At 34.1% G+C, this 57,671-nt stretch carries 44 protein-coding genes and 2 tRNA genes (2 of these 46 only partly in view); 24 read left to right on the forward strand and 22 right to left on the reverse strand.

The window, feature by feature from the left end:
• The 6 genes from nhaB to proS form a co-directional block, all read right to left on the reverse strand.
• A protein-coding gene (gene nhaB, locus ACXHHC_RS08625; RefSeq protein WP_458225964.1) for a sodium/proton antiporter NhaB crosses the window boundary here: on the reverse strand, positions 1-341 show its 5' portion. The gene continues 1,123 nt to the left of window position 1, outside the view; 341 of the gene's 1,464 nt are visible here — the first part of the coding sequence; it begins with the start codon at positions 339-341; the stop codon falls past the left edge of the window.
• A 147-nt stretch (positions 342-488) separates the two neighbouring features.
• Positions 489-1,544, reverse strand: a complete 1,056-nt coding sequence (locus ACXHHC_RS08630) for an anhydro-N-acetylmuramic acid kinase (protein WP_458225965.1) — start codon at positions 1,542-1,544, stop codon at positions 489-491.
• A 42-nt stretch (positions 1,545-1,586) separates the two neighbouring features.
• Positions 1,587-1,658: transfer RNA gene (locus ACXHHC_RS08635), tRNA-Glu, on the reverse strand.
• Between the two features lie 15 nt (positions 1,659-1,673).
• Positions 1,674-1,925, reverse strand: a complete 252-nt coding sequence (gene rpsT, locus ACXHHC_RS08640; protein WP_458225966.1) for a 30S ribosomal protein S20 — start codon at positions 1,923-1,925, stop codon at positions 1,674-1,676.
• A gap of 35 nt (positions 1,926-1,960) precedes the next feature.
• Positions 1,961-2,032 (reverse strand) — tRNA-Glu (locus ACXHHC_RS08645).
• A 110-nt stretch (positions 2,033-2,142) separates the two neighbouring features.
• Complete coding sequence (gene proS, locus ACXHHC_RS08650; RefSeq protein ID WP_458225967.1) at positions 2,143-3,621, reverse strand: proline--tRNA ligase; 1,479 nt, start codon at positions 3,619-3,621, stop codon at positions 2,143-2,145.
• Between the two features lie 111 nt (positions 3,622-3,732).
• Between proS and ACXHHC_RS08655 the strand changes: the two genes are divergently transcribed.
• From ACXHHC_RS08655 to porT, 5 genes are all read left to right on the forward strand, one after another.
• Positions 3,733-4,665, forward strand: a complete 933-nt coding sequence (locus ACXHHC_RS08655) for a hypothetical protein (protein WP_458225968.1) — start codon at positions 3,733-3,735, stop codon at positions 4,663-4,665.
• 15 nt (positions 4,666-4,680) lie between these two features.
• Positions 4,681-6,105, forward strand: a complete 1,425-nt coding sequence (locus ACXHHC_RS08660; protein WP_458225969.1) for an OmpP1/FadL family transporter — start codon at positions 4,681-4,683, stop codon at positions 6,103-6,105.
• Positions 6,106-6,201: 96 nt separating this feature from the next.
• The gene (locus ACXHHC_RS08665; RefSeq protein ID WP_458229242.1) at positions 6,202-7,095 is read left to right on the forward strand and encodes a NifU family protein; all 894 of its coding nucleotides are present in this window, start codon (positions 6,202-6,204) and stop codon (positions 7,093-7,095) included.
• Positions 7,096-7,098: 3 nt separating this feature from the next.
• Complete coding sequence (ubiE, locus tag ACXHHC_RS08670) at positions 7,099-7,830, forward strand: bifunctional demethylmenaquinone methyltransferase/2-methoxy-6-polyprenyl-1,4-benzoquinol methylase UbiE (RefSeq protein ID WP_458225970.1); 732 nt, start codon at positions 7,099-7,101, stop codon at positions 7,828-7,830.
• The gene (gene porT, locus ACXHHC_RS08675) at positions 7,830-8,483 is read left to right on the forward strand and encodes a type IX secretion/gliding motility protein PorT/SprT (protein ID WP_458225971.1); all 654 of its coding nucleotides are present in this window, start codon (positions 7,830-7,832) and stop codon (positions 8,481-8,483) included. The genes ubiE and porT overlap by 1 nt, the downstream gene beginning before the upstream one ends.
• Here porT and ACXHHC_RS08680 read toward each other — a convergent pair.
• Complete coding sequence (locus ACXHHC_RS08680) at positions 8,470-9,222, reverse strand: TrmH family RNA methyltransferase (protein WP_458225972.1); 753 nt, start codon at positions 9,220-9,222, stop codon at positions 8,470-8,472. The genes porT and ACXHHC_RS08680 overlap by 14 nt on opposite strands.
• Positions 9,223-9,320: 98 nt before the next feature.
• On the opposite strand from ACXHHC_RS08680, the gene tamL reads away from it, so the two are divergent.
• The 3 genes from tamL to accD all read left to right on the forward strand — a co-directional run bounded on the left by tamL (position 9,321) and on the right by accD (position 13,951).
• The gene (gene tamL / locus ACXHHC_RS08685) at positions 9,321-11,813 is read left to right on the forward strand and encodes a translocation and assembly module lipoprotein TamL (RefSeq protein ID WP_458225973.1); all 2,493 of its coding nucleotides are present in this window, start codon (positions 9,321-9,323) and stop codon (positions 11,811-11,813) included.
• A gap of 99 nt (positions 11,814-11,912) precedes the next feature.
• A complete protein-coding gene (gene fbaA / locus ACXHHC_RS08690; protein ID WP_458225974.1) occupies positions 11,913-12,980 on the forward strand; it encodes a class II fructose-bisphosphate aldolase in 1,068 nt (355 codons plus the stop codon).
• Between the two features lie 101 nt (positions 12,981-13,081).
• On the forward strand, positions 13,082-13,951 hold the full coding sequence (gene accD, locus ACXHHC_RS08695; protein WP_458225975.1) for an acetyl-CoA carboxylase, carboxyltransferase subunit beta: 870 nt from the start codon (positions 13,082-13,084) through the stop codon (positions 13,949-13,951).
• A gap of 128 nt (positions 13,952-14,079) precedes the next feature.
• Here the strand turns inward: accD and ACXHHC_RS08700 are convergent, their stop codons facing one another.
• Positions 14,080-15,369: a citrate synthase gene (locus tag ACXHHC_RS08700; protein WP_458225976.1), complete on the reverse strand. Its 1,290-nt coding sequence runs from the start codon at positions 15,367-15,369 to the stop codon at positions 14,080-14,082.
• A gap of 345 nt (positions 15,370-15,714) precedes the next feature.
• Here ACXHHC_RS08700 and ilvD point away from each other — a divergent pair, with 345 nt between their 5' ends.
• The 5 genes from ilvD to ilvA all read left to right on the forward strand — a co-directional run bounded on the left by ilvD (position 15,715) and on the right by ilvA (position 22,728).
• Positions 15,715-17,394: a dihydroxy-acid dehydratase gene (ilvD, locus tag ACXHHC_RS08705; protein ID WP_458225977.1), complete on the forward strand. Its 1,680-nt coding sequence runs from the start codon at positions 15,715-15,717 to the stop codon at positions 17,392-17,394.
• Positions 17,395-17,496: 102 nt separating this feature from the next.
• Positions 17,497-19,200 (forward strand): biosynthetic-type acetolactate synthase large subunit, encoded by a 1,704-nt coding sequence (gene ilvB, locus ACXHHC_RS08710; RefSeq protein WP_458225978.1) that lies wholly within the window; start codon positions 17,497-17,499, stop codon positions 19,198-19,200.
• A gap of 25 nt (positions 19,201-19,225) precedes the next feature.
• Positions 19,226-19,750: an acetolactate synthase small subunit gene (gene ilvN / locus ACXHHC_RS08715; RefSeq protein WP_458225979.1), complete on the forward strand. Its 525-nt coding sequence runs from the start codon at positions 19,226-19,228 to the stop codon at positions 19,748-19,750.
• A gap of 111 nt (positions 19,751-19,861) precedes the next feature.
• On the forward strand, positions 19,862-21,334 hold the full coding sequence (gene ilvC / locus ACXHHC_RS08720; protein ID WP_458225980.1) for a ketol-acid reductoisomerase: 1,473 nt from the start codon (positions 19,862-19,864) through the stop codon (positions 21,332-21,334).
• Between the two features lie 152 nt (positions 21,335-21,486).
• Positions 21,487-22,728 (forward strand): threonine ammonia-lyase IlvA, encoded by a 1,242-nt coding sequence (gene ilvA, locus ACXHHC_RS08725; RefSeq protein ID WP_458225981.1) that lies wholly within the window; start codon positions 21,487-21,489, stop codon positions 22,726-22,728.
• Positions 22,729-22,795: 67 nt separating this feature from the next.
• Here the strand turns inward: ilvA and ACXHHC_RS08730 are convergent, their stop codons facing one another.
• From ACXHHC_RS08730 to leuS, 6 genes are all read right to left on the reverse strand, one after another.
• Positions 22,796-24,106, reverse strand: a complete 1,311-nt coding sequence (locus ACXHHC_RS08730; protein WP_458225982.1) for a T9SS type A sorting domain-containing protein — start codon at positions 24,104-24,106, stop codon at positions 22,796-22,798.
• A gap of 283 nt (positions 24,107-24,389) precedes the next feature.
• A complete protein-coding gene (locus tag ACXHHC_RS08735) occupies positions 24,390-26,006 on the reverse strand; it encodes a sulfatase (protein WP_458225983.1) in 1,617 nt (538 codons plus the stop codon).
• Positions 26,007-26,231: 225 nt separating this feature from the next.
• A complete protein-coding gene (locus ACXHHC_RS08740) occupies positions 26,232-26,546 on the reverse strand; it encodes a DUF4286 family protein (protein ID WP_458225984.1) in 315 nt (104 codons plus the stop codon).
• 78 nt (positions 26,547-26,624) lie between these two features.
• The gene (locus tag ACXHHC_RS08745) at positions 26,625-27,392 is read right to left on the reverse strand and encodes an enoyl-CoA hydratase/isomerase family protein (protein WP_458225985.1); all 768 of its coding nucleotides are present in this window, start codon (positions 27,390-27,392) and stop codon (positions 26,625-26,627) included.
• A gap of 7 nt (positions 27,393-27,399) precedes the next feature.
• On the reverse strand, positions 27,400-28,836 hold the full coding sequence (locus ACXHHC_RS08750) for an ATP-binding protein (protein ID WP_458225986.1): 1,437 nt from the start codon (positions 28,834-28,836) through the stop codon (positions 27,400-27,402).
• A 175-nt stretch (positions 28,837-29,011) separates the two neighbouring features.
• Complete coding sequence (leuS, locus tag ACXHHC_RS08755) at positions 29,012-31,822, reverse strand: leucine--tRNA ligase (protein ID WP_458225987.1); 2,811 nt, start codon at positions 31,820-31,822, stop codon at positions 29,012-29,014.
• Between the two features lie 327 nt (positions 31,823-32,149).
• Here leuS and ACXHHC_RS08760 point away from each other — a divergent pair, with 327 nt between their 5' ends.
• The 3 genes from ACXHHC_RS08760 (at position 32,150) to ACXHHC_RS08770 (ending at position 34,503) form a co-directional block, all read left to right on the forward strand.
• A complete protein-coding gene (locus ACXHHC_RS08760; protein ID WP_458225988.1) occupies positions 32,150-33,094 on the forward strand; it encodes a hypothetical protein in 945 nt (314 codons plus the stop codon).
• A 66-nt stretch (positions 33,095-33,160) separates the two neighbouring features.
• Entirely contained in the window at positions 33,161-33,670 is a 510-nt protein-coding gene (locus ACXHHC_RS08765; RefSeq protein WP_458225989.1) for a transposase, read from the forward strand.
• Positions 33,671-33,672: 2 nt separating this feature from the next.
• On the forward strand, positions 33,673-34,503 hold the full coding sequence (locus ACXHHC_RS08770; protein WP_458229243.1) for an IS3 family transposase: 831 nt from the start codon (positions 33,673-33,675) through the stop codon (positions 34,501-34,503).
• Between the two features lie 72 nt (positions 34,504-34,575).
• Here ACXHHC_RS08770 and ACXHHC_RS08775 read toward each other — a convergent pair whose 3' ends face one another.
• Both ACXHHC_RS08775 and ACXHHC_RS08780 read right to left on the reverse strand, forming a co-directional pair.
• Positions 34,576-35,400, reverse strand: a complete 825-nt coding sequence (locus ACXHHC_RS08775) for a T9SS type A sorting domain-containing protein (protein ID WP_458225990.1) — start codon at positions 35,398-35,400, stop codon at positions 34,576-34,578.
• A 211-nt stretch (positions 35,401-35,611) separates the two neighbouring features.
• Positions 35,612-36,133 carry a DUF2911 domain-containing protein gene (locus ACXHHC_RS08780; protein ID WP_458225991.1) on the reverse strand — a complete coding sequence of 174 codons (522 nt, stop codon included), beginning with the start codon at positions 36,131-36,133 and terminating at the stop codon, positions 35,612-35,614.
• Between the two features lie 173 nt (positions 36,134-36,306).
• On the opposite strand from ACXHHC_RS08780, the gene lepA reads away from it, so the two are divergent.
• The 5 genes from lepA to ACXHHC_RS08805 all read left to right on the forward strand — a co-directional run bounded on the left by lepA (position 36,307) and on the right by ACXHHC_RS08805 (position 45,542).
• Entirely contained in the window at positions 36,307-38,103 is a 1,797-nt protein-coding gene (lepA, locus tag ACXHHC_RS08785; protein WP_458225992.1) for a translation elongation factor 4, read from the forward strand.
• 158 nt (positions 38,104-38,261) lie between these two features.
• Positions 38,262-39,680, forward strand: coding sequence for a glycogen synthase (locus ACXHHC_RS08790; protein ID WP_458225993.1), 1,419 nt, complete (start codon positions 38,262-38,264; stop codon positions 39,678-39,680).
• A 9-nt stretch (positions 39,681-39,689) separates the two neighbouring features.
• Positions 39,690-40,961 (forward strand): glucose-1-phosphate adenylyltransferase, encoded by a 1,272-nt coding sequence (locus ACXHHC_RS08795; RefSeq protein ID WP_458225994.1) that lies wholly within the window; start codon positions 39,690-39,692, stop codon positions 40,959-40,961.
• A 78-nt stretch (positions 40,962-41,039) separates the two neighbouring features.
• On the forward strand, positions 41,040-42,950 hold the full coding sequence (gene glgB, locus ACXHHC_RS08800) for a 1,4-alpha-glucan branching protein GlgB (RefSeq protein WP_458225995.1): 1,911 nt from the start codon (positions 41,040-41,042) through the stop codon (positions 42,948-42,950).
• A 195-nt stretch (positions 42,951-43,145) separates the two neighbouring features.
• Positions 43,146-45,542: a glycoside hydrolase family 31 protein gene (locus ACXHHC_RS08805; protein ID WP_458225996.1), complete on the forward strand. Its 2,397-nt coding sequence runs from the start codon at positions 43,146-43,148 to the stop codon at positions 45,540-45,542.
• Positions 45,543-45,642: 100 nt separating this feature from the next.
• Here the strand turns inward: ACXHHC_RS08805 and ACXHHC_RS08810 are convergent, their stop codons facing one another.
• The 3 genes from ACXHHC_RS08810 to ACXHHC_RS08820 form a co-directional block, all read right to left on the reverse strand.
• Positions 45,643-46,197 carry a thioredoxin family protein gene (locus ACXHHC_RS08810; RefSeq protein WP_458225997.1) on the reverse strand — a complete coding sequence of 185 codons (555 nt, stop codon included), beginning with the start codon at positions 46,195-46,197 and terminating at the stop codon, positions 45,643-45,645.
• 49 nt (positions 46,198-46,246) lie between these two features.
• The gene (locus tag ACXHHC_RS08815; RefSeq protein ID WP_458225998.1) at positions 46,247-47,602 is read right to left on the reverse strand and encodes a DUF5689 domain-containing protein; all 1,356 of its coding nucleotides are present in this window, start codon (positions 47,600-47,602) and stop codon (positions 46,247-46,249) included.
• 89 nt (positions 47,603-47,691) lie between these two features.
• Complete coding sequence (locus ACXHHC_RS08820) at positions 47,692-50,244, reverse strand: TonB-dependent receptor (protein ID WP_458225999.1); 2,553 nt, start codon at positions 50,242-50,244, stop codon at positions 47,692-47,694.
• A 46-nt stretch (positions 50,245-50,290) separates the two neighbouring features.
• Between ACXHHC_RS08820 and ACXHHC_RS08825 the strand changes: the two genes are divergently transcribed.
• A complete protein-coding gene (locus ACXHHC_RS08825) occupies positions 50,291-51,343 on the forward strand; it encodes an endonuclease/exonuclease/phosphatase family protein (protein WP_458226000.1) in 1,053 nt (350 codons plus the stop codon).
• A gap of 109 nt (positions 51,344-51,452) precedes the next feature.
• Entirely contained in the window at positions 51,453-52,124 is a 672-nt protein-coding gene (tsaB, locus tag ACXHHC_RS08830) for a tRNA (adenosine(37)-N6)-threonylcarbamoyltransferase complex dimerization subunit type 1 TsaB (RefSeq protein WP_458226001.1), read from the forward strand.
• A gap of 47 nt (positions 52,125-52,171) precedes the next feature.
• Here tsaB and ACXHHC_RS08835 read toward each other — a convergent pair whose 3' ends face one another.
• Positions 52,172-52,996: a mechanosensitive ion channel family protein gene (locus ACXHHC_RS08835; RefSeq protein WP_458226002.1), complete on the reverse strand. Its 825-nt coding sequence runs from the start codon at positions 52,994-52,996 to the stop codon at positions 52,172-52,174.
• A 158-nt stretch (positions 52,997-53,154) separates the two neighbouring features.
• Here ACXHHC_RS08835 and ACXHHC_RS08840 point away from each other — a divergent pair, with 158 nt between their 5' ends.
• Positions 53,155-55,425, forward strand: coding sequence for an inorganic phosphate transporter (locus ACXHHC_RS08840; RefSeq protein WP_458226003.1), 2,271 nt, complete (start codon positions 53,155-53,157; stop codon positions 55,423-55,425).
• A 280-nt stretch (positions 55,426-55,705) separates the two neighbouring features.
• Here the strand turns inward: ACXHHC_RS08840 and ACXHHC_RS08845 are convergent, their stop codons facing one another.
• On the reverse strand, positions 55,706-56,893 hold the full coding sequence (locus ACXHHC_RS08845; RefSeq protein ID WP_458226004.1) for a pyridoxal phosphate-dependent aminotransferase: 1,188 nt from the start codon (positions 56,891-56,893) through the stop codon (positions 55,706-55,708).
• A 23-nt stretch (positions 56,894-56,916) separates the two neighbouring features.
• On the reverse strand, positions 56,917-57,671 hold the 3' portion of the coding sequence (locus ACXHHC_RS08850) for a fatty acid desaturase family protein (RefSeq protein WP_458226005.1). 343 nt of this gene lie beyond the right edge of the window; only the last 755 of its 1,098 coding nucleotides appear in the window; its start codon lies off the right edge, out of view; it ends in the stop codon at positions 56,917-56,919.

Genomic DNA, 57,671 nt, shown 5'->3' on the forward strand with positions numbered 1-57,671 from the left:
TTTGTAAAAATCTTACTAAAAATATACATCAATAATGGCTTCATAAAATAGATAGCAGCCACCATAAACACCAATAATAAAATCACCTCTAAATTATGATCTACTTCTTCATAAGCGTGATGTGGAGAAGTTAACCCTAACGCTATAATCTCTATCGCTAAAAGCCCTCCAGATTGTAGAGGATAACACTTTAACGCCATTGCTAACGTAAAAATAAACTCACCAATAAACAACCAAGCCCCAACGTGTGGTGCAAAAATTGAGATAGGAATATTCACCAAAAGGAAAAAGATCATTGTATACTTAAACCACTTAGGACTATCCCCTAAAAAATACTTCATTTTGTTAATTTTTAGAATTTGAGGGCTAAAATAAGACATTAGCACACTATATCACACTACCCTATGTTAATTTTGACGAATCAAACAAATTAATTGAAATTTGTTAAGAAATTGACACATACAAAACGATATCCTCAAGAATATCGATTAAAAAACTATCTTTCCTGAAGAATGATTCTTTAAAGCCCCAGTAACACTCGACAAACAATTAACCGAGTTTTCCAACTTTAACTTTCCTAATAAAGCAAAAACCAACGCTTCTTTATAATCTATAATTTCATTACTAGGTATTATTAAGCTTAAGTTTTTAGACAACGTTCTAATGCGATCCAATAAAAAAGTATTATACACACCCCCTCCAGTCACCAACACAGTACCATTGGTTAACTTTGTACTTATTTGTATTGCAATATGTTCTACAAAAGTTCTTAATAAATCTTCTTCTTTTATTTTATAATTATTCATTAAAGGAAAAATAGAAGAATTCAAAAACTCAACCCCTAAAGACTTAGGCTTGTCTAAAACATAAAACACTAACGAATTTAACTCTTTTAATAATTTTTCATCCACCACGCCCTTCTTAGCTAAAGCCCCTTCAGCATCATACTCAAAACCCAATCGATTTGCATAATAATTCAAAATTGTATTCACAGGACAAATATCAAAAGCTCTTCTAACACCATTGTCATCAAAGGAAACATTAGAAAAACCTCCTAAATTCAAACAATAGTCATACTTAGAAAACAACAACTCGTCTCCAATTGGAACTAGCGGAGCACCTTGCCCACCCAACAAAACATCTTGAGTCCTGAAGTCATAAACAACCTTAACCCCTGTTCTCTTATAAATCTCTTTACCACAACCTATTTGTAAAGTATAGCCTATTTCAGGTTGATGATGGACAGTATGTCCATGAGAAGCTACAAAGTCTATTTTTTTAATATGATTCGAATTGATAAAACCAGAAATCAACTCTCCATAGTATCTTCCTAATTCTACATCTAGAACCTTTAAAAGAGAACTCTCTTTGTCAATCTCCGAAATACTCCTCAATCTCTCAAACCAAACCTTTGTATACCCTATAGTATCTGTAGCTAAAATTTCAAATTGATTTTCTTCAGAAAAACACACATACACCAAGTCAACTCCATCTAAAGAAGTTCCAGACATTAAACCGATTGCATGTATTTTCTCTTCCACCATAGTAAAGCCAAAAAAGCCTTACTGATGTACAGTAAGGCTTTGTAGTCCGTAGGGGAATCGAACCCCTGTTACCAGGATGAAAACCTGGCGTCCTAACCCCTAGACGAACGGACCATTATATCTTTCTTCTTACAAAGAAGCTACGTGCTTTGTTAACTTAGATTGTAAGTTAGCTGCTTTATTCTTATGAATAACATTGTTCTTTGCTAACTTTTGCAACATTGCAACAACCTTCGGCAACAATGCCTCACCAGATGCTTTATCAGTAGTAGCACGTAAGTCTCTTACTGCATTTCTGGTAGTTTTGTGTTGATATTTATTTCTTAACTGCTTTGCTTTATTGCTTCTAATTCTCTTTAAAGCTGACTTGTGATTTGCCATTTTAAATCTCTTTAATCTTTCTATAAAAAATTTCGTAGTCCGTAGGGGAATCGAACCCCTGTTACCAGGATGAAAACCTGGCGTCCTAACCCCTAGACGAACGGACCATTATTACTACTTGAAAAACTCTTAAGCTTTTCGCTTTAGCGGTTGCAAATATACACACGTTTTACAATACTACAAACTTTTTTCGCTAAAAATTTTCAAGTTTTTTTTTCTAGTATGCTTTTGCAAATAAAACACGCTTACTAGAGGGCTTTCCGGTATATACACACACACCTTCTTCCTCTTTAAACTCTAGAGGTATACAACGAATTGTCGCCTTCGTCAATTCTTTTATTCTGTCCTCAGTTTCTTCAGTTCCATCCCAATGGGCAGCTACAAACCCTCCTTTGTTTTCTATTACGTCTTTAAACTCATCAAAAGAGTCTACATACGTAATATGCTCATCTCTATACTCTGTAGCTTTCTTTAAAAGATTTTCTTGAATTTCTTCTAATAATCTTTCAATAACCTCTACAGCTTCTTCTTGCTGATAACTTTGCTTCTCTAAAGTATCTCTTCGTGCAATCTCAAGAGTTCCATTCTCTAAATCTCTTGCTCCCATAGCAATCCTTACAGGCACTCCTTTTAATTCGTATTCTGCAAACTTCCAACCTGGCTTATGCGTATCCCTATCATCAAACTTAACGGAAATTCCTTTAGCTCTTAACTTAGACGAAATCTCATTTACTTTTTCTCTAATAGCCTCTAACTGCTCCTCTTTTCTATATATAGGTACAATTGCAACCTGTATAGGTGCTAATTTTGGAGGCAAAACCAAACCATTATCATCAGAATGAGTCATAATTAACCCACCTATTAAACGAGTAGACACTCCCCAAGAAGTTGACCAAACATGTTCTTGCTTTCCTTCTCTAGAAGTATACTTAACATCAAATGCCTTGGCAAAATTCTGCCCTAAGAAATGAGAAGTTCCAGCTTGTAAAGCTTTACCATCTTGCATTAAAGCTTCAATAGTATAAGTATCATCTGCTCCTGCAAACCTTTCACTCTCCGATTTAACCCCCTTAACAACGGGCATTGCCATATAATTCTCTGCAAAATCAGCATATACTCTTTGCATTTGTTGCGTTTCTTCTACAGCCTCTTCTTTAGAAGCATGCGCAGTATGTCCTTCTTGCCATAAAAACTCCGCTGTTCTTAAAAACAAACGAGTCCTCATTTCCCAACGTACCACATTTGCCCATTGGTTTACTTTGATAGGCAAATCTCTATACGACTGAATCCATCCTTTATAGGTATTCCATATGATGGCTTCACTTGTAGGACGAACCACTAATTCTTCTTCTAACTTTGCATTAGGATCAACAATTAACTTCCCTGGATTCTCTTCATCATTTTTTAACCTATAATGAGTAACAACCGCGCATTCTTTAGCAAATCCTTCCGCATTCTTTTCTTCAGCCTCAAATAAACTTTTAGGAACAAACAAAGGGAAATAAGCATTCTCATGCCCTGTTTCTTTAAACATTCTATCTAACTCCTTTTGCATATTCTCCCAAATAGCATAACCATACGGCTTAATTACCATACAACCTCTAACCGCTGATGTCTCAGCCAAGTCGGCCATGACCACCAATTCGTTATACCACTTTGAATAATCTGTACTTCTGCTTGTTAATTTTGACCCCATATTTATTTTTTTGGCACAAAAATTGTAAAATTCTTATTATAGTTTGGATGCAACATCCAGTTGGCAAAACTACTATTTTTTGCTTTGTTCAACAATAAAATCACCTGTATTATGAATACCACTAAGATCTCCGTTAAAAGTTTTGTTAAGATTATAAGTATTATCCTTATAGCTTTAAGTTTTGGTTCGTGTGCTTTCTATCAGGATTACACGTATACAGATGGTATTTATGAGGATGAAGTACGAAAAGAGAAAAAACAACCTAGATATAATAAAAAATATTATCAAGACTACTTCTCTTCTATACAAATAGACACCACTCCTTTATATATACCTGGAAGATATACTTATGGAGGTATTCAAGAGGAAGACACTATAATCGTAAGAAATATAGCCCCTAGACACCACCAAGAAATAAACATCTACACCAATACATATAATGACAACTATAGAAGTGGATGGAACGATCCTTTCTGGTATAATGATTGGAGATGGAATAGGAATGCTCGTTGGAGTGTTGGCTTTGGATGGAACAACTGGGGATGGGGCTACAATAACTTTTACGACCCTTACTGGAACTGGAATAATGGCTGGAATAATTGGGGGTGGAACAACTGGGGGTGGAATAATGGATTTTACAACTCTTACCCTTATAACAACAGACCTGTAGTAAGAAACAACAGAGGAAACAGAAACTATTATTCTCTACCTAAAACTTACTCCAAAAGAAACAATAGCAATAGCTATAGAAGTAGTCAAAGAAACAGTTACAGATTAAGTAATTCCAATACAAGAAACTATCACAATAACAACAACACAACAAATACAACACAAAAATATCGTACTTATAGAAGAAGCTCTTCAAGCAACAACACTAGCAATTACGATTCGTCTAATAGCAGAAGCTCTAGAAGTTATCAACCTAGCAGCAGCAGCAGCAGTAGCTCTAGCTCTTCTAAAAGATATAACAATTCAAGCTCCTCTTCAAGCAACAGCAGATCCAGCTCAAAAAGATCTAATTCAAATAGCTACAGAAGGAGATAATTAAAACATACAATCATGAAAAAAATTATACACTTATTAATAGCAGGTTTATTAACGAGTACGGTTAGTATTGCTCAAGATCAACCTGCATACGGGTTAAACTACACCGATTTAGGAGTTTTATTTTCGGATGAAAATCCACTTGGAACTTCACGATTTTCGGCATTAAACGGAGCAATGGGAGCTGTAGGAGGAGATTTAAGTGCAATTAATGTAAACCCAGCAGGTGCAGCTGTTTTTAATAGCGGTGAATTCAATTTTACTTTAGGTGTTAATAACTACGACAATCAAAGTAATTACTACAATTCTAAAACAAATAATACTTCTAGCGTTTTTAATTTTGAACAAATTGGTGTTGTTTTCGTTTTTAAAGACCAGTACTCTAATAACGGCTGGAATAAAATTAGTTTTTCGGCAAACTATCAGCTTACCAACAAGTTTGATAAAAGCGACATCTACCGAGGTAACAGTGGATACGGAAGCTTTATAACACATCCTAACGACGATGCATCCAATCTTTACGACAATGCTCAAAGTCAGCAATTGTATAATTTTTACGAAGGAGAAACTTCTAAACTTAGCTTTACTCTGGCTGGTGAATTTAATAAAAAATTATACCTGGGAGGTAGTTTAAATTTTCACAGTATAGATTTTTTTCAATCTTCTAAACTAGATGAAATCAGTACAGATGATACTGGCAACACATTGGCCACATCTGTTTTAAATGACAACAGACAAAACTCAGAAGGTTTTTCACTTACCACAGGTATTATATACAAACCTAACTCAACTATTAGACTTGGATTTTCAGCAGAAACTCCAACATGGTTTTACAATGTAACAGAAGAATACTTTTATGTAGAAGAATTCCTAGACAACGAAAAAGGAGTTGGATTTACGAACTCATCTCCAATTGACAGTTTTTACGAGTATAGACTAAGAACTCCTGGAAAAATAACAGTAAGTTCTGCATTTGTTATCGGAAAAAGAGGTTTTATTAATATTGATTACAACAGAAAAGGATACAAAGCCCTTAATCTTTCTGGAGAAGATGAGTTTGTAGAGGACAATCAATACTACAAAGACGTACTTAAAAACACCAACAACGTAAATATTGGAGCTGAATTTAAATTAGGAAATATTAGTGTAAGAGGAGGTGCTGGATTCCAAGAATCACCATTTAAAGATAGTGTAGACCCTAGAACTATTGATGTTGTTAAAACAGGGGACAGAATCTCTGCCTCTTTAGGTATTGGAGCTCGTTTTGGAAACTCTAAAATAGACCTTGCTTATAGAATGAGTGAACAAACCAATGAATTTGACTTTAACGATGCGAACCAAGCTAGTTTTATAAGAGACAATCCTGGACAATACCTAGGTGCAACTAAAATAGAAAACAACAACTCCTCTTTTGGAATTACCTACACTTATCTTTTCTAACAAGTGTTAAGAGTTATTCTTAACAACGTATTATCATACTTTTCTATGAAAGGATTTAAAATTAAATAACCTACTTTTGTGAGGTATATAAGAGACATGAACATGCATAAAATAAGTATAGAAGGAACTAACAACCCGTCAATCATTAAGTTTGTTAGTAATGAACAAGTAACCACAGGAGGTAGCTATCAATTTAACAATATAGAAGAAGCTAAGGAGTCCCCTATATCTCAACAATTATTTAAACTTCCTTTTATAAGTAAAGTATTTATTAGCGCAAACTTTATTGCTATTGAAAAATACGACATTATTAAATGGTCAGACATTCAAGAAGAAATTAGAGAACTAATAGAAATCTATTTAAACGAAGGTAACACAATTGTTACTGAAAATGCCGAAACAAAAAAGAAGGTAATAGAAATATACGCAGAGAGTACACCAAACCCAAAAGTAATGAAGTTTGGATGTAACAAAATGCTAACACCAGACGATAACGAATATAAATCTGCAGAAGAGACAAAAAATTCTCCTTTAGCACAGGTTTTATTTGAATTCCCTTTTGTTGAAGAGGTATATATTTCGGAAAATTATGTTTCTATCACCAAAAACGATTTAATTGAATGGCCAGAAATTATTAGTCAACTAAGAACTTTCTTAAAAGAATATTTTGAATCGGATAAATTGGTTATTGACACGACTATAGAAAAACCTAAAGTTGAAATAGAAGCAGTACCAATGGAAAACCTAGAAGGTACTCCTTTAGAAATTGCCAAAATTTTAGACGAATATGTAAAACCTGCAGTTGCTAACGATGGTGGAAATATTGTTTTTAGAGCTTACGACGAAGAAACTAAAGATGTACATGTAATTTTACAAGGTGCTTGTAGCGGTTGTCCTTCTTCTACTATTACCTTAAAGAACGGTATAGAAACCATGTTAAAAGAGATGCTACCTAACAAAATAAACAACGTAGTTGCTGTAAACGGATAAAACATGTCTAAAACAATTAAGCCCTACAAAGACTCAGATGCTACTAAAAAGGCTCAAGTAGCTAATATGTTCGACAAGATATCCGAAAACTACGATGGTCTAAATCGTGTTATTACGTTTGGTATCGATGTGAAATGGAGAAAAAAAGTAGTAGCGATGGTAAAAGCTACTCAACCAAAAAAGATATTAGATATAGCCACTGGAACGGGTGATTTGGCGATTATGCAAAGCCAAGAAATTCCTGATGCTAAAATTATAGGTCTAGATATTTCTGCTGGTATGCTAGAAATAGGGAAACAAAAAATTAATTCACTAGGATTATCTGATTCTATAGAAATGGTCTTAGGAGATTCTGAGAACATTCCCTATGAAGACAATTATTTTGACGCTATTACTGTATCATATGGTGTAAGGAATTTTGAAAACCTTAACAAAGGTTTAACAGAGATACATAGAGTACTGAAACCCGGAGGAACTTTTGTTATTCTAGAAACCTCAGTACCAACAAAATTCCCTTTTAAACAAGGATATTTATTTCATAGTAAAGTAATATTACCTTTTGTTGGACGTTTGTTCTCTAAAGACAAAAAAGCATACAAATATCTATCAGATTCAGCCAATTCGTTCCCATACGGAGAGAAGTTTAAATTAATCTTAAAATCTAACGGATACGTAAATGTTGATGATTTTATTGTTACATTTGGAGTATCTACAATATATAAAGCTAATAAATAATGGTAAGAGTTGTTATTTTCTTTTTCTTCTTAGTTAGTACAGTCTCATATTCTCAGAGAGAAAAAATAAGTAGGCTACAGCATTTTGATAGAAGCAAAGTTCGTTATGGATTTTATCTTGGTATAAATCATTCTGGATACAGAACTTCTCAAAATAGTAAATCTACAATAACAGGGGGCTCAGGATTTCAATTAGGTGTTCTTGCTGACTTAAACTTAAACAACAATATAAGCATAATAGCAGAGCCTGGTGTTATGAGCACAAGAGCTACACTTGAATTTTCTGACGGAGAAAGTTTAAACTTAAATAACACTTACTTTAGAGTTCCAATTTCATTAAAACTTACTACAGATAGAATTAATAATTTCAGAACATTTGCAACTGGAGGACTAGCATTTAACTATAATTTTAGTGCTGATGAAAATCTAAACATAGACAAAGAAGACTATGCTTTTTCACTTGCCAAGAACACAATAACTGCAGAAATATCTGTTGGATTTAACTTTTACTTTCCTTTTTTCAAATTCTCTCCCTCAATTAGAGGTATCTATGGAATAAATAATGAATTCGAAGGAATAGGTTCAATAGCTAAATCATCTGGGCCTGCTTTATTAAACCAAAGAGCTATATTTTTAAACCTTACATTTCAATAGAAAACTCGGTTCGTCTAAACTCTCCTAATATGATAGATGTGGCAGTTGCAACATTTAGACTTTCTGTTAGTTGACTTGAACCAAATCTTGGAATTGTAATTTTGTTATTTTTTGCAACTTTTTTAACTTGATTACTAACTCCATTCGCTTCATTACCCATAACAATTATAGCATCATTGGGTAATTTCGTTGTATAAATATTACTCCCTTTCATATCAGAAACTAAAATAGGCTGCGTTACTTTCTTTAAATAAGCAGTTAAATCAGTATACACTACATTAACCCTTGTAAGTGACCCCATAGTAGACTGAACCACTTTGGAATTGTAACAATCCACAGTATCAGAACTACAGATCAACTCCTCAACACCAAACCAATCACACAACCTTATTATTGTCCCCAAATTACCGGGATCATTAATACCATCTAAAGCAATCTTTAACTTACCACTTTCTTCAGTAAAATGTTGTTCAGGAATTTTAAACACAGCTAGTACTTTGTTTGGAGACCTTAAAGAACTTATTTTTTTCAACTCCAAAACATTAACCTCCTCAGTCACATTCTTACCGTACTTAGTAGCTATATCTTCTAAACAAAAAAGCATTTGTAATTCAAAATTAGAATTTAAGAACTCATCTACAACCTTTACCCCTTCTACCACAAAAAGCCCCTCTTTAACACGGTATTTTTTTTGCTGTAAACTAGAAACTAATTTTATTTGATTTTTGGAAATTGACATAACTACTATATTAAATTCCAAAATTAGTATTTAAATTTAAGAAGCTTGAATTTTAAATTCATTTAATGCTTATTTTTGAACGATATAATTTCCTTTGATTGAAAACATTTAAAAACAAAATTCTTACAGTAGTTACTCTGCTAATACTTACTGCCTGCAACACCGCAAAGTATGTTAACGAGAATGAGTATTTACTAAAAAATAGCTCTATCAAAATTGATGGTAAAAAAACCACCAATCCGGAAATCACATCATACCAAATACAACGACCTAACACTACTATATTAGGCATACCTCTAGGCTTACATTTTTACAATATTGGAAACCCAAATTACGACTCTATTTACCTTCAAAAAAAATCCAAACTAGAGAAACAAAGCTCATTAATCAGTAAAATTATTTCCAAAAAACAGAGTTATAAACTAATTAATAAGAGAAAAAAATTAAACAATTGGTTCCTTACCAGAGGAGAACAACCTAGTATATTAGACGACCATAAATCTACACTAACAGCAAACAAACTAAGAACTCATTTTTTTAACAAGGGGTATTTTAACGCTACTGTTAAAACTACCACTATAAGAGATGATCAAAATGCATTAGTAACCTATAGTATAGATAAAAAGGAACCTTTTAAAATAGGAAAAATCAGCTACAATATATCTTCTCCTGTTATAGACAGCATCCTAAACAAAGACCATGTACATATTGCACTTAAAGAAGGAAAACAATACGATTTAGAAAACTTTAAAAAAACAATTACCAATATTTCTGAAACATTAAGAAATAACGGTATTTATCATTTTAGAAACGACCTAATAAGCTTTAGAGGAATAGACACTATTGCAAAAAACAACATTACTCCGGTAATTATAAATATAGAAAACCGAAAAATAAAACAGAAGAATGAGGTTTTAGAGCTACCTACCAAGCAACAAACTATTAAAAAAATTAATGTTTATACCGATTATAGTTATAACGAAAGAAACAAATCGTACAATACTAAAGAAACAAGAGATAGTATTCAGTTTTTTGCTCATTCTAAACTAAAGCACAAAACAAAAACCTTATCAAATTCCATTTTTATAAAGCCTAACGAAGTTTACAGCGACGAAAAGATAGAGCTAACTAGGCAACACTTAAGATCTCTTAATAATTTTAAGTCTGTAAAAATAAACATAAGAGAAATAGACGATGAAAATTTAGAAGCCTCTATCGTTCTAAACCCTTTAAAGAAATATGGAATTGGTATTAATACAGAAATAATACACTCTAACATTAAACAACTTGGTCTATCTGGAGGATTTAGTTTTATAAACAGAAATACTTTTGGTGGAGCAGAAATCTTTAAACTATCATTACAAGGGAGTATTTTTGACACTGCCACTAAAGTAAGTGGAGAAGAATCTACGAGCTTTGATGCATACGAAGTAGGTATTGATGCTTCTTTAGAGTTTCCTAAATTTATATTTCCATTCTTAGGAAATTTAATTCCCAGAACTATGACTCCTAAGACCAAAGTAAGTATTGGTACTAGTTTTCAAAAAAACATAGGACTGGATAAGCAAAAAATATCAGGAATTATTGACTACAACTGGAAATCATCTCGAAAAAACTCTCACACTTTCGAAATACTGAACCTTCAATTTATCAACAATCTTAACACAGAATCCTATTACAACATCTATAGTTCCGAGTTTAGAAGAGTTCAAAGCATAAAGTCCGATTTTAATCTTTTACCATCCTTTGTACTTACAACAGCAAATACAAATCGTTTTATCCAAAGCATTCCGGGATCTTTTAACACTACAAACCCAGAAGAGTTTACCACTTTAAAAAATATTGAAAAAAGAGAGGATATTATCACAAGTAACAACTTAATTCCATCTACCTCTTATTCTTTTGAACATAACAGCAGAAAAGGATTGGCCGATACTAATTACAACTTCTTTAGAACAGAAATAAGCACATCTGGTAATCTTAGCTCTTTCTTCTTCAATCAAAAGAACGGGTCACCAGTTTTTGAAGACATAGAAATTTCTCAGTTTGTAAAATTAGATATCGACTTTAGGAAATTTTGGAACACGAGCAACAACAATTCTATTGCTTTTAGAACTTTCTTAGGAGCGGCAATCCCAACGGGGAAAAATAAAGAAATACCCTTTATAACAAGTTACTTTGCCGGAGGATCTAACGATATAAGAGCATGGAAAACATACGAACTTGGACCAGGAAACTCGAACACAGGTCTTGAATTTAACATTGGTAATTTAAAATTGCTTTCTAGTTTAGAATACAGGTTTAAGGTTATTAACAGTATTCATGGTGCTCTTTTTATTGATGCTGGTAACATTTGGAACTTACCAAACACATCAACTGCAGAAGAAAAAGAAATCTTTAACAACATAAAATCTTTAGAAAATATAGCTGTTGGTAGCGGAATGGGAATTCGCTATGATTTTAACTTTTTAGTACTTCGTTTAGACTGGGCTTTTAAAACTTTTGAACCCTATTTAAAGTCTAATAGATGGTTTAGTAATTACAGAATAGCAGATTCTGTTCTTAACATCGGTATCAATTATCCTTTCTAACTCTATAACGTTTTCGTACAATATCAAGCTATTATACTCTTTCTTTCACTTAAAATTGTCTATTTTTGTTCGAGTAAATAAAACACAAATCAATTAACAATGAGTTACAATATTAAACCAGGAGTTGCAACTGGAGATGCAGTTCAAGAAATTTTTAAATTAGCAAAAGAAAAGCAATTCGCTTTACCTGCTGTTAACGTAACAGGAAACAATACTATCAACACAGTATTAGAAACTGCTAAAGAATTAAACTCACCTGTAATTATTCAGTTCTCTAACGGAGGTGCTGTTTTTAACGCTGGTAAAGGATTAGACAATACAGATCAAAAAGCTGCTATTGCTGGTGCTGTTGCTGGAGCTAAGCACGTTCACGAATTAGCTGTAGCTTACGGTGTACCTGTAATCTTACATACAGATCACGCTGCTAAGAAATTACTTCCTTGGATTGATGGTTTATTAGATGCTTCTGAAAAACATTTCGCAGAAACTGGTGCTCCTTTATTCTCTTCTCATATGATTGATTTATCTGAAGAGCCTTTAGAAGAAAACATTGCTATCTGTAAAGAGTATTTAGCTCGTATGGATAAAATGGGAATGACTTTAGAAATTGAATTAGGTATTACTGGAGGTGAAGAAGATGGTGTTGACAACTCTGATGTTGATGAATCTAAATTATACACGCAACCAGAAGAAGTAAACTACTCTTACGAGCAATTATCTGAAGTTTCTTCAAGATTTACAGTTGCTGCTGCTTTTGGAAATGTTCACGGTGTATACAAGCCAGGAAACGTAAAATTAACTCCAAAAATCTTAGACAACTCTCAAAAGTTCATCGAAGAGAAGCATGGTTTAGAGCACAACCCTATTGATTTCGTATTCCACGGAGGTTCTGGATCTTCTGTAGAAGAAATTAGAGAGGCTATCGGATACGGTGCAATTAAAATGAATATTGATACTGATTTACAGTATGCTTTTATGGAAGGAATTAGAGACTATATGGCTGATAACAAAGACTATTTAGCTTCTCAAATTGGTAACCCAACAGGTGCTGATGCTCCTAACAAGAAATATTACGACCCAAGAGTTTGGTTACGTAAAGGTGAAGCTACTTTAAAAGCTCGTTTAATTCAAGCTTTCGAAGATTTAAACAACGTAAACACTTTATAATCTCTAAAGATTTTAAAGCATTATAATTACAATAGAGAAACTGTTTTTGAATAGTTTCTCTATTTTTTTTAGTAAATTGCCCCTCTATAAAACTAATAATTATGGCAGCTTGGTTTAAAAGAAGTGATAAGGGAATTCAAACCCCTACTGAAGCAAAGAAAGATGTACCTAAAGGTCTTTGGTACAAAACACCTAGTGGAAAAATTATAGACACTGATGAATTAAAACAAAACTTATATGTTAGTCCAGAAGACGGATATCATGTAAGAATTGGTAGTAACGAATACTTTGAAATATTATTTGACGACAATAAGTTTTCTGAATTAAATGAAAACCTTACTTCTGTTGACTCATTAGAATTTCAAGACACTAAACCATACCCTGACAGAATTGAGGCTGCACAAAAGAAAACAAAATTAAAAGATGCTGTTAGAACAGCTGTTGGTAATTCTTTAGGAAAACCACTAGTTATAGCAGCAATGGATTTTGCATTTATTGGTGGATCTATGGGATCTGTGGTAGGAGAAAAAATTGCTAGAGCAATAGATTATGCAAGAGAGAACAAAGTTCCTTTCTTAATGATCTCAAAATCTGGTGGTGCACGTATGCAAGAGGCTCCATTATCTTTAATGCAATTGGTTAAAACATCTGCTAAGCTAACTCAATTGGCCGAAGCTAAAATACCATATATCTCTTTATGTACCGATCCTACTACCGGAGGTACAACTGCCTCTTACGCAATGCTAGGAGACATTAACATTGCAGAACCTAATGCTTTAGTTGCCTTTGCAGGACCTAGAGTTGTAAGAGACACTACTGGACAAGATTTACCAGAAGGTTTTCAACGTTCAGAATTCTTATTAGAACACGGGTTCTTAGACGCTATTTACGAGCGTAAAAACTTAAAGAAACAAATCAACCTATACTTAGATTTAATTCAAAACAGCAAGGTTAGAACAGAAGAAGCTTAAGTTTAGCTAACAAATTCATATAAATAAAAACGAAGTAGTTAAACAACTACTTCGTTTTTTTTATGCTAAAAAAAATCCTGTTCTATTTAGAACAGGATTTTTTGTTTGATATCTTTTTAAAATAAGAACTAAGCTCTATCTTCAATAGAAGCATAAGGTCTTAATGTTTCTCCAACATATAACTGACGTGGACGACCAATTGGTTCTTTATTCTCTCTCATTTCTTTCCACTGAGCAATCCAACCTGGTAAACGTCCCATTGCAAACAACACTGTAAACATCTCTACAGGGATCCCTAAGGCTCTATATATAATACCAGAGTAGAAATCTACATTTGGATATAAGTTTCTTGATTTAAAGTACTCATCACTCAATGCAGCCTCAGATAATCCTCTCGCAATATCTAATACCGGATCCTGAATACCTAAGTCAGCTAACACCTCTTCTGCAGCAACCTTAATAATCTTTGCTCTTGGATCAAAATTCTTATAAACTCTATGCCCGAATCCCATTAAACGGAATGGATCTGATTTATCTTTTGCTTTTGCAATATACTTCTCAAAATCTCCACCGTCTTTTTTAATGTCTTCCAACATTTCAATTACTGCCTGGTTTGCACCACCGTGTAAAGGCCCCCATAAAGCAGAGATTCCTGCAGAAATAGAAGCAAATAAACCAGCGTGTGAAGAACCTACAATTCTTACTGTAGATGTAGAACAGTTTTGCTCATGATCTGCATGTAAGATTAATAACTTATCTAATGCATCAATTACAATCTTACTTGCTTTGTATTGTTGGTTAGGTCTTTTGAACATCATCATTGCAAAGTTCTCTTCATAACCTAAGTCTACATCACCAAAGTCTAATGGTAAACCTTTCATTTTACGCATACACCAAGAAACCAACACTGGGAACTTAGCCATCAACATTACAATTGCATGGTACATATCTTCCTCAGAATCAACCTCTACAGACTTTGGACTAAAACCAATTAATGCACTAGTTAAAGAAGCAAGGACCCCCATTGGGTGTGCATTCTTTGGAAATGCATCTAAAATTTTATGTACATCTTCATCTACTAAAGACTCATCTTTAATATCCTTCTCAAATTTATCTAACTGAGCTTGAGTTGGTAATTCTCCAAAAATCAACAAATAAGAAACCTCTAGGAATGATGCCTTCTCTGCTAAATCCTCAATAGCATACCCTCTGTAACGTAATATTCCTTCTTCACCATCTAAAAAAGTAATAGCACTTTTACAAGAACCCGTATTTTTAAACCCAGGGTCGATTGTAGTCACACCTCCTGTAGCTGCTCTAAGTTGTTTAACATCAATCGCCATTTCATTTTCTGAACCTACTTCTACAGGAAGTTCATACTTCTTTCCGTCTATTTCTAATACTGCTGTTTTTGACATGTTGTTATTTAATATTACCTGTTAATTTTTCGAGTTCCACAAAACTACAAATATTTAAGTATTCTCAAAACATTTAAATACTTAAATAACCTACGTAAATATACGTAAAAAAAATTATTAAACACATTCGAAAAAACAACACAAATTTTAAACTCATACATAGTATAGATACTAAAAAAACATAAACACCATTAATAAAAACACATAGCAATCTGATTGCCACATAGTTAAAAAACAAAACCACCGACTGAACAGCGTAACTTTTTTTCGTTTTTTCTTTTTAAAATTGCAATAGTATTTTACTTTTGTTCGCCTATAAGCTAGACCACAAAAACAAACATTAAAATGGCATTAAATAAATATAGCAAAAAGATTACGCAAAATCCATCACAACCTGCTTCTCAAGCAATGTTGTATGCTACAGGTTTTTCTGATGAGGATATGAATTTACCTCAAATCGCTATTGGTAGCACAGGATACGATGGTAACCCTTGTAATATGCACTTGAATGGATTGGCTCAAGAGATTAAAACTCACACGAGACCAAATGGAATGATTGGACTTACTTTTGGTACCATTGGAGTTTCTGACGGTATCTCTATGGGAACATCTGGAATGAATTACTCTTTAGCATCTAGAGATATTATTGCAGATTCTATGGAAACTGTAGTAAACGGAATGTCTTATGATGGATTGATAGGTGTTGTTGGATGTGATAAAAACATGCCCGGTGCTATTATTGCAATGCTACGTTTAAACAGACCTGCTATTATGGTTTACGGTGGTAGTGTTGCTTCTGGAAAATACAAAGGAAGAAAATTAAATATTGTATCTGCTTTTGAAGCTTTAGGACAAAAGGTTGCTGGAGAAATTGACGAAGCTGAATACAAAGAAATTATAAAAAGATCTATCCCAGGAGCGGGTGCTTGTGGAGGTATGTATACTGCTAACACCATGGCATCTTCTATTGAATGTATGGGATTGGCTCTACCTTACAACTCTTCTATTCCTGCAGAAAATCCTAATAAATTATCCGAAGCAGAAAGAACTGCCGAGGCAATGAAAAACTTATTAGAATTAGATTTAAAACCAAGAGATATTGTAACTAAAAAGTCAATTGAAAATGCGATTACTTTAGTAAATGCTTTAGGTGGATCTACAAATGCTGTATTACACTATTTAGCAATTGCATATGCAGCAGATATTGAATTTACTTTAGAGGATTTCCAAAGAATTAGTGATAAAACTCCATTAATTGGAGATTTAAAACCTTCTGGAAAATACCTTATGGAAGATGTACACGGAATTGGTGGTACACCTGCTATTATGAAATACTTGTTAAACGAAGGTTTCTTACACGGTGATTGTATGACAATTACAGGAAAGACATTGGCAGAGAACTTAGCGGATGTTGAAGCAATTGAATTTGAAAAACAAGATTTATTATACACTACAGACAAAGCTTTAAAATCATCTGGTAACTTACAGATTTTATACGGAAACCTTGCTGAAAAAGGTGCTGTAGCTAAGATCTCTGGAAAAGAAGGATTGGTTTTCGAAGGAAAAGCTGTTGTATATAACAGTGAGCAAGAAGCAAATGATGGAATCTCAAACGGAGAAGTAGAGAGAGGAAACGTCGTCGTTATTCGTTATGTTGGACCTAAAGGTGGACCTGGTATGCCAGAAATGCTAAAACCAACATCTTTAATTATGGGAGCTGGTTTAGGGAAATCGGTTGCTTTAATTACTGACGGACGTTTTTCTGGAGGAACTCACGGGTTTGTTGTTGGGCACATAACGCCAGAGGCACAAAGTGGGGGAACAATTGCCCTAGCTAAAACTGGAGATATTATTACAATTAGTGCCGAAGATAATTCGATAACTTTAAATGTTTCTGAAGAGGAATTGGCAGAGCGTAAAGCAAATTGGCAAGCTCCTGCTTTAAAACATACTAAAGGAATCTTATTTAAATACGCTAAGTCGGTAGCATCTGCATCAGAAGGATGTGTTACTGACAAGTACTAAAAAGTACTTGTCGCATTAAGCTTTACGCTATATGCTACAGACCATTTAAATAACAAAAACGCCTAAAGCTTATTGCTTAAGGCTTAAAGAAAGCGAATAAATATGAGCTTAAATACAGAAAAAATAACTGGTGCCGAAGCGGTAGTTAAATGTTTAATTGCCGAAGGTTCTGAATTGGCTTATGGTTACCCTGGTGGTGCCATTATGCCTATTTATGATGAATTATATAAATACCAAGATAAATTTCACCATGTTTTAACAAGACATGAGCAAGGTGCTGTTCACGCTGCACAAGGGTATGCTAGAACTTCTGGTAAAGTTGGTGTAGCCATGGCCACATCCGGACCAGGAGCTACTAACTTAATAACGGGTATTGCCGATGCGCAAATAGACTCAACACCTCTAGTTTGTATTACCGGACAAGTTGCTTCGCATTTATTAGGTACAGATGCTTTTCAAGAAACAGATGTAATTAGTATTTCATCACCAGTAACCAAATGGAATGTTCAGGTAACTAAAGCCGAAGATATTCCAGAAGCTATAGCCAAAGCATTTTACATTGCTAAATCTGGAAGACCAGGACCTGTAGTTATTGATATTACAAAAGATGCACAACAGTCTACTTTTGATTACAAGGGATACGAAAAGTGCACAGGTGTACGTAGTTACAAACCTGTACCAGATACAGATATTGAGCAAGTAAAAGCTGCTGCTGAACTTATAAACAGTGCTAAAAAACCAATGATTGTTTTTGGGCAAGGTGTTATTTTAGGGGAAGCAGAAGCAGAATTTAAGGCATTTATTGAAAAAGCAGGAATTCCATCTGCTTGGACCGTTTTAGGTTTGTCAGCACTAGAAACTAGCCACCCTTTAAATGTAGGAATGGTTGGTATGCACGGACACTATGGTCCTAACAAATTAACCAATGAATGTGATGTGCTAATTGCTATTGGGATGCGTTTTGACGACCGTGTAACTGGAAACTTAAGTACCTATGCAAAACAAGCCAAGGTGGTTCACTTTGAAATAGATCCAGCAGAAATTGACAAAAACGTTAAAACCGATGCTGCCGTTTTAGGAGATGCTAAAGATATTTTAACTAAAATTCTTCCTTTCATTGATGAGAAATCTCACACGGAATGGTTACAAGAATTTAGAGACTACGATAAGATTGAATACGACAAAGTAATCAATGCTCAGCTTAACCCTACAAAAGAAGGGTTAACTATGGGAGAAGTTTTACAAGGTATTAACAAAGCAACTAACGATGATGCTGTTATTGTATCTGATGTGGGACAACACCAAATGATGTCTGTACGTTATGCTAACTTTAGTCAAACTAGAAGTAATGTAACTTCTGGTGGTTTGGGAACTATGGGATTTGCATTACCTGCGGCTATTGGTGCTAAAATGGGTGCAATGCACAGACATGTTGTTGCAGTTATTGGAGACGGTGGATACCAAATGACTTGTCAAGAATTGGGAACTATTTTGCAAACAAAAGTACCTGTAAAAATTGTGGTGTTGAATAACGAGTTCTTAGGAATGGTTCGTCAATGGCAACAATTATTTTTCGACAAACGTTATGCTTCTACAGAAATGACAAACCCTAACTTTATTAAGTTGGCAGAAGCTTACGATATTAAAGCAAAAAGAGTAACCTCTAGAGACGACCTACAAGGAGCTATAGACGAAATGATTGCTCACGAAGATGCTTATTTCTTAGAAGTTTGTGTAGAAAAAGAAGGGAACGTATTCCCTATGGTACCAACAGGTGCTAGTGTATCAGATGTAAGACTTGAGTAGTAATTAAAATCTTAAATTAAAAATCATGGAAACTAATACGTATACCATATCCATATACACAGAAAACAATTTAGGGTTGTTAAATAGAATTTCTACTCTTTTTGTTAAAAGACATATTAATATAGAAAGCTTAACAGTTTCTGCTTCAGAAATAGATAATGTATCTAGATTCATTATTGTAGTAAATATGACTGAAGTTGGTGTAAAGAAAATCATTGGACAAATAGAAAAGCAAATTGAAGTAATCAAAGCTTTCTATCATACAGACGATGAAATTATATTTAACCAAACAGCAATGTTTAAGTTCCGTTCTGATTTGTTATTTGATGAACCACAAATTCAAAATATCATTAAGGAAAACAACATGAACATTGTTACGGTAAACAAAACTTTCTTTATTGTAGAGAAAGCAGGACGTCAGAATGAGATTGATGCTTTGTATGAAAAATTTAAACCTTTTGGAATTGCTCAGTTCGTTCGTTCTGGTAAAATAGCAATCTCAAAAGAAGCAATGAATATTCGTCAAATTTTAAGCGATTTTAATCAATAAAAAATCACTAAATTTGGCACGAATTTAAACTGAGTTTATGGAGGTTAATCCCCACAAACTCAGTTTTGATTATATAACAACGTAAAAATTTAGAATAAAAATAAACGCAAAATGGCAAATTATTTTAACACACTTTCTTTAAGAGAGCAATTAGAGCAACTTGGACAGTGTGAATTTATGGACAGAAGTGAGTTCAGTAATGGTGTGGAAGCTTTAAAAGGTAAAAAAATTGTAATCGTAGGATGTGGAGCTCAAGGATTAAACCAAGGGTTAAACATGCGTGATTCTGGTTTAGATGTATCTTATACTTTAAGACCAGCTGCAATTGCAGAGAAGAGACAATCTTACTTAAACGCAACTGAAAATAACTTTGCTGTAGGAACTTACGAAGAAATGATCCCTACTGCAGATTTATTAATCAACTTAACTCCAGATAAACAACACACAAACGTTGTTACTGCTGTTATGCCTTTAATGAAAAAAGGATCTTGTTTATCTTATTCTCACGGTTTCAACATTGTAGAAGAAGGAATGCAAATTCGTGAAGATTTAACTGTAATTATGGTAGCTCCTAAGTCACCAGGTTCTGAAGTTCGTGAAGAGTTTAAGAGAGGATTTGGAGTACCTACTTTAATTGCTGTACACCCTGAGAACGATCCAGAAGGTAAAGGATGGGATTACGCAAAAGCGTATGCTGTTGGAACAGGAGGACACACTGCTGGTGTATTAAAATCTTCTTTTGTTGCAGAAGTTAAGTCTGACTTAATGGGAGAGCAAACAATCTTATGTGGATTATTACAAACAGGATCTATCTTATGTTTCGACAAAATGGTAGCTGAAGGTATTGATGCTGGATATGCTTCTAAATTAATCCAATACGGATGGGAAACTATTACTGAAGGTTTAAAATACGGAGGTATTACAAACATGATGGATAGATTATCTAACCCTGCTAAAATTGCTGCTTTTAAAGCTTCTGAAGAGTTAAAAGAAATCATGAGACCATTATTCCAAAAGCACATGGATGATATTATCTCTGGACACTTCTCTAAGACAATGATGGAAGACTGGGCTAATGATGATATTAACTTATTAACTTGGAGAGCTGCTACAGGAGAAACTAATTTTGAAAAAACTCCTGCTGGAGATTTCGAAATTTCTGAGCAAGAATACTACGACAATGGTACCTTAATGGTTGCTATGGTTAAAGCTGGTGTTGAATTGGCTTTTGAAGCAATGGTTGACTCTGGAATTATTGACGAATCTGCATACTACGAATCTTTACACGAGACTCCATTAATCGCTAACACAATTGCACGTAAGAAATTGTTCGAAATGAACCGTGTAATTTCTGATACTGCTGAGTATGGATGTTACTTATTTGACCACGCTTGTAAGCCGTTAATCGCAGAGTACGTTAAAAACGCTCCTAGCAACTTAATTGGTAGACCATTTGGTGCTGCTAACAATGGTGTTGATAACGCTGAATTAATTGCTGTTAACAGAGTAATTCGTGAGCACGATGTAGAAGCTATTGGTGAAGAGTTACGTGAAGCAATGACTGCAATGAAAAAAATCGTTTAATTTTAAAAAACGAATTTCAATACATCAAAAGCCATTGCAATCTTGCAATGGCTTTTCTTATTTTATTGAGCAACATCTCGACTCCGCTCGATGACCTAAATTAAGGTGTTCGAGCGGAGTCCAGAACCAATGCATAAACACAATATTAAAACATGGTTACTTTAGAATCTATCATAAAAGCACAAATGAATATCAAAGGGATTGTACAATCAACACCTTTGTTACAAGTTGACAACTACTCAAAAGACTTTGGAGCTAATATTAGCTTTAAAAGAGAGGACTTACAAATTGTACGATCTTATAAAATTCGAGGGGCTTACAATAGAATTAAAAACTTAAGTAAACAAGAACTAGAAAACGGTGTTGTGTGTGCCAGTGCAGGGAACCATGCTCAAGGAGTTGCTTTTGCATGTAAAGCGTTAAAGGTTAAGGGAACTATTTTTATGCCTATTACAACCCCAAAGCAAAAAGTTTCTCAGGTAAAAATGTTTGGAGGTGATTATACAACCATAGAATTAATTGGAGATACATTTGATGAAAGCTCTAACGCCGCAGAAGAATATCAATTAAAAACCAATGCCACCTATGTTCATCCTTTTAACGATTGGGACGTAATGTCTGGACAAGGAACGGTTGCTTTAGAAATTTTAGAATCGGCTACAGAACCTATAGACTATTTGTTTTTACCTATTGGTGGTGGTGGACTGGCCTCTGGAGTTATTACTGTTTTTAAAAACCTAAGTCCAAACACTAAAATTATAGGCTTAGAGCCTAAAGGAGCAGCTTCGCTAACTACCTCTATAGAAAAGGGCGAAAACACTAAAATAGAAGACATAGACAAGTTTGTAGATGGAGCAGCAGTACAAAAAATGGGAGACAATACCTTTCCTATTTGTAGAGACTATCTATATAAAACTGCCTTAATTGATGAAGGACATATTTGTAGAACCATCTTAAAACTATACAACGAAAATGCCATTGTTGCAGAACCTGCAGGAGTACTATCTGTAGCTGCTTTAGATCTTTTTACTGATGAAATTAAAGGGAAAAATGTAGTTTGTATTCTAAGCGGTGGTAACAACGACATTACTCGAATGGAAGAAATGAAAGAACGAGCTTTACTCTATGATGGATTAAAGCACTATTTTATTGTAACTTTTCCACAAAGAGCTGGGGCTTTAAAAGAATTTGTTGGAGAAGTACTCTCTAACACAGACGACATTGTACATTTTGAATACACCAAAAAGAACAGTCGTAGTACAGCCTCTGCTGTTGTTGGGATAGAATTAAAAAACAAAGAAGATTTTCTACCTCTCCTTTCTAGAATGAAAGAAAAAGGATTTTACGGAGATTATTTAAATGAAAAACCTGAACTATTCAACCATTTGATATAATAGAAAAAACGCTTAAGAATAATTTCTTAAGCGTTTTTTTAAAATTCTAACTATTTATTGTTGCTAGTTATTCAACAATAACTTTAGTAGTATAAATCTTATTATCTTTTTCTACCTTAACAATATATACACCAGTCGTTAAAGATTCATTTACAACCTCTGCTCCTGTTATAGTGTAAACAGTATATTCACTTCCCTTTGGAGCTGATACGATCACTTTCCCATCCTCTGTAGCAACTGACACACCTTCTAATGTATTTTTTATATAAGACAATGTACTTCCAGAAATAGTAGCTGAAAAATCATCTAAATAAATAACATCTCCATCTGCTAAATTCGCTGAATCTCCGTCACTATACGCAAAAGCAAACCAGAATGTAACACCATCAAAATTCTCTCCTGCAGTCATTGTTATTGTGATCTCTTCCCACCCCATTGCAGTATTTGTAGTTTCAGTAGTTGCAATAGGTTTAGTTGCTGTATCAGCTCCACTCAACGTGGTTTTAACCCTACCAGATATCTTTATCGTTGAAGCTCTATTCGTTTTAACCCAAACCTTTACCTCTAAAGTTGCACCTGCAAGATAAACATCGTCATATGTTTTTTCATAAGAACTAAATGTCCAAGTAGTTTTATCAACCGGATTAGCTCCTGAACTTGTATTTACAACATACTTTAAACCTTGAGTACCTGTATGAGGATCCTCTGTTGATAAACTTCTAGTAATAAAATCATCACTACCTGTAAAAAAAGGAATTCCTTCAGGATCTTCTAAACCAGGATTCTTAATAAACTCTGAAAAACTCTGAGGTATTGACTCAAGAAACTCAATCTCATCAAAAATCATTTTAGATCCAGATGGATCACTCAATTGATTTTCTCTAACTAAAATATCTAAACGAGTAATTTCTTGACCTGCTGGTATAGAAGTAATATCAATATATGCAGTTGTAAATGTACTAGATAAGCTCTCTATACCACTATGAACAATTGCAGTAAAATTGGTCCCTACACCTGTTGTACCAGCATCTCTAGACGTTCCAGCCACTCTAAAAGAAGCTGCAGCAGTTTCGTTTTTGTATACAATTTTAATATAGCTATATACCGCTCTATCTATTACAATAAAATCATCATCTCCTCCTTGACCTCTTCTAATATTTGCATTCCCATTCCCAAGTCTCTCAAGCGTTAAAGCACCATCGGCAGAAACACCCTCTGAAGGATCATGAGCCACTGTTCCTGTACCATATCCTTTAATCCAACTTTGATCACTCCCTGTAAAAGTATAATGCGTAGGTCCTTGTTGTGCATTAATTTGTAAGGTACTAAAAGCCGCTAATAAAAAAGCGACACCTAATTTGTGTAATTTTTTAATCATAATTTAATCTTTAGTTATCCTTCAAAGTTAAAATTAAGCCTGCCTTGTTTACACCTGTTTTTTCACCAATAACAACACTATTTTATCAAACTGACAAAAAACACCTTCCAATTAAATAAAAATCAACACTATTTTGTTAAAAAAAGAACAGACTATCAAACCCAAATCACAAAAAGAAATCTTCTTAACAAAGAAATTCATACTTGTTAAGGAACTTAACAGTACAAAAAAAAGTCAACCGAATAATCGATTGACTTTAGTAGTATTTATAAACTTTAAACTCTTATTTACCTTGCCAGCCTGCTGCTTTTAGCTGTTTCATTAATTTAACAACTGTACCAGGATTATTCTCCGCAATATTAACCGTTTCATTTGGATCGTTTTTATGATCGTATAACTCCACAAATAATGGTTCAGCTTTTGGTTTTCTCCTATCTTTCCACACTACAAATCTATACCTATCTGTACGCATTGCGTATCCCATTACAAAATCTTCAAATGTTTTACGTTTCCACTTGTCCCCCATCTGAGCCGCAATTCTTTTTTCAATCTTCTTAATTAAAGGCTGAAAGAAAGTAGTTCTAAAAGGAGGAGTAAAAGGTCTAGCAGCCCACTCTCTTAAAGCAGGAGAAGGAAACAAACTAAACGCAGCCTCATTCCATTTTCTAGATGGTTTCTTTAATAGCGGTACTAAAGAAGTTCCCTCAATATTACTTGGTTTATCTAAACCAGCCAAATCGCATAATGTTGGAAAAACATCTACCAACTCCACCAATGCATTAGTTGTTTGTCCTTTTACTTTTTTAGAAACTTTAGGAGCAGATATAATAAAAGGAACTCTTGTAGCAACTTCGTAGTTGGTTGCTTTACCCCAATACCCCATTTCTCCTAAATTAAATCCATGATCTGACCAAAAAACAATAATGGTATTCTCATATTCACCTGTTGCTTTTAAAGCTTCTATCATTCTACCAAGTTGCGCATCTATATAACTAGTACACGCATAGTATCCATGTCTTAATTTACGTTCTAATTCTGGAGAAAATTTTGCCGTTTTAGGCACATCTGCAGCCACTCTAACCTCCATAGATTCTGACAAGCCCATAGAAGCTCCATTTTTAGGTCTCTCCGTATTTTCTGCTAACGGAATAGAAGCTCTATCGTATAAATCCCAATATTTTTTTGGAGCTATATAATCTAAATGAGGCTTCTTAAACCCTAAACCTAAAAACCATGGCTTATCTGCTTTTACCATTTCTTTTAAAGCTCCAATAGCCAACGTAGTATTATAACCATCTTCGTATGTATCGTCTGGTACGTCTGCACACTCAGTAACTGGTCCTTTATCTAACCAATTCTCGCGAATAATTTTTTCTCCATATTTTTCTTCTAAAAATATTTTATTTTTCAGCCACATTAACTGGCTCTCTGCCAAGGCATATCCTCCAGAAGTTTTAGGACAATTTTTATCCCTAGGAAGCTTCTTTACTTTTTTACTCCAAGACAGCTCCATGTCGTTATACCTTCCATGAAAAATTTTTCCTGTATAAGCAGTTTCATACCCATTCTCTCTAAAGTGTTGAGGAATGGTTTTTATACTTGGTCTATTAGCTCTAAAGTCTTGAAATAAGTCTGTTACATTAATACTCTCTGGTCTAGAACCTGTCATAATACTCGCTCTAGAAGGACCACAAATGGCTTGCTGACAGTATGCTCTATTAAACAATACACCTTCTTTTGCTAGCTTATCAATATTAGGCGATTTAACTATTGAAGATCCATAACAACCTAATTCTGTTTTTAAATCGTCCACTGCAATGAACAAAACATTTGGCTTTTTCTCTTGTGCTTGAAAAGTGATGGAAACACATGCCAAAGCCAAATAAAATAATTTTCTCATTTTTAACTCTTTAATTATAATTCAACTTTAAGTTTATAAGAAGGAAACTTAAGTAAGTACTGAACGAACAAATTAAAAAGAATTAGCGCTTGAATTGTAAAACAAAATAAACCAAAACAAGCACTATATTTTCATTACAACCTTATTTAATAATGTAAATAGCATTTTTTTGCTAAAATCATCAAAACAGCGTTGAAAAAAAATCAATTTTGAATTAAAAGTATCTTAATAGAAATCTCCTAAAACTTCTAACTCTGTTTGAAAAGAAACATAGTTCCCTTTGAACTTTTTATCAACACGAGTGTTCATATCTGCAGCGTACGCTACATAATATCCTTTAAAAGTTTCTTTATCGCTTACGGCATATTGAATAGAAAATGTTTTACCACCTTTTTCCTCCTGAACCATTACTCTCGTTAATTTTGCACCTGTAAAACAACCTGTTGCAATCATAGCCGGAATGTGTGTTTTCGTCATATAATCTAACCATTCTTGTAGAATAGTCTCTTCAACATTGGTAGTAACGTTATATATATACATGTTTACTTACTTTTAGCCTTTAGTTAATTACCGCGCGAAAATACTAAATTCTAGTAGCTTATTTCTATTGCCTTGCAACTAAAAGTTGGGTTTTCTTTTTTCCATAAAAGCCTGTACTCCCTCTTTAAAGTCATCCGTTCCAAAACATTTTCCAAACAACTCTACCTCGTTCTGCAAACCAATGTTACCATACACGGCATTAATGGCTTTAATACTCTTCTTTAGACCACAAGGTGAATTTTTAGCCATTTTATTAGCTAAATCTATCGCTTTATCTAATAATTCTTCTTGAGGAACTACATAATTCACTAGCTTTATTTCTAAGGCTTCTTGAGCAGAAATCATCTCCGCAGTCAGAATCATTTCAAAAGCCTTTCCCTTACCTACCAATTGGGTTAGTCTCTGAGTCCCTCCATAGCCTGGTATCAATCCTAAAGTTACTTCTGGCTGTCCTAATCTTGCATTTTCTGATGCAACTCTAATATGAGCAGCCATTGCCAGCTCTAGACCTCCTCCTAAAGCAAATCCGTTAATAGCTGCAATTACAGGTTTAGAATATTTGGCTATTTTGGTAAAAAGTAGGTCTTGTCCAAACTGAGCTAAATCTCTTCCTTCTCTTGGAGAAAAATCTGCAAACTCTTTAATATCTGCTCCAGCCACAAAAGATTTCTGACCTGCTCCTGTAATAATAAGTACCTTAACCGAAGGATCCTGATCGTACACCCCCAACAAATGATTGAACTCTAAAATGGTTTGTTTGTTTAAAGCATTTAACTGCTTTTCTCTGTTGATGGTAATAAATAAAATAGCTCCTTCTTGCTGGTAGTTAAGGTTAGTGATGTTCATTTACGTTTTATTTAGGTAGTTTAATAATGAATTCAGTTCCTAATCCAACTACAGAGTTAAACGATATGCTTCCGTTATAAGCTTCTATAATATTTTTAACCATTGGTAAACCTAACCCCATACCACTACTTTTAGTAGTAAACTTTGGTTCAAAAATATGCTCTTTATCTACCTCTAAAATACCTTTTCCATTATCCTTAACTTTTATCTCAACAACATTCTCTTTTACCTCTACCTTTACTAAAACTTTAGGATTCTCAATAAACTCAGTAGCCTGTATTGAATTTTTCACCAAATTGTTAATAACCCTAACAATCTGATTCTTATCTAAGTTAAGATAAATTTCTTCTTGTGGACAAGTAAATTCTATCTCATTTTGCTCAAAGATATCAACAGCAGATTTTACCACCGAACACAACTCCATTCGCTCCACGTTTTTCTTAGGCATTTGGGCAAAATCTGAGAAAGAAGAGGCAATAGAAGACATAACATCTATTTGTTGGGTTAACATTTCTGCGTAATCTTTTACCTTTTCACGTATTCCTTCTTCATTGGGATCAAAATTTCTTTCAAAACTCTGCACAGTTAACTTCATAGGAGTTAACGGATTTTTTATTTCGTGCGCTACTTGTTTGGCCATTTCTCTCCAAGCTTGTTCTCTTTCACCTCTTGCCAACTTATCGGCACTTACTTCTAACTCGTCAATCATACTATTAAATGCTTCTACAATTAAAGCAATTTCCGAAGTTGTTCCTTCTACATCCAATCGTTCATTCTTCTTTAACAATTTGGTTTTTTGAATTTTATCAGAAATAGATTTTAAGGAACGAGTAATATAACTGGACAAGAAGTAAGAAATAGCTACAGCCAACAACAGCATTACTCCATACACTAAAAACAAACGATTTAAAAAAGCAGACAACTGTTCTTGCTCTTGTTTGTTATCCTGAACATATTCTACTTTTAAAATCCCAACTTTAGTACCCTCTCTATCTTTTATATAAGAATAAGCCATCTGAGAAATTTCTCCACCCTCTAAGGGAATTGAAGACTCATGTTTTTCTCCTTTTCTTAAGCCTACTAAAATCTCTTTTGGAATTCTTTCCTTAAAAATACGGAACCAAGGCTCGTAGGAGTTCAACTGCATTTGTCCGTTTAAATCGTAAATACCCATTTTCATTTTATGAACTGTAGCAATCTCGTAAATACGTTCTCTAAAAATAAACCCTAAAAACTGCTGGGCAGCTGGATAAATTGTATTCTCCAACTCATAATTTACATTCTTCTGAACGGCCTTCTCCTTTCTATCGAACCTAGAGTAATAATATTGTTTTGTTTGTTCCTTGTACTGCTTAACCGTTACTACGGCAATTAAAACCGAAGCCAGTCCTACCAAAAGCAACATGGCTAAAAATATTCTAGTTCTTAAAGAAACTTTATTCATAATATCTATTACTGTCTTAAAAATTAGTGCACTACGCTACTTCTTCTTGGCTAAACACCTCTTGTAAATAATTGTAAGTCTTTCCATACAAAAGCCAAGCCAATTTAAGCAAAGAACTATGGAGAAACAAAAAAGACGATGCGTTTGCATCGTCTTCTTTTATATTTGATTTTAATTACCCTACAATATTGATAATTTTTCCTGGAACCACAATTACTTTCTTAGGCGTTCTACCTTGTAACTGAGCTTCTGTTTTCTCATGAGCCATTACAGTTTTTTCTATATCTTCTTTAGACATATCCAACGGTAACTCTAATTTAAATCTCATTTTTCCGTTAAAAGAAACCGGATATTCTTTAGAGCTTTCTACCAAATGACTTCCATCAAACTCTGGGAAAGTAGTGTAAGCAATAGACTCTGTGTTTCCTAGTTTTTCCCATAACTCTTCAGTGATGTGAGGAGCATATGGAGAAATTAACACCAATAAAGGTTCTAAGATTTCTTTCTTATTACACTTTAAAGAAGATAATTCGTTCACCGCAATCATAAAAGTACTTACCGATGTATTGAAAGAGAAATTCTCTATATCCTCTTGTACCTTTTTAATTGTCTTATGTAATGTTTTCAATTCATCTTTACTTGGTGCTCCCTCTACTCCTTTAAAGTCATTTGCATTGGCATACAATCTCCATAACTTCTTTAAGAAAGAGTGAGATCCAGAAATACCAGCAGTATTCCAAGGCTTAGATTGCTCTAAAGGCCCTAAGAACATCTCGAACAAACGTAAACTATCTGCTCCGTATTTTTCACAAATAGCATCTGGGTTTACAACGTTGAACTTAGACTTCGACATTTTCTCAACCTCACGTCCAACAATATACTTTCCATCTTCTAACACAAACTCCGCATTTGCGTATTCTTCTCTCCAGTTTTTAAAAGCTTCTGTATCTAACTCATCTTGCGCATTTACAAAAGAAACATCTGCGTGGATTGGTTGTACTTTCTGATCTCCAATTAACCCTTTAGAAACATAGGTCTGAGTCCCTTCTAATCTGTAAACAAACGCAGAAGTACCCGTAATCATTCCTTGGTTGATTAGCTTCTTTGCAAACTCATCTACAGGTACATGTCCTAAATCGAACAAGAATTTTTGCCAGAAACGAGCATATAATAAGTGCCCTGTAGCATGCTCAGAACCACCTAAATATAAGTCTACTTCTTTCCAGTACTCTAATGCTTCTTTACTTGCAAACTCGTTTGGATTGTTAGCATCCATATAACGGTTAAAATACCAAGACGAACCTGCCCAACCTGGCATCGTATTCAATTCTAGTGGAAACACAGTTTCATTATCAATCAACTCATTACTCACTACTTTGTTCTCTGTACTATTCCACGCCCAAACCTCAGCATTTCCTAACGGTGGTTGCCCATCTTCTGTTGGCAAATATTTCTCCACCTCTGGCAATATGATTGGTAAATGCTCAGCGGCTATCATTTTTGGCATTCCATCTACATAGTACACAGGGAATGGTTCTCCCCAGTAACGTTGACGGCTAAATACTGCATCGCGCAAACGATAATTTATTTTTCCTTCACCAAATCCACGTTGCTCCATTTCGTAAATAGCCAACTTGGTAGCTTTCTTTACGTTTAATCCTGATAAGAAATCAGAATTGGCAATTTTTGCTGTTTTATCTTCACATGCACCTTCTGAAATATCTACTCCTTCAAAAATATTTTTGATTTCAATATCAAAATGCTTTGCAAAATCGTAATCACGTTGATCTCCACATGGTACAGCCATTACAGCTCCTGTTCCATAACTTGCCAACACATAGTCTCCTAACCAAATAGGTATATTCTCTCCTGTAAAAGGATGCTTTGCATATGCTCCCGTGAATACTCCAGAAATCGTCTTAACATCTGCCATACGATCTCTTTCCGAACGTTTTGCGGTAACTTCAATATAAGCATCAACCGCTTCTTTTTGTTCGGGTATTACAATTTGAGCTACCAATTCGTGCTCTGGAGCCAATGTCATAAATGTTACTCCAAAAATAGTATCAGGGCGAGTGGTAAACACCTCTATTTTTTCTTCTGAATTCTCAATAGCAAACTCAACCTTTGCACCTTGAGAACGTCCAATCCAATTGGTTTGAGAATCTTTTAAAGGTTGTGGCCAGTCAATAGTAGTTAAACCATCTAACAAACGTTGTGCATAGGCAGAAATTCGCATAGACCACTGCATCATTTTCTTACGAACCACTGGATGACCTCCACGCTCAGACAACCCGTTAATAATTTCATCATTTGCCAAAACTGTACCTAAAGCAGGACACCAATTCACTTCGGTCTCCGACAAATAGGTCAATCTGTATTTTGCTAAAATTTGCTCTTGTTCTTTATCAGAATAAGCTTTCCATTCTTCGGCAGTAAATTCTACCACATCTTCAGCACAAACCGCTTTTACGTCTGCAGTACCATTTGTTTTAAAAGCTCGAACTAAAGTTTCAATTGCTTCTGCTTTATCAGTAGCAACGTTATACCAAGCATTGTACAACTGAATAAAAATCCATTGTGTATGCTTGTAATATTCTGGTGTTGACGTTTTAATCTCTCGAGACCAATCGAAAGAAAAACCAATTTTATCTAACTGCCTTCTATAGGTATTGATATTAGTTTCTGTAGTAACCGCTGGGTGCTGTCCTGTTTGAATTGCATATTGTTCTGCAGGCAACCCAAAAGAATCGTACCCTTGTGGGTGCAATACATTAAATCCTTTATGACGTTTGTAACGCGCAAAAATATCTGAAGCAATATACCCTAATGGATGCCCAACATGCAATCCTGCTCCAGAAGGATAAGGAAACATATCTAACACATAGAACTTTGGTTTTTCCGATTGATTTTCGGCTTTAAAAGTCCCATTATCAGCCCACTTCTTTTGCCATTTGGCCTCTATCTCATTAAAGTTATACTCCATGATAATCTCTTAGAATTTGAGTGGCAAATTTAATGGTTTTGTTTGACTGTCAATAGTTTTTTTTCCAATATCAATTAAGAAGCAGAAAAACAAAATCCTTTTTTCAAAATGCTAGTTCAAAAAAAATAGCTGACCCTTGTAAATACTTAAAAAAACAAAAAACCAACTCTTAAAACTCTAAAAGACAAAAAGCTACATTTTTTAAGTTAAAACTCTTTGTTACAGCCACAAAAACAACCTTAAAAAAATAACAAAAACAAACCAAAAACATCGTTTTTTTAGTATTTTCACAACCGCTTAAAAGAAAAGGAGAAAATAAAATAACAAATGAAAGAAAAAATTGCTTTTTTAGTAACAAATAGAATTTTACATAAAAATAATTCCCCGCATTTAAAAGAGTTAATACCTGACCAATTTGTTAGAAATTGCAAAGCAGATATTGAAGAATTATCGCATACACTTAATTCTACCAAAAACGATTTATTGGATATTAAATTAGATGACTTTAAAAAGCCTTATGTAGAAGCATTTAATGATTTTTTCATCAAAAGATACTTACCATTTGAGTCAAGACTTAAAGATGCCAACACAAACATCATTCTAACTTTTAAAAAAAAATTAGAACACAATATCACTAAACTAGATCGTAACATTGTTCACATAGAAAGTATCCTAAATAAAAGGTTAATCGCTACATGCTCCTATCCTGCAAGAATCTTTTTAGATTTTTACATGAACTGTTCTTCTTTACTAATTCTTTTAAAACAAGAAGAATATAGACTAGCACACCTTACAGAAGAAGATTCTTTTAACCTAGAACTTTTAGAATACAATTACGAAAACTTAATTAATCAGAGCCTCGTATTTATACAAGAAACATCTAGAGGGTTTAAAGAAGGAAGACTTGCACAAATAACTTTTAAAAACGAGACAAACAAATTGTTTGATTCTGAAATAGTAAGCTTTAATCTAGAATACAAAGATAAGTATGCTTCTACTTATGAAAACGACATTCTAAAACAAAGTGCTATTTACAAAAAAACAAGATGCAATTCGGTATACGACACATACACTCAAAAAAATGATACGAAAAAGAAATACTCCCTTGTGTACCCTGTCTGGAGAAAAGAATATGAAAGCCACATGCAGAATGTTTACAGCACATTATTAGAGTATGAAAGAGTAAATATTAAACCAGTACAAGAATCCTTTTTACTAGCCAAAAACTCATTATCTAAATTAACATCTCCTCCTGAAGAAATATTAAATTAGAACAAAAAAAAAAGAGACCGTTTTAGAGTGCCCCCAAAATGTTAGACACAATTTGGGGGTATTTTTATGTCTAGAAAAGTAAAGTACACATTTGAATTTAAACGTAAATGTGTTTTGTTGTTTTTTAAAGAACATCAATCGGTTATTAGTATTTGTAAAGAATTAAAGCTTCATCATTCTATTGTTTACCGTTGGTGTCAGCAGTATGAGAAAGATGGTCTACAAGGATTATTACCAAAACAAACAAAGCATTACTCTCCATCTTTTAAACTAAATGTATTACAGACTATAGATAGAGACAATCTCTCTATGGCTGAAGCTAGTTTAATTTTTAATATCGGAGGAGATTCTGTAATACATAATTGGAGGGTACGCTATAATTCTTTAGGTTTGGATGGTCTAAAAGATAAACCTAAAGGTAGACCTATTGGTATGAAGACTAAACATACAAGAAGTAAATCTAAACCATTAACTAAAGAAGAAGAACTTTTAAAAGAGAATCAATCTTTAAAAGCAGAACTTGATTTGCTAAAAAAGTTACATGCCTTAGCTCAAACCAGAGAGAAAAAGCAATAGCCATAGATGGGTTAAGGCATAAACATGATTTATCACTATTGTTAAAGCATGCGAATATGGCTAGAAGTAGCTTTTATTATCATTTGCAAAAAAGTAGAGAGCCTGACAAATATGAACTTATTAAAAAGTTAATTACTCAGATTTATCATCAAAACAAAGGAAGATATGGTTATAGAAGGATCACCTTAGAGTTAAACAATCAAGGAATAATGATCAATCATAAGACAGTATTTAGACTAATGAAATCTATGAAGTTAAAGTCTCTAGTCAGAATAAAAAAATATCGTTCTTATAGAGGGAGTCAGGGAAAAATAGCTCCTAATATTCTCCAACGAAATTTTAAGGTATTAAAACCTAATCAAAAGTGGGCTACAGATATTACAGAATTTAAAGTTCTGGGTGAAAAACTATATTTATCACCAATTATAGACTTATATAACAGAGAAATTATAAGTTATCATATCTCTAGAAGCCCTAACTTCAAACAAATAACAACCATGCTTGACAAAGCTTTTAAAAAGCATAAGCTTAATAAAACCTTACTGCATTCTGACCAAGGGTGGCAATATCAAATGAAGAGATATCAGACTTTATTGAAAAAAAACAATATCATTCAAAGTATGTCTAGAAAAGGAAATTGTTTAGATAATGCTATTATTGAGAACTTCTTTGGAACTTTGAAATCAGAACTATTTTACCTTAAAAAATGGAACTCAATTAATCAACTAGAAAAGGAAATTAAAGAATATATTAGCTATTATAATGAGGAGAGAATCTCATCGATTTTAAATGGAATGAGCCCGATAAAATATCGAGCTCAGTTCTATAAGTAATTTTTAACCGTCCAACTTTTGGGGGCTAGTCCATTTTTTAAGCGGTCTCTTTTTTCTTAGTTTCTTATCAAACTATTTTACAATAACTTTAGCAGTCCCTTTTTCGGTTACCAAAATATACAACCCAGAAGTTAATCCAGAAACATTGATAGAACCTGTTGCTTTTTGCTCTAATACTGTTTGACCAACAGTATTTACCAACTTGTACGTTTCAGCTCCTTCAACATTTACTGTTAAAATATCTTCTACTGGGTTAGGAGATACTGCTCCTGAAAGATCCTTTTGTGGTGATTTGAAAGAAAGTGTAGCACTTTGCTGAATAGCATCAATATAACGAGTATGAGGAAATGCAGATGGTACAGGATAAGAAAACTGAACCCTCGTACCAGTTGCATCTGCTGGGAAACCAGTAATATCAAAGGTAACACTCACCCATTCAGTCGCAGATGTAGTAGAGAATGAACTACTAGTAGCATTAAAATTTGAATTACCGGTTGCTCCTGGTGTAACACTTGAATTTGGATATAATAAACTTATATTTATCGTTCCATTAGTAACAACTTCGCCAGGCATATATAATATCGAAATGTATTGCCCATCAGACAACTTAACAGGAGTGGCCGTAGTGGCAATTAAAGAAGCGTACCATGAAAAAGCTCCTGATGTTGTATATTTAACCTGCATCACATTTGTAGAATTATCTCCACCAGTTGTACCTGCAGGATACGCTACAAGAGAAGACTCAAATCGATCCGATGAGGTATTTGGTGTATTAATATGCCCTTGATTCTGATCCGTGATTGTAGGAGCTGTACCATCAAAACTCTCCACATACTGTCCATAAGACAATGAACTAACAGCTCCTAGAGCTAAAGAAAAAAGTAATTTTTTAAACATAATAAGTAGTATTTTAAATTAGTAGCTCTAATTTACTTAAACTAGACAATTATCACAACATTAAATCGCCTATACAATACATTAAACTAATAGTCTATGAAAAATCCTAGTGATTTGTTCTAGTATTAAAGACATTTGATCGTTTTATCAAAAAAAACAAAGGAGTGCTAGTAGCACTCCTTTGTTTTTTGTGTCAGTAAATCATTAAAATCTACAAACTCATAGGAACTGTAACCAATGTTTCTCCCCATGCTAAATATAAATTCATCTTTTTATCAAAAGCCATTGCAAATGCCTCTACGAACTTCCCTGTTTTAGAGACTTTTGCTTCTATCCTAGCAACATCATTTTCTTTGTTATACGAATATGCCCCCCATACATTTGTATCAGAACTAATAATGATAGTCCAATTATCTTTACCCGGAATTGTAAAAAACGAATAGGTTCCTGCTTTTACTTTTTTACCCCCCAACACAACATCCTTAAAAAAACGAATTTCAGTAGCTTCGTTAGCCCCTGTTCTCCATACTTTTCCAGGTACTGCTAAACTCTCCACTGCTCTACCCTTTAACTGAGGCCTACTATAAACTACTTTTACTATTTTGTTTGCGTTTTTATACCCCAATGGATACGAAGCCACATCTAACGGGCTTTTATCAAGTCCTCTAAAATTTTGCGCATTTAAAGTACCCAATCCTAAGACAATGGCTACCAGAGCTAGTAATCTTTTCATAATTTTATAATGTTTGTTGTTTATTATTACTTCCTAAATTTATCAATAATCACACCAATTACAGCATATTATTAAATTTAAGTGTACCATATAGATATACAATCATTAATATTTTAAAATGTTGACCTAATTAAACTATCTTTGCGTGTTGAACAAGCTAGTATTTAAGATACATGAAGAACATCAGGAATTTTTGCATTATTGCACACATTGATCACGGTAAAAGTACCTTGGCCGATAGACTTTTAAGTTTTACAGATACAGTAACGCAGAGAGAAGAACAAGCTCAGTTGTTAGACAATATGGATTTGGAGAGAGAACGTGGTATTACCATTAAGTCTCATGCCATACAAATGGAATATAAATTTGAAGGAGAAGAATATGTTTTAAACTTAATTGACACTCCTGGTCACGTAGACTTTTCTTATGAAGTTTCTCGTTCTATTGCTGCTTGTGAAGGAGCATTGCTAATTGTAGATGCTGCTCAAAGTATACAAGCGCAAACCATTTCTAACCTTTACTTGGCTTTAGAAAACGACCTAGAAATTATTCCTGTTTTAAACAAGGTAGATTTACCAAGTGCAAACCCAGAGGAAGTTACAGACGATATTGTTGACTTATTAGGTTGCGAGCCAGAAGATGTGATTCACGCAAGTGGTAAAACTGGTTTTGGTGTAGAAAATATTTTAAAAGCAATTATAGATAAAGTTCCTGCACCAGAAGGAGAACCAGAAGCTCCTTTAAAAGCATTAATTTTTGACTCAGTTTACAATTCTTACAGAGGAGTAGAAACCTACTTTAGAATTATTGACGGTACTATTAAAAAAGGTCAGAAAATTAAATTTATGGCCACAGGTAACGATTATTTTGCTGACGAAGTAGGTACGCTAAAATTAAATCAGGTTGCCAAACAAGAAATAAAAACCGGAGATGTTGGTTATTTAATCACCGGAATTAAAACAGCCTCTGAAGTAAAAGTAGGAGATACTATTACTGATTTTGCAAATCCAACCACAGATAATATTGATGGTTTTGAAGATGTAAAACCAATGGTATATGCAGGTATTTACCCTGTAGATACTGAAGACTACGAAGAGCTAAGAGCTTCTATGGAAAAGCTGCAATTAAACGATGCTTCCTTGGTATTTCAACCAGAGAGTTCGGCAGCTTTAGGTTTTGGTTTCCGTTGTGGTTTCTTAGGAATGCTACACATGGAAATTATTCAGGAACGCTTGGAACGTGAATTCAACATGACAGTAATTACCACGGTTCCCAACGTATCTTACTTTGCATACACCAAGAAAAATCCAGACGAACAAATATTAGTAAACAACCCAACAGACTTACCAGATCCATCTAGTATGGACAGAGTAGAAGAACCTTATATTAAGGCCTCTATTATTACAAAGGCAGACTTTGTTGGTCAGGTAATGAGTTTGTGTATAGAAAAACGTGGAGAAATTGTAAATCAGACTTATTTAACGCCAGAACGTGTTGAGTTAATTTTTGACATGCCATTGGCAGAGATTGTTTTTGATTTTTACGACCGACTAAAAACCGTTTCTAAGGGATACGCTTCATTTGACTACTACCCTATTGGAATGAGAACTTCTAAATTGGTTAAAGTAGATATTTTATTAAATGGAGACTCTGTAGATGCACTTTCTGCATTAATACACGCAGACAATGCCTACCATATTGGTAAAAAAATGTGTGAGAAATTAAAAGAATTAATTCCTCGTCAGCAATTTGACATTCCAATACAAGCAGCCATTGGAGCAAAAATCATTTCTAGAGAAACGACAAAAGCTTTAAGAAAAGACGTTACCGCTAAGTGTTACGGTGGAGACATCTCTAGAAAACGTAAACTTTTAGAGAAACAAAAGAAAGGAAAGAAAAGAATGAGACAAGTAGGTAATGTAGAAATACCTCAAGAAGCATTCATGGCTGTATTAAAGCTAAACGACTAAAAATCAAACCCCTTGCTAAGCAAGGGGTTTTTATTTTCAATTAGTTTGATATTTAAACCAATTAAAAAGTACTAATTTATCTTGAATTTAATAGCTCGATTAATATATGTTAACACTTTTTTTTATTAAGTTTAAGGACGTGAATCAAATTAATCAATATGAAAGTAATACATGTAAGTGCTGAATGTTACCCAGCAGCAAAAGTCGGTGGACTGGCTGATGTTGTAGGTGCACTTCCAAAATACCAAACCAACCTCGACTTTGAAGCAACTGTAGTAATACCCTACTACGAAAACAAATTTTCAAAAGCTGCAGCATACACTATCGATTTTGAAACCACAGTAGATTTAGCCGATTCAACTTTTAAAGCTTCTATTTTAAAAGTTGACAACAGTTTAGAAGAATACGGCTATCATCTTTATCAAGTAAAAATAGAAGACTTACTAGATAGAAAAGAGGTTTATGGTTATGGGGACGATACAGAGCGTTTCATCGCTTTTCAAAAAGTATTCTTAGATTGGGTACTTCAGTTTGAAAACAAGCCCCAAATTATTCACTGTCACGATCATCATACTGGACTGGTTCCTTTTATGATGACTCAATGTAAGAAATACATTCCTCTAAGAGGAATCCCTACTATATTTACTATTCATAACGCTCAATACCAAGGAGAATTCTCTTTTGAGAAATTATCTTACTTACCAGAATACGACATTGAGCAATCTGGAATGTTAGAATGGGATTATTCAATTAACCCTATGGCGGCTGCTATTAAAGCATGTTGGAAATTTACAACCGTATCGCCAAACTACATGAACGAACTACCATATGCAGCTACAGGATTGGATTGGTTATTTGACAATGAAAGAGAAAAATCTGTAGGTATTTTAAATGGTATTGACACTGAAGTATGGAATCCTTCTTCGGATAAAATGATCATCAAAAAATACAATGCTAGAACCGTTGCAGCTGGTAAAGCAGCAAACAAAGCATTGCTTTGCGAAAAATTTGATTTAGACCCTAACAAACCATTGGTTGCCTTTATTGGTAGATTGGTTTATCAAAAGGGTGCAGATATCATGGCTGGGATTTTTGACAAAGCTCTAGATGCCAATGACATGAACGGTTTAATTTTAGGTTCCGGTGACTCACACGCAGAATACCTATTAAACGAATTAAAAGACAAGTATCCTGGTAGATACAATACTTTTATAGGGTATGACGAAGAATTATCGCACTTAATATACGCTGGTGCAGACTTCTTGATTATGCCTTCTAGATTTGAGCCATGTGGATTGAATCAATTATACGCTTTAAGATATGGAACAATCCCAGTAGTAAGAACTACCGGAGGTTTAAAAGATACAGTAAAAGATATTGGTGAAAAAGGAGGTTTTGGTATCCGACACGACCATGTAACCGTAGACAACGTTGCTCTAGCAATTACAAGAGCAAACAAACTCTATAACACTACTGATGAATTTAAACGTATCCGAAGAGAAATTATGAAAATTGACAACTCTTGGGAGAATTCGGCAAATGAATACATTCAATTATATAACCACATAGCTCAATAATCAAAAAACATGAAAAAAAAGGTATTAGGAATTATTTTAGGAGGAGGACAAGGATCAAGATTAAAACCATTAACAACATCCAGATCTAAACCCGCAGTACCCATTGCAGGAAAATATAGACTGGTAGATATTCCTATTTCTAACTGTTTGCATTCTGAAATTAATAGAATTTTTGTTCTAACTCAATTTAACTCAGCTTCGTTAAACAAACATATTAAGAACACTTATACGTTTGGTAACTTCTCAGGAGCTTTTGTTGATATTGTTGCAGCTGAACAAACACCAGAAAATTCAAATTGGTTCCAAGGTACTGCAGATGCTGTTAGACAATCTATGCCTCACTTTTTAGCATACGAGTGGGATTATGCTTTAATCCTTTCTGGAGACCAATTGTATCAAATGGATTTTAACGCTATGGTTAAAAACCATCAAAAATCTGGTGCAGAAATTTCTATTGCTACACTACCTGTAAACGCACACGATGCTACAGGTTTTGGAATATTAAAGACCAACGCAGATCAGGAAATTACTTCTTTTATAGAAAAACCTACTACCGAAGAACTTGGAGAATGGAAATCTGATGTTACCGATGAAATGAAATCTCAGGGAAGAGACTATTTAGCGTCTATGGGAATTTACATCTTTAACAGAGAATTGTTAAAAGAATTAATGTCTAACAAAGAAACCATGGATTTTGGTGGTGAAATTATCCCAGATGCCATTGGTACACAAAAAATTGTAAGCTACCAGTACGAAGGATATTGGACAGATATTGGAACGATTGGTTCTTTCTTTGAAGCCAACCTTGGCTTAACTGATGATGTTCCAAAATTTGACTTATTTGACAACCATAACAACGTACTAACAAGACCAAGATTCTTACCACCAACAAAAATTTCTGGTACTACACTAGAAAAAACTTTAATTGCAGAAGGAGGTATGATTAATGCTAGTAGAATTCAAAGAACCATTATTGGTATTCGTGCTAGAATTGGTATTGGAACGACTTTATCTAACTGTTACGTAATGGGTAACGACTTATATGAAGATGCAGCCGATATAAAATCAAAAAACAAATCAGGTACTCCTTTAAGAGGAATCGGAGAACGTTGTTATATCAACAACTGTATTATCGACAAAAACTCGTCTATTGGAAACGACGTTAAAATAAACGGAGGAGATCATTTAGAAGATACTGAAACGGATCTCTACACGGTAAGAAATGGTATCGTAGTTATTAAAAGCGGAGTGGTTGTACCAAGCGGAACAACTATTATTTAAGCTTTACACTTCCTTAAAAAACCTACACCCAAGTATTCTACTTGGGTGTATTTTACCAACTCCTAACAACTTGAATATATGAACCATGTAAAAGCATACAGTTTATTTACTGAATTTGATATTTACCTTTTTAAATCTGGAAAACATTACCGTCTTTATGAAAAATTTGGTGCAAGAAGCATAACTGTAGATGGTGTTGAAGGAACATACTTTGCGGTATGGGCTCCTACCGCCAACAGAGTTTCTGTAGTTGGAGACTTTAACTACTGGAATGATAATGAACATGTACTAAATGTAAGATGGGATAGTTCGGGAATATGGGAAGGATTTATTCCAAACGTTAAAACTGGAGAAACTTACAAATACAAAATACACTCTAACAATAACGGAATTGTAACCGAAAAATGTGACCCATACGGATACCATACAGAACATCCACCAAAAACAGCTTCTGTTACCTACGATATTGAAGGTTTTGATTGGCAAGACAACGACTGGATGTCTTACCGTGAAAATAAGAACGGATTAGACAAACCTTATTCTGTATACGAGGTTCATTTTGAATCTTGGATGAAAAAAGTTGAAGAAGATAGATCTTTAAGCTACTGGGAAGCTTCTAACGAACTGGTAAAATATGTTAAAGAAATGGGCTTTACTCATGTAGAGTTTATGCCTATTATGGAATATCCTTTCGATCAATCATGGGGATATCAAATAACAGGATATTTTGCTCCTAGCTGTAGATTTGGTCACCCTAAAGAATTTATGGGATTAATCAACGAATTCCACAAAAATGATATCGGAGTTATTTTAGACTGGGTTCCATCTCACTTTCCATCAGATGCACACGGTTTAGGTTTCTTTGACGGATCTCATTTATACGAGCATCCAGACAAAAGAAGAGGATACCACAAAGACTGGAAAAGTTTAATCTTTAACTATGGTAGAAACGAAGTTCGTTCGTTCTTAATCTCCAACGCTTGTTTCTGGTTAGACAAATACCACATTGACGGTCTTAGAGTAGATGCTGTAGCTTCTATGTTATACTTAGACTACTCTAGAAAAGACGGAGAATGGGAACCAAATAAATACGGAGGAAACGAAAATTTAGAAGCAATTTCTTTCTTAAAAGATTTTAATGAAGAGGTTTACAAAAGCTTCCCTGGAATTCAAACAATTGCCGAAGAATCTACCGCTTTCTCTGGGGTTACTAGAGCCGTTGAACATGGAGGTTTAGGTTTTGGAATGAAATGGATGATGGGTTGGATGCACGATACGCTTGGTTACTTTAAAAAAAACCCTATACATAGAAAATACCACCATAACGAAATTACTTTTAGTTTGGCTTATGCTTTTACCGAAAGATACATGCTGCCTTTATCTCATGATGAGGTTGTATATGGTAAAAAATCTATTTTAGGTAGAATGCCAGGAGACAAATGGCAAAGAATGGCCAATTTACGTTTGCTATTTGGTCATATGTACACGCACCCTGGTGGAAATTTACTCTTTATGGGAGCTGAGTTTGGACAGGAAAACGAATGGAAATTCAATAAAAGTTTAGACTGGCATTTATTAGAAAACCCAGAACACAAAGGAGCACAAACTTATATTAAAGACTTAAACCAATTCTTAAAAGACACTCCTGCTCTATTTGAAAAGAGCTTTTCAACAGAAGGTTTTGAATGGATTAACCACGAAGATGGTGGTAATTCTATCTTAAGCTTTATCCGAAAAGGACACGATGAGAGCAACGATATAGTTGTAGTTTGTAACAACACACCTGCTGTAAGAGAAGAATACCAAATAGGTATTCATAAAGGAGGAAAACTAACAGAAATTTTCAACTCCGATTTAAAGAAATACGGAGGAAGTGGTGTTAAAAATTCAAAATCAATAAAGATATCCGAAGATGGTTGGAACTGGAAATCACATTCAGCTAAAATTACTTTACCTCCATTAGGTATGGTTATCTTTAAAATTAAATGATTTACAAGCAATTAAGACTTTTAAAAGCACTCTTTATCTTGTAAAATAAAGGGTGTTTTTTTATTAAAAACCAACTAAAACAGAATAGTTTTTGCACATTTTATGAATTGTTAAAAAAACCAATTTTCAATTCAAAATCTTCTATCATTTTTTCCTAAATTGGGTGCATAGCTTATTCATAAATAACTAAAAATTATGATTTTAAACGAAAGAATAGAACAAAAAGGAAATGCCTTTCCTTCGCAGGTAGTGGAGTTTAAAAAAGATGTTGACACTTTATACTTTCATACCAACAACGGTGTTATTTTACAAATGACAGTTTTAAGAGATAGTATGATTCGTTTTCGTTTTGCTACGGATGCAAAATTTGAAGATGATTTCTCTTACGCAATCTCTAAAGATGCCATAAAGGGTTATAATAAATTAGAAATCACAGAAGACATAGAGAAATATATTGTTACCACTTCTAAATTGGTAATATACATTTCTAAATCAGATTTAAGAACACGTATATACGATGCTGTAGACAATACACTTATCTCCGAAGATGAACTTGGATTCCACTGGGAAGAAAGTTACGAACTAGGAGGTAACATTGTTAAAATGACCAAAAATTCTCCACAAGGGGAAAGCTTTTATGGTTTAGGAGACAAATCAGATCATACAAACTTAAAAGGGAAACGTTTCCAAAACTGGGCTACTGATTCATACGCTTTTGGGCGTTACACAGACCCTATTTACAAAGCTATTCCATTCTTTACTGCTTTACACAATCAAAAAGCATATGGTATTTTCTTTGACAACTCTTTTAGATCTTCTTTTGACTTTTGCTCTGAAAGAAGAAATGTAGCAAGTTTCTGGGCAGAAGGTGGAGAAATGAACTACTACTTTATTTACGGACCTAAAATGCAAGATGTAGTAGCATCTTACACCAACTTAACAGGAGCACCAGAATTACCTCCTTTATGGGCTTTAGGATACCACCAATGTAAATGGAGTTACTATCCAGAATCTAACGTAAAAGAAATCACTCAAAAATTTAGAGATCTTAAAATTCCTTGTGATGCCATCTACTTAGATATTGATTACATGGAAGGTTTTAGATGTTTTACTTGGAGTAAAGACTATTTTCCAGAACCAAAACGAATGGTTAAGGAATTAGCCGATGATGGATACAAAACAGTCGTTATTATTGATCCAGGTATTAAAATAGACATGGAATACGACGTGTTTAGAGAAGGTTTAGAAAAAGACTACTTCTGTAAGCGTGCCGATGGACCTTATATGAAAGGGAAAGTATGGCCAGGAGAATGTTACTTCCCGGACTTTACAAGAGAAGAAGTACGTGAATGGTGGTCTGGATTATTTAAAGAATTAATTGAAGATGTAGGAGTACAAGGTGTTTGGAACGACATGAACGAACCTGCCGTAATGGATGTTCCTGGAAAGTCTTTCCCAGACGATGTACGTCACGATTATGACGGACACCCTTGTTCTCATAGAAAAGCACACAATGTTTACGGTATGCAAATGGCGAAAGCTACTTACATGGGATTAAAAAAATACAACTACCCATTAAGACCATTTGTTATTACTCGTTCTGCATACTCAGGTACACAGCGTTATACTTCTACCTGGTTAGGAGACAACGTAGCAACATGGGAACACTTATGGATTGCCAATGTACAAGCACAAAGAATGGCCATGTCTGGATTCTCTTTTGTTGGATCTGATATTGGAGGGTTTGCACAACAGCCAAATGCTGAATTGTACGCAAGATGGATTCAATTAGGAATCTTCCACCCATTCTGTAGAACACACTCATCTGGAGACCATGGAGACCAAGAACCTTGGACATTTGGTGAGGAGGTAACCAATGTTGTGCGTAAATTTATTGAATTACGTTATCAATTATTGCCTTATTTATATACTTCTTTCTACAAGTATATTGAAGAAGGAATTCCTATGTTAAAATCTTTGGTGTTATACGATCAGGAAGACAACCAAACACATTATAGAACGGATGAATTTATTGCAGGTGAACATATTTTAGCTTGTCCTATTGGTGAACCTAACGCTAAAGGTAGAAGAGTATACCTTCCTAGAGGAAAATGGTACAATTTCTGGACACACGAAGCAGAAGAAGGTGGTAAAGAAGTATGGGTAGATGCAGATTTAGACAGCATGCCTATCTTTATTAAAGAAGGAGCTATTATTCCTATGTACCCTGTTCAGCAATACGTTGGAGAAAAGAAAATTGAAAAACTAACCTTAGATATTTACTATAAAGAAGGTAAAGAAGTTTCTGACGTGTATGAAGATGCCAATGACGGATACGATTATACTAAAGGGAGATATAGTTTAAGACACTTTACTTCTAAAGGGAAAGGTAATAGCTTAACTATTAAGCAACACAAATCGGGTACGTTTATTACCGAATACGAAACCTTTATAATGAACCTAATTGGATTGCCTTTTGATGTTAAAACGGTTAGAGTAGACAACGAAGAAATGTCTTTAGAAGATATTCAAAGAGGTCATAGAGTTTTAGAAATAGACAAGAACTTTAACCAAATAGAGATTGTTGGTTAATTCTCTTTTTAATAGTTAAATTTTATTGTGGTTGTTATTCGGATGTATATCTGGTAACAACCACTTTTTTTGAATAAACTTAAAAGAAACTATTCAATATTTACTTCCACTTAATACCACACCCAATACTTGGATACACGCTTCCTTTGTAGTTTTCTCCTTGTAAAAGCAAATCTAAAGCAGCTTTTATGTCTTCTCCAGTAACAGGAATATCATTCCCAGGTCTAGAACCATCTAATTGTCCGTGGTAATAAGATTTTAACTCACTATCAAACACATAAATATCTGGAGTACAAGCTGCATCGTAAGCTTTGGCTACTTCTTGGCTTTCATCGTATAAATAAGGAAATGGATAGTTGTTTTCTTCCGCATGAACTTTCATTTTATCTGGTGCATCTTGCGGATAATTTTCTACATCGTTACTACTAATAGCCACAAAAGAAACTCCTTTTGCTTGATAGTCATTAGCTAGCGCTACCAACAAAGGATTGATATGAATTACAAAAGGACAATGATTGCAAATAAACAACACCACAGTTCCTATTTCACCTTTCAGTTGCTGTAAACTCATTTCTTTTCCAGAAACAGTATCTGGTAATAAAAAGTCGGGTGCAGTAGCTCCAACTTCCATAATATTTGAGGGCGTTCTTGCCATTTTTTCTTTAGAATTTTTAAAGTTTAAAAGTTATAAAAATACAATAAAGTTATCTTATTCCTGGTGTGTAAATAGTCAACGGTACAATAGGACTTACTGTAGGTATGTCTTTTTGAATTTCCCATTCATTTTCTGAAAAATCTACTGTTGGACTAGAGGTAGCTATTTTTCTGATAGCTCGTCCATTTTCGTACTCCCAAACCTCATCTGTTCCATCAAGCCCAGGTACTCCATAAGTATCTACCACAACTCCTTTATTGTCTTCTAGTTGATAACTATCATCTCCATTTCCTGTAACATAAGTACTTGACATATCGGGAGCAAAACCAAAGAATTCCTTAAAATCAAATTCATTATGTGCAATTACAAAAGTAGATTTTGCAGGGATTGTTATGTCCGACAAATCTAAACCTCCACTACTAGGCTCCTTGTTTGCATTTACGAACTTATTCAACCTCCAGCCCTTCATTTCAAAATCTACCTCCATAGGATTGTAAAGCTCCACATATCGAATCACTTTTCCTGCTCCAGCATCAGGGTCTGCAACCTCTGTAATGAAAATTTTAGGTGTTTGAATCTCACAAGACGAATAAACGCCTGTATCTTCTAAACTATCATAACTATTTAAAATAATTACGGGCTCATTATCAAAATTAATAACATAGATACCTGTTACATTTAATTGATTTTCTGGTACTTTTTCAGAAGCAAAATTTGCAAAATTACTGGTCTCTACTATCAAACTATCTTTTCTAAACATTTCACAAAACTCTAATGTTCTTTTGCCATCAAAATTGTCTGTTGGCAAACCTGCCAATGATTTCCCGAATTCACTAGTTTTAAAATGCACATTACTTACCTTAATAAAAGTATTTAGATCTTGCTCTTTTAATTCGGAGATAGCAACTTCCTTAGGTACAACAACTCCCACTTCATTAAATTTTAACAGATGCTTGTCAACATCAAACTCTAAAATCTCTTTTATAAACGTACCACTGGGAGCTCCAAGCGTTATCAAATTATCACTTACAGTTCTTTTTAGTCCCTCTAAGTTAATGGCCACTTTTCTACCTGGTGCATACTTAGTGTTGGTTGCTCTTAATCCCAATCGAATTCTCAGTCCCATTCTAGGGTTATTAGTTCCTAAATTAGACACTCCTAAAGTATTCTGAATGTATACTTCTTTATAAAAATTACTTTCCTTATCCGACGAAACTACATATCCTGAAACGATTGTATCTTTTCCTATTTCATTTCCATGTAAATCGAAAAGCTCTTGAAACGTTAACACTGTCTTACCCTCTAAATCTGGGTCTACAACAGTTGTTTCTATTGAGTTATGATCCATGTCTTCCACACAAGAAACCAAAAGGATACATACCAAGCTTGCTATCATTTTTTTCATAATGCTCTTTTTAATCAAAATCTATCCCCAAACAATCACTGGGATTTATTCAACTTATTTTTTAACAGTCCTTGCCAACTCTAGTTTTACTAAAAGGAATAGTACAGCCCCGTAAAAAAGGTTCTACCGTTCCCCACAAAATATCGAGATCCAAACAAGGGTCTTTCTCTATTATACTCGTTTAACTGTTCACTATAATTTGCCGCTCTCCCACTAGCAAAACCTCCTGTTCTATAATTTATCCCTAAGGCATTTTGTACCGTCCAGAAAACACTTAGATAAGCCTCCTTAATTTTCCAAGACTTACCTCCCGATAGATTTACCAAAGAAAAATCTTTTAATTGCTCTTGCTCTCTAAACTTAGCTACCAAAACATTATCTAAACCAGCAATGGGAGTTCCGTTTATTTCTTGGGTAAAATTATTGGTGTAGCGTAATGGAGCAATGTCTACGTAATTGTTTCTAAAGTGATTGATACTCGCTTTGATTCGCCAATAATTAGGATCGTTATATTCCAAAATAAAAGAAAAAGCTTGCTGGGGCCCTACAGATAATTTTCGCCCCTTAATTCCTGTTTCTCCCAAGTCTTTTACTCCATTTACAAAACCTAAATCACGAGCAGTTACATCATCTTCGGTATAGACTAATAAATTAGGATTGTTGTTATACGTATACTCCCCAAAACCAACTACCCACTTAATCTTTGTGGTAGTACTTATATCATACGAAGCCGCAAATTCAAGCCCCAGATACTTCTTTTCAATTCCGTTTACAACTTCTTGTATAAAGAGACTGTTTTTATCTAACAAATCTTCTCCTGCTGGATTGTCTTGTGCATTGGTACCAAAACCTTCTGCAAAGAAAAATCCAGTTTCGGTTGCATTGCGCTGTAAATTGTAAAAACCTGTAAGTTTTACAGAATGATTTAAACCTCTACGGATATAACTTATAGAGTTAGACAATAGATCCTCTGTTTCTAAATTTTCTACTGTTGCATTACTTACCCTTGCATTTGGAAAGACCAATCTTACACTGGGTGATTTTTGTAGGTAGGCAACTTTAACATCGAACAAATTTCTACCTGATATTTTGTACAAGACATTCACTTTACCCTGTACTGCAACTAAATCTACCTGTTTGCTTTTCCCTTCGACATCTGCAAAATTCTCGTAATTATACAACCCTTCCCTTTGATGAGTTGCATAAGAAAGCCCAATTGCTTCTGAAACTTCTACCCTTTTTCCTTTCCATCCTAACTGAGCAAAAGCATTTACACTACTACTATTAACTTTGTAATTGTACTTAAATTTATCTCCTTCTTTTACAATTCTATCTGGATGATTCAAATCGCTCTGAGCCAATGTAAAACTCGCCACATCTTTATAACCAGATCCCCCAAGTAAATCGAGAACCTCTGCATAATTCTCTGTAACGGTTTTCCTATAATCCACACTGGCATTTAACAACCATTGATCATTTATTTTTTGTGTTATATTAGAATTTATCTGAATTCTTGTCTCATCTCTCTTATCACTGTACAACACAAAAGCATCCGTTCCATTCTCGGGTATATTTACCTCTCTATTTGCTTCATAAATCCCCGTCCAGTTTACTTGCCCATCTTGTAAAAAAGCTTGTTCGTACCTAAACACGTTCTCATAATCTACCCTATTCCTAGACAACCAATAACTAGGCAAATTCTGATAATAGGCTGCATCTGGATTCGCACCTCCATTAAAATCTATTCTGGAATACCCTATACTTCCTGTTTGATAAAAAACAGTATTCTCCCACCGGGTCTTATCTTCGTTCTTGTAAGTATGCGTTAACAAGAATAATGGCTCTCCTACCTCTCTTACTCTTGCATTTCTTTTTTTTCCGTTTTGGTAGCCCCAATTTCCATTATAACGATTCCCTTTTAACAAAAAAACCTCGTCTGTATAGGTTCCCGCTGCACCTCTTCTATTGGGAGTATATAAAAAACTAGCCGTTATACTATGTTTGGCATCAAGGTATTTTTCTACACTTGCCATTAGGGAATTTGCATCGTAAAAAGTTCCCGTTCTATAACCTTCATCTCCCCACCTTCTACCCACAGAAAAAACATAATGCCAAGACCCAAATCCACCAGCATGGCTTGCTGCTATTTTATTTTGATACGAACGATTGGAACGCGCATAAGAAACCCTAGTTCCTTTTCTATACAAAGAAGCTCTGGTTGTTAATGAATTTACCCCCAAAGCACCTCCAAATGTTTTTTCTGCCATTCCTAAAGGCTCTGTTACGTCTTGGTTTCTATAGATTCCATCTACTCCTCCCCAATTATTCCAAGCAGGTCTATCATCGTACAACCTATTCTGATTGACTCCATTTAACAAAAACGTAAATTGCTCTGACCCTAAGCCTCTCGCCCGATAAAAGACTCCTTGGTATTCAAAACCAACAGTGTTTAAATAGATATCATCCGAAGCAGAAAAAATACCGGCAATATTAGCCACTTCTCCAGTATCATCATCCAAATCATCATCTGTTAAATTTACCAGACTAAATACATCCTGAGTCTTATGCGCTGGAATACTGTCTTGTGCATAAGAAATGGCACAAAACAATCCAACACTTAGCAAAGTGTGAATTTTAAGCATTAAAATAATTTAAGAGGTTCGCAATTTTTTCTTTAATTTAAGAGTTATGAATCAGAAAATCAAAAAAATAATTGTGATACTCTTGTTTTTTGGAGGTTGCTACTCTTTGTATGCTCAAAAAACATATCAAATTCAAACCATTGCTTTTTACAACCTAGAGAATCTTTTTGACACTATTAACGACATTACCAAAAAGGATGAGTTAAGTCCGATGATGGAAATAAAATCTAATAGAACTTTTATTTACAAAGACAAACTTTCTAAACTGGCAGGAGTACTTACAGAGATAGGATCTGAAAAAAATCAACAACCTCCTGCTATAATTGGTGTTGTAGAGGTTGAAAACAAAAGTGTATTAGAAGACCTTATTAAAACACCTCCTTTACATAAATTCCCATACGATATTGTACACTACAACTCTCCAGACCAAAGAGGTATAGATGTTGCGCTACTGTACAATAAAAACTTTTTTAAGCCTACACACAGCGAAACCTACGATGCAAAACTATATAAAGATGGCTTTAAAGTTGATACTCGAGACATTCTGCATGTAAGTGGATTTTTAGGAAAAGAAAAAATACACCTAATTGTAAACCACTGGCCTTCTAGAAGAGGTGGTGCCAAAAAAAGCAGTGTGCTAAGAGAAACTGTAGCCAAAAGAGATTTGGAGATTGTAAAGAAAATTCAGGAAGAAGATCCGAATGCTAAAATTCTATTGATGGGAGATTTTAACGACAATCCCAACGACAAAAGCTTTAAAAAGGTTTTAAAGACAGAACGATACAAAAAGAAAACAGCCCCCCAAGAATTATTTAATCCTTTTGAAAATCTTTATAAAAAAGGGTTTAACACACTCACCTTTAGAGGTGATTTATTTCTGTTTGACCAAATATTTTTTACAGGAAACTTACTAACCAAAAACAAGGATTTTTCTGAATTTGGTTTTTACAAAGCAGGCATACACAACCCTAGTTATATGACATTACAAGAAGGCAGGTACAAAGGAAGCCCCAAAAGAAGTTTTGCTGGAGGAAATTATACCGGTGGCTATAGCGATCACTACCCTGTTTATATTTATCTAATTAAAGAAAATGAATAATAGACCTAAGGGATTAGATGTTAGATTTTAGAACCACAACCTAACTTCTAATATCTAGTTTCCCACATCTATAATCTCATAATAACTATCTTTGCCCAAAATTAGGAGAATGGCATTGATTTTAAACATAGAAACCGCTACCAAAAATTGTTCAGTTAGTATTTCCCAAAACGGGAATTGCCTTGCAATTAAAGAAGCCAATGATGGAAATTACTCGCATGCGGAAAAACTACATGTTTTTATTGATGAAATCTTAAAAGAACAGAACTACACTGTTTCTGATTTGGATGCCATTGCGGTTGGTAAAGGCCCAGGATCTTACACAGGCTTAAGAATTGGTGTTTCTACTGCAAAAGGATTGGCTTATGCTGCTGGAATTCCTTTAATCAGTATTCACTCATTAAAATCTTTAGCTAAAAGTATTACTGTTGAACAGGGACTTATTGTTCCTATGCTAGATGCACGTAGACTAGAGGTATACGCTGCTGTTTTTGATAGTGAATACAACTTTATAAAAGAGGTTGCTGCTGAAATTATTGACGAAAACTCTTTTAGCGAGTTTTTAACACAAGGACCCGTTACTTTTTTAGGAGATGGTGCTGCTAAGTGCGAAGAAATTATTACGCATCCTAATGCGAGTTTTATCGATGGTAAATTCCCATCAACCAAAGAAATGTGTGCTTTAGCAGAGGAAAAATTCCAAGCCAAAGAATTTGAAGATGTAGCCTATTTTGAACCTTTTTACTTGAAAGATTTTGTGGTAACTCCTTCTAAAAAATAAAAGCACCGTTTAAAACGATGCTTTTTAAAATTTATAGTTGCTATTACTTAATCTTGATTATGCACATACACCTCTCTTTGTGGGAAAGGAATTTTAATACCAGCTTCGTCTAAAGCAATCTTTCCATTTTCCAAAGTATTAAAATATACATCCCAATAGTTTTCTGGTGTTGCAAAAGGTCTTACAGCCAAATCTACACTACTAGCTCCTAAATTAGCAACATTTACACTAGGTGCAGGATCTTTTAAAACCTTAGGATCTGCTAACATCACATCCTCTAAAATTTTCTTGGCTTTTCTAATATCTGCCTCATACGCAACTCCAATAGTTAAATCTACTCTTAACTGTCCCTCTTCTGTATAGTTCTTAATGTTTCCATTAGATAAAGGGCCGTTAGGAATAATAACTAATTTATTTTGGGGTGTAATTATCTTTGTAACAAAAATCTGAATTTCTTTTACCTCACCAAGTTCTCCTTGAGCCTCAATTAAATCGCCAACTTTAAAAGGTTTAAACAACATAATAAGTGCTCCTCCAGCAAAATTCCCCAAAGAACCTTGTAACGCCAAACCAACAGCCAAACCAGCAGCTCCTAATATTGCTACAAAAGAAGTAGTTGCAATTCCTAACTGTCCTAGAACAGTAATAATTAACAAAGCTTTTAAACCCCAGTTCATTAAATCTCCTAAAAACTTTTGCAAAGACACTTCTATCTTGGTCTTTTGAAATGCTTTAGCAATAAGCTTATCTATCTTTTTAACAAGCCACAAACCAATAAGCAATAACAATAATGCCGTAACTATCTTAATTCCATAATCTGTAATAATAGGCAAATACTGATCAAATAATTTTTCTAAGTCTAAATTTTCCATAAGTAAATCTTTTAAATGTATGCTAAAGATAGGTTTTACAAACAAAAAACATGTAAACAGAAGTTTAATATCAGTTTTTAACTAAAAAAAGTAATGATTAATTAACAGTTATACCACACAACTTGAATACTTTTGTAGCGCTTAAATTTAGGTAAAGAATGAACGATATTTATATTTTAATGGTGATTGCTTTGGCAATCTTAGCTATTATTGATTTGGTGGTAGGAGTTAGTAATGATGCAGTTAACTTTTTAAACTCTGCTATTGGTTCTAAAGCCATTCCAATTAAAAAAATCATGATTATTGCTAGTTTAGGAGTTTTGGCCGGTGCGCTATCTTCTAGTGGTATGATGGAAGTAGCACGTAAAGGAATTTTTGTTCCTAGTCAGTTCCAGTTTAACGAAATCATGTACATTTTTATGGCGGTTATGATTACCGACATTATTTTACTTGACATTTTTAACACACTAGGAATGCCTACATCTACTACGGTCTCTATCGTTTTTGAATTGCTAGGAGCTGCCGTAGTTATTTCTGTGATTAAAATTTTAGGAAACGATACAGAAACCATGGCTGATATATGGACCTATATCAACCACAAAACAGCTGTAAAAATTATATTTGGTATTTTACTCTCGGTATTTGTAGCTTTTAGTATTGGTGCTATTGTACAGTTCTTTTCAAGATTGGTTTATACTTTTGATTTAAGCAAAAGACCTCAATATATAAATGCAATTTTTGGGGGTCTTTCTATTACGGCTATTACCTACTTTATTGTAATTAAAGGTTTAAAAGGAACTAGCTACTACAAAGAAGTAAAACACATTATTGCTGATAACACCCTAGAAATTGTTGGAATTAGCTTCTTAGTTTGGACATTAATTTCATACTTATTAATCACCTTATTTAAGACCAACATCTTAAAGTTGATTATTGCTATTGGTACCTTTTCACTAGCTATGGCCTTTGCAGGTAACGATTTGGTAAACTTTATCGGTGTACCAATTGCAGCTTGGAACTCATACGAAGCATGGTCGGTATCAGGTATTCCAGCAGATCAATTCTCTATGGGTATTTTAGCAAAAAAAGTACCGTCTAACGACCTTTTATTGGTTTTTGCAGGTGCTATTATGGTTGTAACCTTATGGTTTTCTAAAAAAGCTCGTTTGGTTATAGAAACAGGGGTAAACTTATCTAGACAAGGAGAAGGTCATGAAAAGTTTAAAGCAAACTCTGCTTCTAGAGCAGTAGTAAGAGCAGGAATTAGCATTAACAATGTGTACACTAAAATAATCCCTAAAAAGACACTAGACACAATTAATAATAAATTTAGCAAACCAGAACTAGAGTTTAACAACACAGCCGATGTTAAAGACATGCCTGCTTTTGACTTGGTAAGAGCATCTATTAACCTGGTGGTAGCCGGAATTTTAATTTCTATAGGAACTTCTTTAAAACTACCTTTATCTACTACTTACGTTACTTTTATGGTAGCTATGGGTACCTCTTTAGCAGATAGAGCTTGGGGTAGAGAAAGTGCAGTGTATAGAATTGCGGGAGTATTAAGTGTAATTGGAGGATGGTTCTTAACCGCTGCTGTTGCTTTTACAGCTTCTGCTGTAGTTGCTTATTTAATATACCTAGGTAACATTGTTACTATAGCTATTTTAATGACTTTAATTTTTATTCTGTTAGGAAAAAGCTTCTTAAAAAAAGGCCCTAAATCCACAGAAGAAGTAAAAGCTGAGATTGCTATAGAAGAAAAAAAGGAAACTATAGATAGCATTAGTGGTGTAATTTCTGATAGCTCTGAAAAAATATACGATGTTACTAAAAGAGTAATGAAACTCTATAAAAACCTAACTAAGAGTTTAACAGAAGAAAATTTAGACGGCTTAAAAAAATGTGAAAAGTCTGTACGAAAATTAAACGAAGATGTAGAGGCTTTAAGAGCCAACGTATTCTACTTTATAAAATCTTTAAACGAAACATCTGTTGCAGCTAGTAAGTTCTACATTGTTTCTATGGAATACATTCAGGATGTTGCCCAGTCTGTTGAATACATTTCTAAGATTAGTTTTCAACACGTAAACAACAATCACAAGAAATTAAACAAAGAACAGGTTAAAGACCTAAAGGCAACCGAAGAAAAATTAAGTGTAATTTTTGAGCAAATGCTAAGTTTCTTTGAAACCAACGACTTTGAAAAGTTACCAAACCTAATTGAAAGTAAACAAAACTTATTAGACCAAGTTTCTAAATCTGTAGAAGAACAAATCAACAGAATTAGAACTACAGAAACATCTGCTAAGAACAGTACACTATACTTTGGAATTATAATGGAGACAAAAGATTTAGTAGCAGCCTTGGCTAATTTATCAGAACAGTACAACAGTCACTATGCCGATTCTAAATCTTTAGAAGAATAAGAATCTCATTTCAATTTATGTATGTGATACATAAATTGAAGTTGATTTGTTGATACGTTTAGAATGTACAACTTGTCCCTAAACAATGATATCTTATAACATAGCAATCATAAAAAAAGCCTCGCAAATGCGAGGCTTTTTATATATATAGCTTTTACAACTGTATTGTTAAACGATTTCTATGATTCTCGTTTACTTGTTTAATTGATTCGTCTAAACGACTGCACAAATCAACAACGCAACTTTTGAAAATATGCGAAAGCTTATTTTTAAAATAGCATTATGCTAATACTGCTTTAATTCTCTTAACAGCTTCTCTTAACTGAGCTTCAGATGCTGCGTAAGAAATACGGATACAAGAAGGTGCTCCAAATGCCTCTCCTGTTACAGTAGCAACATTTGCTTCTTCTAATAACAATAATGAAAAATCAGATGCGTTTTCAATTTTCTTACCTGCAATTGTCTTTCCAAAGAAAGCAGATACATCAGGGAAAATATAGAAAGCTCCTTTAGGAACATTTAATTTTACTCCTTCTATCTCTCCTAACAATTCCAACATCATATCTCTACGCTTTTCGAATTCATCTACCATGTATTGAATTCTAGAAACTGGCTCTGATAACGCTGTAATAGCTGCTCTCTGAGCAATACAGTTGGTTCCAGAAGTAATTTGACCTTGCATTTTAGTACAAGCCTTAGCAATCCACTCAGGAGCTCCAATAAATCCAATTCTCCACCCTGTCATTGCAAATCCTTTTGCCAATCCGTTTACAGTAATGGTTCTATCGTACATAGATGGAATAGCAGCAATACTAAAGTTTGGTGTACCGTAGTTAATGTGCTCATAAATTTCATCAGAAACAATATAAATATCTGGATACTTCTCTAAAACTGCAGCCAATCCTCTGTAATCTTCCTCTGTATAAACAGTACCACTTGGGTTGTTTGGAGAGTTAAAGAAAATCAACTTTGTTTTAGGTGTAATAGCAGCCTCTAATTGCTCAGGAGTAATTTTAAAATCTGTATCAATAGAAGATGGAATCTCTGTGTATGTAGCACCTCCTAAAATAGCTTGTGCAGAATAAGAAACCCAGTATGGAGCAGGTAAAATAACCTCATCTCCTGGATTTAACAATACCTGAGTAATGTTTGCCAAAGACTGTTTAGCTCCTGTAGAAACTACAATCTGACTTGGCTTGTAATCTATATTGTTATCTCTTTTAAACTTTGTACAGATTGCTTCTTTTAAATCAGCATAACCATCCACTGGACTGTATGAGTTATAATCATCATTAATAGCCTGAATAGCTGCATCTTTGATATAATCAGGTGTGTTAAAATCTGGTTCTCCCAAACTTAAACTAATAATATCCTTTCCTGCGTTTTTTAACTCTCTTGCTTTTGCAGCCATTACTAAAGTAGCCGAAGCTGGCAAACTCGTAATTCTGTCTGATAACTGTTGCTTCATTGTGTTCTTAGTCTATTTAGTTTTTATGATCCCAATTGGGGTTGTTTTCCTAAAGTTATTAATTGATTTAAATGCGCTTTAAACGCTCCTGCCAAAGTACCATATTCGTAATATGGCAATTGGTACTCTTTGGCTGTTTTCTTAACTATTTTTGCCAAATTCCTATAATGCACATGAGAAATATTTGGAAAAATATGATGTTCTATCTGAAAATTTAGTCCTCCTAAAAAGAAAGATACTACTCTGTTTTTTGTAGCAAAATTAGCGGTTTCTTGCAATTGATGCGCTGCCCAAGTTCTTTTTTCCTTTTCTAACTCCTCAGGTTTTATTACATCTACTGCATCTGTAACATGTGCCATTTGAAATACCGTACTTAGAATAAAACCAGCTACATAGTGCATTACAAAAAAACCGATCAACCACTGATACCAAGTAACTGGTAACACTAGCATTGGCAAGGCCACCCAAAACAAATAATAAACAATCTTTGTCATAATTAACAAAGCCCATTCTTTTTTAGGATTTAATTCACCTTCTCCACTTAATCCCTTTTTTAAATACCTTGGAGTCTGTCTAAAATCTACCACCAATGCCCATTGAATGGTTAACAATCCGTACAAAAAGAAAGCGTATATTTTTTGATATTTATGAAATGGCTTCCATTTTTCGTATCGAGACAATCGTATGACTCCATGTATGTCTATATCTTCATCTAACCCTTCAATATTTGTATACGTATGGTGCAATAAATTGTGCTGAACTTTCCAATTGTACACAT

This window comes from Wenyingzhuangia sp. IMCC45574, assembly GCF_054182685.1.

Coding starts and splice junctions, on each gene's coding strand:
- lepA (WP_458225992.1), top strand. CDS start 36,307: ATGAAGAACATCAGGAATTTTTGCATTATTGCACACATTGATCACGGT.
- ACXHHC_RS08680 (WP_458225972.1), bottom strand. CDS start 9,222: ATGTCAATTTCCAAAAATCAAATAAAATTAGTTTCTAGTTTACAGCAA.
- ACXHHC_RS08655 (WP_458225968.1), top strand. CDS start 3,733: ATGAATACCACTAAGATCTCCGTTAAAAGTTTTGTTAAGATTATAAGT.
- rpsT (WP_458225966.1), bottom strand. CDS start 1,925: ATGGCAAATCACAAGTCAGCTTTAAAGAGAATTAGAAGCAATAAAGCA.
- ACXHHC_RS08740 (WP_458225984.1), bottom strand. CDS start 26,546: ATGTATATATATAACGTTACTACCAATGTTGAAGAGACTATTCTACAA.
- ACXHHC_RS08840 (WP_458226003.1), top strand. CDS start 53,155: ATGAACGATATTTATATTTTAATGGTGATTGCTTTGGCAATCTTAGCT.
- ubiE (WP_458225970.1), top strand. CDS start 7,099: ATGTCTAAAACAATTAAGCCCTACAAAGACTCAGATGCTACTAAAAAG.
- tsaB (WP_458226001.1), top strand. CDS start 51,453: ATGGCATTGATTTTAAACATAGAAACCGCTACCAAAAATTGTTCAGTT.
- ACXHHC_RS08790 (WP_458225993.1), top strand. CDS start 38,262: ATGAAAGTAATACATGTAAGTGCTGAATGTTACCCAGCAGCAAAAGTC.
- glgB (WP_458225995.1), top strand. CDS start 41,040: ATGAACCATGTAAAAGCATACAGTTTATTTACTGAATTTGATATTTAC.
- ACXHHC_RS08825 (WP_458226000.1), top strand. CDS start 50,291: ATGAATCAGAAAATCAAAAAAATAATTGTGATACTCTTGTTTTTTGGA.
- ACXHHC_RS08835 (WP_458226002.1), bottom strand. CDS start 52,996: ATGGAAAATTTAGACTTAGAAAAATTATTTGATCAGTATTTGCCTATT.
- ACXHHC_RS08820 (WP_458225999.1), bottom strand. CDS start 50,244: ATGCTTAAAATTCACACTTTGCTAAGTGTTGGATTGTTTTGTGCCATT.
- accD (WP_458225975.1), top strand. CDS start 13,082: ATGGCAGCTTGGTTTAAAAGAAGTGATAAGGGAATTCAAACCCCTACT.
- ACXHHC_RS08660 (WP_458225969.1), top strand. CDS start 4,681: ATGAAAAAAATTATACACTTATTAATAGCAGGTTTATTAACGAGTACG.
- ACXHHC_RS08775 (WP_458225990.1), bottom strand. CDS start 35,400: ATGTTTAAAAAATTACTTTTTTCTTTAGCTCTAGGAGCTGTTAGTTCA.
- ACXHHC_RS08760 (WP_458225988.1), top strand. CDS start 32,150: ATGAAAGAAAAAATTGCTTTTTTAGTAACAAATAGAATTTTACATAAA.
- ilvN (WP_458225979.1), top strand. CDS start 19,226: ATGGAAACTAATACGTATACCATATCCATATACACAGAAAACAATTTA.
- proS (WP_458225967.1), bottom strand. CDS start 3,621: ATGGGGTCAAAATTAACAAGCAGAAGTACAGATTATTCAAAGTGGTAT.
- ACXHHC_RS08810 (WP_458225997.1), bottom strand. CDS start 46,197: ATGGCAAGAACGCCCTCAAATATTATGGAAGTTGGAGCTACTGCACCC.
- ACXHHC_RS08805 (WP_458225996.1), top strand. CDS start 43,146: ATGATTTTAAACGAAAGAATAGAACAAAAAGGAAATGCCTTTCCTTCG.
- ACXHHC_RS08795 (WP_458225994.1), top strand. CDS start 39,690: ATGAAAAAAAAGGTATTAGGAATTATTTTAGGAGGAGGACAAGGATCA.
- fbaA (WP_458225974.1), top strand. CDS start 11,913: ATGAGTTACAATATTAAACCAGGAGTTGCAACTGGAGATGCAGTTCAA.
- ACXHHC_RS08665 (WP_458229242.1), top strand. CDS start 6,202: ATGAACATGCATAAAATAAGTATAGAAGGAACTAACAACCCGTCAATC.
- ACXHHC_RS08815 (WP_458225998.1), bottom strand. CDS start 47,602: ATGAAAAAAATGATAGCAAGCTTGGTATGTATCCTTTTGGTTTCTTGT.
- porT (WP_458225971.1), top strand. CDS start 7,830: ATGGTAAGAGTTGTTATTTTCTTTTTCTTCTTAGTTAGTACAGTCTCA.
- ACXHHC_RS08780 (WP_458225991.1), bottom strand. CDS start 36,133: ATGAAAAGATTACTAGCTCTGGTAGCCATTGTCTTAGGATTGGGTACT.
- ACXHHC_RS08845 (WP_458226004.1), bottom strand. CDS start 56,893: ATGAAGCAACAGTTATCAGACAGAATTACGAGTTTGCCAGCTTCGGCT.
- ACXHHC_RS08700 (WP_458225976.1), bottom strand. CDS start 15,369: ATGTCAAAAACAGCAGTATTAGAAATAGACGGAAAGAAGTATGAACTT.
- ACXHHC_RS08750 (WP_458225986.1), bottom strand. CDS start 28,836: ATGAATAAAGTTTCTTTAAGAACTAGAATATTTTTAGCCATGTTGCTT.
- ACXHHC_RS08745 (WP_458225985.1), bottom strand. CDS start 27,392: ATGAACATCACTAACCTTAACTACCAGCAAGAAGGAGCTATTTTATTT.
- ACXHHC_RS08730 (WP_458225982.1), bottom strand. CDS start 24,106: ATGATTAAAAAATTACACAAATTAGGTGTCGCTTTTTTATTAGCGGCT.
- ilvD (WP_458225977.1), top strand. CDS start 15,715: ATGGCATTAAATAAATATAGCAAAAAGATTACGCAAAATCCATCACAA.
- ilvB (WP_458225978.1), top strand. CDS start 17,497: ATGAGCTTAAATACAGAAAAAATAACTGGTGCCGAAGCGGTAGTTAAA.
- leuS (WP_458225987.1), bottom strand. CDS start 31,822: ATGGAGTATAACTTTAATGAGATAGAGGCCAAATGGCAAAAGAAGTGG.
- ACXHHC_RS08765 (WP_458225989.1), top strand. CDS start 33,161: ATGTCTAGAAAAGTAAAGTACACATTTGAATTTAAACGTAAATGTGTT.
- ACXHHC_RS08735 (WP_458225983.1), bottom strand. CDS start 26,006: ATGAGAAAATTATTTTATTTGGCTTTGGCATGTGTTTCCATCACTTTT.
- ilvA (WP_458225981.1), top strand. CDS start 21,487: ATGGTTACTTTAGAATCTATCATAAAAGCACAAATGAATATCAAAGGG.
- ilvC (WP_458225980.1), top strand. CDS start 19,862: ATGGCAAATTATTTTAACACACTTTCTTTAAGAGAGCAATTAGAGCAA.
- ACXHHC_RS08630 (WP_458225965.1), bottom strand. CDS start 1,544: ATGGTGGAAGAGAAAATACATGCAATCGGTTTAATGTCTGGAACTTCT.